The following is a 49971-nucleotide window of genomic DNA, read 5'->3' as shown; positions in this document are numbered from 1 at the left end:
GGGCGCCCTGACCTGGACTGAGGAGCGTAGGGAGCGAAGCGACTGGAGCGACGAGGGAAGGGCAGGGATTAGAGCCCCATGACCCGCGGCGCCGGAGGCGTCGCATCTGTTCGGTCATCGGCGGGTCAGCGCTCCCCGGAGACCTTGATCACGGAGTCCTCGTCCTGACCGTACGGCGCACCCTGCCAGGACGCCCAGTTCACCGAGTTGCCCTGCTCGTGCACGATGAAGTTCCACGGGCCGCTGTAGGTGTTGGCGTAGAACTTGTTGGCCTGCTTGAAGGTGATCGCGTCCTCGATCGTCCGGGCCTGGTACGGCGACCAGTCCGGGAAGGTGCCCCAGTTCGAGAAGATCCCGTTGTACCCGCAGCCGGCGTTCGACGCGCACTTGTCGCCGAGCTTGTCCGGGTTGAGGTTGAACGTGTTGTCGTGCACGCGGACGTTCTGGGTCTTCCAGCGGCAGTCGCTCAGGTAGGGCTGCTTGGCGATGTTCTGGGCGTTACAGGTCTTGATCGTGACGACCTTCGGGTTCACCAGCGTGCCGGATCCGGTGCTGGTGTTGGCCGGCGAACCCGCGAACCGGTCGGCGTTCTCCCAGAGGATGACACCGGACCAGTTGTCGGTGAAGACGTTGCCGGTGACCTCGAAGGTCTGCCCGAACTGCCCGGGGACCCGCTTGTCCGCACCGGATTCGGAGATGTACAGCGCGGGCGCCGGGAAGCCCTCGTTCTCCGGCCCCTTGCCGAGCCCGTTGCGGATGAAGGTGTTCCGCCGGATCAGCGCGTTGTAGCTGGTCTCGTAGATCAGGCCCTCGGCGTAGTTGCCGGAGATGTAGTTGTCCTCGACCGTGAACGCCGTGTTGTTCGTGTCGGCCCACAGCCCCGGGCCGTGGTTGTCGTGGATCCAGTTGCCGCGCACCGCGGCGCCGGTCACCGTCCAGAACTTGCCGCCGCCGGTACAGCCGCAGGCCGGCCGGAGGTTCTCCCAGTCGTCGGTGTTGTTCCCGGTGATCTCGTTGCGTTCGACGGTGATGCCGATGACCTCGGTCGGGTTGTACGCGTTGAAGCCGTACTGGCCGTTGTCGCGCAGGCAGTTGCCGCGGACGACGTTGCGGCTGCCGATCATCAGGCCGGCGCCCGCGTTGTTCTTGATCGTGTTGGCCTCGACGGTCCAGCCGGTGGCGGAGTTGTGGTTCACCACGCCTTCGTCGTTGTTGCCCTTGGGCGCACCGAAGTTCTGGATGGTGAGGTGACTGATCATGACGTTCGGCGCATAGCCGGTGAACGCGTACCGGTTCTGCTTCCCGCCGTCCAGGATCGCTCCGGGAGCACCGACGTACCGGTTGCCCGCCTTGGGGATCACCTGCAGGAACTCCCCACCGGCCAGCCGATGCGTGCCGGCGGCAAGGTAGAACGTCGTACCGGCGGGGTGCTGCGCGGTCAGGTCCTGCAGGTTCTGGGTGGTGCTGACCGGTACGGCGCCCGTCGGTGCGGTGGCCGGCCCGTTGAGGGCCTGGGCGTTGCCGCAGATGGTGACCGGCGGTTTGCCCGGGGCGGTCAGTGACTTGGCCGGCGTGGTGACCGCATCCGGGTCGTTGCCGCCGATGGGGTTGTTGCCGGTCAGCAGGACTGCCGCCGAGACGAGTCCGACCAGCGCGACAGCGCTGCCGGCGACGATGAGCCGCCGGGAGCTGTACCACCTGGGTGTGCGCTGTTCCATGGTTCTTCCTTCGGGGGCCTGGCGGGCTGGTGGGTCTAGGTGCTCGGGACCGGGTTCGCGATGGCGAAGCGGTAGACGTCGAGCAGTTGCTCGAGATTGGACTGCGGGTCGTGGATCGTCTCGTACGTCGTTCTGGCGTTGCGGCCGAGATCGACGTACCGGTCGGGACAGGCGTCCACGTCGAGCAGAAGTTTGGCCAGCTCGTCCGGACGGCCCGGATCGAACAACGCGCCGTCGACGCCGTCGGTTACGAGCTCACGGAAGGAACCGTGTCCGGACGCCAGCAACGGGACGCCGACGGCCATTGCCTCAACCACCACCAGACCGAAGGTCTCCTCCCATTCCGAGGGCAGCACGACCGCTCGTGACTCGCTGATCAGGTTGAAGATCTCGGGTTTGCTGAGCATCCCGCGCAGGTGCACCGACGGGCGGTCGGCTGCCCAGGCGGTCACCTCGTCGAGCATCGGACCGCCGCCTGCGACGGCCAGCTGCAGCGCGTCGTCACCCGCGATCGCGCGGTACGCGTCCCAGCCCTTCATCAGCAGCGGCGCGCCCTTGGCCGCATCCAGCCGACCGACGTACGTGACCTGGCGTTGCGGCGAGTTCGCCTGGGGTCCGTCGTACGGGACGTAGTTGTAGCGGACGAAACTGCGGTCGGCGTCGAAGTCCATCCCCGCCAGCAGCGTGCGCTGCGACTCGGAGATGAACAGGTACGCCGAGACCAGGTTCTGCCAGGTACGCCGATGGGAGCGCGTGTTGAGCACCGTCGTTGCAGTAGCGAGCTTCGAACCGCGGTAGCAGCTGTTGCGGACCGCGGGGAGCGGATTGCCCCCGGCGCAGTCGTGGCAGACCGAACCCTCGCGATAGAAGTCGCCGCTTGCACAGAGCAACTTGTAGTTGTGCAAGGTGATCACGACCGGAACACCGGCAGCGCGGCAGGCGTAGAGCACCGAGGGGCTGAGCACCGGGAACGTGTTGTGCACATGCACCACGTCCGGCTGGAACTCCTTCAGCTCCGCCGCCAGCTCCCGCTTGCTCGTCGGGTTCCAGATCACGCGTGCGGGCAGCGTGGCCTTCTTCCAGGCCGGCCACTCCTCGATCTCGTCACTCTGCCGCTCGAAGAGCCGGACGTCGTGGCCGAGTGCCGCGAGGGCCTCGCGCTCCTGGTCGACGACTCTGTTCTCGCCACTCGGCGCGGTCGACCGATACCTGTTGTGGACCAGCAGGATCTTCATCAGGCGCCGCCCTCCCGGGAAGTTCTCGGATACACGAGTGATGCGGCCAGGGTCAGCTCCAGGAAGTACGGCGACGCCTCGCTCAGCCCGGTCTCCGTGAACGACGCCACCACGCAGTACGCGACGATGAACAACGCGAGCGCGCGTCGCGGGCCCTGCGGGGTGAACCAGGCAGCGATGAAGACGAACAGCACCATGGCGATGTTGATGGCCGCACCGAGCAGGCCGACGTCGTAGTACGTCCCGAGCCAGTTGCTGTCGATCGGCAACCCGGTGAACGACTTGTTGGACAGGCCGAACCCGAAGAGCGTCTCGAACGTCGTCCGTGGTTGCGCGAGGATCGCTTCCCAGACCAAGCGGCGGCCGGTGAGGGCAGTGACCTGCTCGGTGTCCTGACCTCGGGCCAGCCAGGTCGTCACCGCGGAGCCCACGGTCAGCGCCCCGACGGAGAACGCACCGATGGCGATCGCGAACGTACGCCGTGCGCGTGATCGGGCTGTGAACAGGCTGAGCCCCGCGACGATCCCGCCGACCAGCAAGGCGATCAAGGCGGTCCGGGTGTGGGTGAGCAGGAGTACCGGGACGGTGACCAGGACACTGACCAGGGCGACTTCTCGGCGTAGCAGACCGGCCATCCACAGTACGGCGGACAGCCCGGTGGCGACCGCGGCGTAGTGCCCGACCTGCGTTGCGGGGATCGGCCACAGGATGCCGGTCAGCCGGTCGTCGACGAACGCGCCACCGGGTGAGGCGAGCACACCGGCGACGACTGTGCCGATGACTGCCCACAGCACCATCAGATGGGTCCGGACGAGGAGCAGGTCGCGTCGCGTCCACCACGGCGACAGCAGCCAGAGCACGAGCACGAAGATCAGCAGCCGCCCGGAGCGGTACAGAGCACCGACCAGGAACTCCGCCCGGAGGCTGGAGATGACTGCCTCGGTGACCAGCAGCGAGGCAAGGAAGATGAAGACACTGGGCCGGACCCGCAGCGGCCGGTTCACCGTCAGGACCAGGACCAGCGCGAGCAGCAGCGAGCCCTGGGCGATCAGCCTGCCGAGTGCGCTCGGGATCGGCACCAGCAGCCGCGAGTCCGGGAAGAACGTCAGGACGTTCATCACCATCAGCGCCCAGACCAGCTGGACCCGCCGGCGGCGGCGCCGTTCGGGCGGGACCGCGCGGAAGCCGGGCTTCGGCGCGAGCCGTGCCCCGAGCGTGGCCAGTGCGTTCATCGCGAGAACATCTCGACGTCGGCGGAGACCGCAGCGGCCTCCGCCTCGGCCACGCCGACACCTTCGTCGGTCTTGTCTGCGTTCAGCACGATCGCGGTGTCGATCTCGAGACCGGCCAGGCGCAGCATGTCTCCAGTGGCCTTGAGCTTGGTCGCCGACGTCCGTCCGGCCGTCACGACGACCGCAGCCCGAGAAGCCCAGCTACCAAGGTGATCGGCGCCGAGGGCCGGTGACAGCGTCGCCAGCACGAGCACGAGGTCAGCGATCTCCCAGGCAGCATCCAGCTGTACGTCGCCGGTGCCCGACGGACGGTTGGTGTCGCCGATCCGTAGGTAGCAGCCCTCGGGCAGCAGCGCGTCCTTCTCCGGAAGGTGCACCGTGATCCGGCGATCCGGACCGCTGAAGCTCGAATCGTGGGTACCGGCCGTGGTCACGCCGAGCTTCGCCGCGAGCGTCTGGCGCCCGGTCAGGTCGGCGACCAGGACGTTCTTGCCCTCGTCGGCCAGGGCCACCGCCAGCGATGCCACGGCCAGCGCACAGGTCTGTACGTCGTCCACGCTGACCACGGCGAGCGCAGGTGACGGCCGCTCGGCCCAGATGATCCGCCCGCCGAGGTGCTGGGACAGCAACCGGACCCCGCGATGCTTCGACTGCCCGGGGCGCAGGAGGCTGCCGAAGGGGAGTCGCCACGGCGGCCGGCCGGTGCTGAGCCGGACCCGGGCGCCGAGAGCGTTCGAGATGTCCTGGCGCTTCCACAACCGGTCCGAGATCAGCGCGCGGACGATGACGAAGCCGAGTCCGAGGAAGAGGCCGGCAATCAGTCCGGTCCCGATCTTGAGTGCCAGCATCCGCTTGAAAGAGCTGGGGACCGGGGCCGGAGCGTCGAGCAGCCGGCTGCTGTTCATCTTGGACGCGATCGTGGTCGAGTCGAGCAGTTGCTGCTGGACGAACTTCACCTTGTCCTGCGCGGCGTTCAGCCGGGTCATCTCCGGGCTGTTCGGGCGCTTGGGGTCGGCCGGGTCGTCGCCTGCCGCCACCACTGTCTGCCGGGCCAGTGCCGCCTCGTTCTGGGCGGTGGTGAGGTCGCGGCGCAGCGGAACGTCCTGCAATGCGATCTGCTCGCGCCGGAACTTCAGGAAGGTCTGGGCGATCGTCGTGGCCAGAGTTGTCGCCTCGGCGTCGGACTTCGCGGTGGCGGTGATCTCCAGCACCCGGCTGGTGATCGGCAGCACTGTGAAGCTGTCCAGAACTTCGTCCGGTGTTGCGGTGAGCTTCAGGGAGTCGATCACCCGGTTGGCCACTGTCCTGGTGGTGGCCAGGCTGACCTCGGTCGCCATCGCCTTCGGCGGGTCCTCGCCCTCGCGGGTCGTGATCAGGATCCGGGCTGTCGCGGTGTGCGGTGACGGCAGCACGTAGTTCGACGCCAGTCCACCGACGAGACCGATCAGCGCGAGCAGCAGCCACAGCCGGCGGTGCCGGACGATCGCGTCCCGCAGGAAGCGGAACGTGACCAGGCTGTCCGGCGGGTAGCCGGCCGAGCGCTCGTTGTCGAACAGGCCGTCCTGGTCATCCCACGAGCCGGCGGAACGGGCCGGCTCCGAGAACTGATGGTTCGTCATCGGGTCCGCCTTGCCGTGCCGGTGAGAAGCGTCGGGAGCCGCGAGCCGGAACGCCGCTGCGCCTGCGCGACCCGCCCGATGGTCCGGTCGAACGGATCGGGATCGGTGACCACGATGCCGTCGATGGTGCGGTCGTCCGCGGTGGTTGCGACGGCCAGCCGGGCCAGCTCCTCCGCCGTCACGGTCCCGGCCGACAGCGCGATGATCGTGCGCGTCGTCCGCTCGCCGTCGAGCTGGGGGTCCGTCCGGTCGACCAGGGTCAGATAGATGTCCAGGGCAACGGATCCGCGGGGTTCCTGATGGTGCTGGTCGATCACCAGCGAACTGGTGACGCCGAACGTCGATGCGAACGCCGCGAGCTGCGGGCCGAGTGAGCGCGCCTTGTCGTCATCGGCGAACGAGATGACGGTCAGCGAGCCAGCCGGACCACCCTTCACGTCCAGCTCGAGATGGTGCAGGGTCTTGCGCAGACTCCAGGCGTCGACCGCGGTCGGCTGGTAGTTCTCCAGCAGATCCTTCCAGTCGGACGGATCCTGTGCGGCGTACGACGACACCGAGGCCAGGACCGGAAGCCCGACCGCGTCGGCGATCTCGTCGCGCAGCCGCAGCCGGCGGTCACCGCGGGCCCGGGCCAGCACGATGATTGCCCCGGCGATGGCACCGGCCAGTGCGCCCAGGCCGCCGTACGTGGCGGCGTGGATGAGCATGCTGCCGCCGCGGGCCTCTGCGGCGCCCTCCAGGAGCCGTGCGCCGGTTCGCTTGCCGAGGTCGCCCGGCAGCTGCTTGTCGGTGGTGACGAAGACGAGGTAGACCTGCGCGACCGCGTTGGCGAGCCGGACGGACTCGCGGGCTGAGGTGCCCTTGGCCTCGATCCGGATCACGTCATCGGTCACCGCCATCGCCTTGACCCGCTCGCGCACCACCTCGGTGGAGAGCGCGGGCTGGAGGTTCTGTCCGGCGCTGTGCAGGACGGGACCGCTCTCCGCGATGTAGACCTGGGTGTCGATGCTCTGCGAGCCGGCCGTCGTGCCTGCGACCACCTGGGGCGGCGGAAGCACGACCAGCGCGGCGGCCGAGTACATCGGCGGCCGGATGAAGGCGTAGGCCACGCCGAGCAGCAGACCGATGACGGCGGCGATGACAACCAGCAGCCGGTGCCGCCGAATGGCCTGCCAGGACTTCTTCACATCTAGCTGCTGCGCACTCACGCTGTGACCTCGCTGCGTTCGTTCACGCTGCCCCCTCCAAGCGAACGACTTCTTGTTCGCAGTAATAGAGGCGCTAGGACGTGACCTGATACACCCGTCCGCGGAAACGGAACGTGCTGACCGCGGGCGTGTCCGGGCTGATCCGCCCGGCGCCGATCAGTGTGGTGATCGGGACCTTACGGCCGAAGCGCGGTGAGTACCAACCCAGTAGCGGATCGTCACCACCGCGGTGCGCGGTCCACGACAATCCGGCCGGTAGCTCGGCGAGCGCCGTACCGTCGGGCCACTGCAGGCGAGCGGTGGAGCCGTCGAGTTCTGCGGTCACGTCCGGGCCGAGGTGCCAGGCGATTCGTACGTCGGCAGCCGTGTCGAGGTGGTCCTCCACACGCAGCGTGCCGCCATCCAGTACGGCGTTGCGCCGGTGCGTGACCGGGGTGTCGCCGACGCGGTACCCGTCGTGCTCGGCATCCCACGTGCCGGTGGCGCCGTCGTACTGGCGGACCTGACCGGTGGCGCCTCGCAGCCAGAGGAAGGCGCCACCCCAGAGGGACTGCTCGGCGCCGTTCACCTCGACGGTGTTGTGGCCGATGGTGGAGCGGAAGTAGTTCCGCCACTCCTCTTCGCCGTGGTAGCAGTACGTGCCGGGGTCGGCGAGGATGTCGACGCCGCCGACTCGGACCTCCAACGAGAGCGCGTCGCAGTGTGCGTGGGCTGCGATCGAGAGGAAGCCGTGCGGTCCGGCGTCGCCGCGGGCCCAGATCTCCGGACCGTCGTCGGTACTGCGCAGGATCGTGAGACCGGCGTCGTTGAAGTGGCCCGGTCGTTCAGTAGGCCGGTCGCCTTGAGTGCCCTTGACCAGTGCACCGACGAGGGTGGAGGTCGCCGTGGCGGGGACCTGTGGCCACCAGTCGGCCGCACCGACCGCAGCGGCGCCCAGTGCGAGGTAGGCGGACCAGCTGTGGATGTTGGGCGGGTCGAGAACCAGGACCATGCCCTCGTCGTCGTCACCCTGGCGTGGTGGGCGCAGTGTGCTGTCCACGATTGCTGCGGACACATCTGTGGTGCGGGTGAGCAGGGCCCAGGTGGACGGGCTCAACGGGTGGCCGGCCAGATCTGCCTCCAGAGCGGCGTACAGGCCGAGTTCGGAGACGAAGCGGTGGTAGTCGGTGGCCAGCTCGCGGTTGACGCCGGAGGGGAAGGTGTTGGCATCCAGCTCGCGTTCGAGCAGGGCGGCTGCGTCGGTGCGCCATTTGGTGCTCTCGCGGAACCACGGGAACGCACTGGCGCCGACGAGCTGCCCGGCTGCCTCCGCGATCACGTGGTTGTTGGCTGAGGAGCCTCTGCTTTGGAAGGCGGCCAGGTAGCGCTGGTGCCAGTAGAGCTGGTTCAGCGCTAGCTCGTTGTGCTCGAACAGGTCGGTGATGTCCGGCCAGTCGTTGAGCAGCCGGCGGATCCAGGTCCAGCTGATCAGGCGGATGCCGATCTCGATGCCGCTGGCCCAGTGCACACCGGACAGGAACGGATTCGTGCGCCACCAGTCGTTGAGCTGCTCCGCGACGCGGTCGGCGTACTGGTCGTCGTGGGTCAGATACCAGGCGGCGGCCAGCTGGGTCAGGTGGTGGTGCCGGGACAGCTCCCACACCTGCTTGATGTTGCCGACCAGGTCCTCGTTGCGGTGGTTCAGCTTGAACGTGTACTGCGCCGGGTCGGACCTGCGGCCGGTGATCGGGTCGCGGAACCAGTCCGGGCTCGCGAGATCCGTGCGGTCGGTGCCGAGCACCTCGAGGTTTCCGGCCATGATCGCGTCGGCGGTCTCGATGACTGCCTTACGAGCATCCTCCGGTACGGCGTCGGCCGCGTGCGGCGGGAGCGTCGTACCGAACGTCAGGTCCTTGCGGAGGGTCTGCGGCGCGTCGGGGTCCTGCCCGGGCTTGACCTGCTGGTAAGCCCAGGCCGTACGTCGCGCGTGGTCGGTGGTGCGCCAGATCAGTTCGGTGGGGGACATCCGGCGGAGGCGCCGGACGTACCACCCGATTGGCTGACGACTCATACCTTTTCCGCGGCGCCGGAGGCGAGGCTGCGGTCTACGGCGATGGTTGCTCTGGTGGTGGCGATGAGGGAGTCGAAGGGGATCGGCATGGCGGTGCCGTTCTTGACTGCCTGCACGAAGGCTTCGAGTTCGGCGCGCTGGCCTTTGTCGGTGCCGCGGGCCTTCTTGGTGGCCGGTTTGCGGCCGGTCCAGACGGAGGCGCTGGCGAAGTTGTCGAGACGTCCGTTGCGGCCGCCGCCGGTGATGTCGATCGTCTCCTTCGGGAACCGCGAGTTGCCGCCGCTCACGTAGCTGATCGTGCCGACACTGCCGTTGGCGAACTTGATCGTGATGACGACATCGCCGTGGTCCGGGCCTGGTACGGCGTACACGTCCGTCGGGAGGCTGTCGAGCCACCAGCTCAGGGTGTCGATGAAGTGCCCGCCTTCGCCGGCGAACCGGCTGCCTTCCTTGCCCTGGTCGAGGTACCAGCTCGACGGGTCGAGCCTGCCTGCGTTCACGAGGTAGCGGAGGGAGTAGTTGCCGCCGGGGTCGCCGAACCGTGCCTTCAGATCGGTGAGCAGTGGGGCGAACCGGCGGTTGAACCCGACCATCAGCCTGTCGTTGCCGGTGGCTTCTGCTGTCGCCACGATCCGGTCCACCTCGTCGTACGTGAGCGCCAACGGCTTCTCGACGAACACGGCCTTGCCCGCCTCGAGTGCCTTGCAGGTGAGGTCAGCATGACTGCTGTGCCGCGTCACCACGAAGATCGCATCCAGGCTGTCGTCGTTCAGCACTTCCTGCGCGTCGGTGGAGATCGCCTCAAACCCGAACTTCCGCTGAGCGTTGGCCGCGGACAGCGACTTGTTGGTCGCTACCCGGGCAAGTGCCGCGTTGCCGTTGGCTTGCAAGTGCGGCAGCAGCATGCTCGACGCGTAGTTCCCCGCACCGATGAACCCAAGCCGAGCGGCGCCACTCGCCGGCCCTCCGGCCGGCTCGCGGCGCTTCGTGGGGGAGAGGGAGGCCGCAGCAGCCCCGGAACCAGTGGCTGAGGTGGCTTCCCCGGCGGTGGAGGTGCCCACCTCATCGGTTGCAGCCTCGGGGTACTCGAAGAGGAAGCCGACGCCGGGGAGGGAGCCGGAGCTCAGTTTGGCGTAGGCGTCTGTTGCTTCGGCGATGGGGAAGGTGCCGGCGATCAGGGAGGCGATGTCTATTTGCTCGCGGGCGATCAGGTCCACGAAGCACTCGAGGTTGCGGCGTTCGGTCCAGCGGACGTAGGCGGCGGGGTAGTCGATGCCTTGGAGTTCGTAGCGGTCGTCGTAGCGGCCGGGGCCGTAGGAGCGGGAGAAGCGGAGGTCGAGTTCTTTGTCGTAGTAGGCGTTCCAGGGGAGGTCTAGTCTGGTTTTGCCGATGTCTACTACGCGGGCGCGGTCGCGGGCCAGGCGGGCAGCGGTTTCGACGGGGCCGTTGGAGTGGCCGCCGGCGGCTAGGAGGATGTGGTCGGCACCTAGGCCGTTGGATGCTGCTAGCAACGAGCGTTCGAGGGAGGCGACGCCGGCTTCGTCGGGGGAGGAGCAGGCTAGGGCGCCTGCCTTCTCGGCCATGCGGCAGCGGTCTTCTACGGTGTCGATGCCGAAGACGCGGACACCGGCGGCGACCAGCAGACGTACGCAGAGCTGGCCGACCAGGCCGAGGCCGATCACCACGGCGGTCTCGCCGAGCTGGACTTCGGCCTGTCGTACGCCCTGCATGGCGATCGCGCCTACGGTGGAGAACGCGGCCTGCTCAGCAGGAACCCCGTCCGGCACCGGGACGCACAAGTTCACCGGCACCCAGTTGTACTCCGCGTGCAGGGCGAACTCGTTGCCCGCGGCAGCGACCAGCTGACCGACACTGAACTCCTCGGCACCCTCACCGACCTCGACCACCACACCACACAGCGAGTAGCCCAGCGGTGTGTAGGAGTCGAGCTTGTTCATGACCTTCTGGTAGGTGCTCCGCAAACCCTGCTGGGCAACGGTGTCGAGCACCTTCTTCACCTGGTCCGGCCGGGCCTTGGCCTTGCCGACGAGGGAGAGTTTGGCCTCGCCGACCTTCATCAGCTCGGTACCGGTCGAGATCAGCGAATACAGCGAGCGCACCAGCACCCCGCCGGGCTGGCACCCGGGCGGCGGTACGTCGAGCACCGCCAGCTCACCGGACTTGTAGTTCTGCGCTACCTGCTTCATATGAATCCTTTAAGAGGTGATCGAGACGCCCAGCGACCGCATGTTGCGGGTCCAGGTCTCCAGGGTCAGCAACTGCCAGATCTGCTTCGAGTAGTCCTCACGCCCGGCCCGCTCGTCGTCCACGAGGCGCTGTACGGCGGCCTGCTGCAGGAACCCACTCCCGACGAGCTCACCGCGCAGCAACGTGTCGTCGACCAGCTCACGCAGGTCGTTCCGGATCCAGGCCCGCAGCGGAGCGCTGAACGACGCCTTCGGCCGGTAGATGATCTCCTTGGGCAACCAGGCCTCGGCCGCCTTCTTCAGCGCCAGCTTGCTGACCCGCCGATGGATCTTCTGGCTCCCCGGGATCGAGAACGCCGCCCGCGCGACGATCGGATCCACGAACGGCGTCCGCACCTCCGTCGACGCGGCCATCGACGACCGGTCCGTGTACGCGAGGTTCAGCCCGGGCAGGAACATCCGCGAGTCCGCCAGACACATCCGGTTCACGTGATCGTCGAGCGTGGTGTCGTGGTAGAGGTCGCTGTGTTCGGCGAGCAGCTTCCCGACGTACGGCTCCAGGTCCGGGCTCAACAACCCAGCCAGCTGGTCCCCGTCGTACATGGTGTAACTGCGCCGGAACGCCTCTTCCTCCGGCAGGTTCGAGAACGTCTCGAACCGCTTGGCCCACCTCGCATACCGCAGTCCGCGTCCGCGCACGGTCACCGGGAGCCGCCGTACCGTCGGGCCGATCAGACCGTTCCGCAGTACGCCGGGAAGCCGCTGGTACTGCGCTCCCATCACACAGGCGAGGTGTTTGCGGTAGCCGCCGAACAGCTCGTCGGCACCCATCCCGGACAGCAGCACCTTCACCCCGGCATCCCGCGCGGTGTCACACATCAGCAGCGTGTTGATCGCCGCCGGGTCGCCGATCGGCTCGTCGAGGATGTCGACGATCCGCGGCAGCAGGTCGACCACGTCCGGAGCGATCTCGATCTCGTGCAGGTCGATCCCGAACTGCTGAGCCACCTTGCGCGCGTAGATCGCGTCGTCCGGCATCGCTTCGAGCTTCTGGTCCTGCGACCGGAAGGTGATCGTGTACGAGTCGACGGAAGGATCCATCTGCTTCGCGAGCACCGTCACCAGGCTGGAGTCCAGCCCACCGCTGAGAAACGTCGAGACCGGTACGTCGGCGACCATGTGCGCGGCGACCGACTCCTCGATCACCTGACGCAGATCGGCCGGCGGACCCGCCGCTGCCTCAGTCGCGACCTCGGTCACGCGCCAGTACGTGTCGTGCCGGCTACTGCCGTCCGGCCGGAACTCCGCCCACGACCCCGGCGGCAACTTCTCCACACCGTCGATCGAGCAGCGCTGCTCCGGCAGCCAGTAGTAGAGCATCGAAGAAATGAGCGCACCAGGCTCGGTCCGCAGCTCCGGACCGACCGCGGCGACCAGCGCCTTCAGCTCGGACGCGAAGACCACCCCGCTCTGACGGCGCAGAAAGAACAGCGGCTTGATGCCGAGCGGGTCGCGGGCCAGGAACAGGCTGCCGCTCTCCTCGTCGAGCATCGCGAACGCGAACATGCCGCGGAAACGCGTCAGTGCATCCGGACCCCAGCGACGCCAGGCCTCCAGGACCACCTCGGTGTCCGAGCTGGTCCGGAACGAGACGCCGGACTTCGCGAGCTCGGCCCGCAGCTCCTTGTAGTTGTAGAGCTCACCGTTGTAGCAAAGCGTCAGACCACGCTTGCTGAACGGCTGATCCGCACTGGACGACAGATCGATGATGGAGAGCCGTCGATGCGCCAGTACGGCGAAGACGTCGTCCTCCTGGAACCGGTACGTCGCGGTCGCGTCCGGACCGCGGTGCGCGATCCGGTCGCTCATGGCCTCGGCCAGCGCCGTACCGTCGTGCTGCTGGTAGCAGCCGGCGATGCCGCACACGTCAGGACCCCGTGGCCCGGACGACGCTGATCGGCGTCACGTGCCCGGTCAGCTGCCCGAACACTCCGAGGTACGCCTTCTGCTGGTGTTTCCAGGCGAGCACCTGCTCGACCCGCTCGCGGCCGAACCGGCCCATCCGGCGCCGCGCGACCTCGTCGTCGAGCAGGTCGACGATCGCCTGCCCGTACTTCGCGACGTCGTTCGGCTCGACGTACACGGCGGCATCGGCGGCCGACACCTTCGTCTCGATCAGGTCGAAGGCGACGACGGGCAGCTCGAACGCCATGTACTCCATCGTCTTGTTCATCGTGGAGACGTCGTTCAGCGGGTTCTTCGGGTCCGGCGACAGACCGAGGTCCGCGGTCGACATCACCGCGCGGACAGTCTCGTCCGGGACCCGGCCGGTGAACTCGATGTGCTTCTGCAGCCCGAGTTCGTCGCGCAGCGCGACCACCTCGTCGTACGAGTCACCGCCACCCATCAGGGTGAACTTGATGTCCGTCCGGCCGAGCTGGTTGACGATGTGGTCGGCCGCGCGGACCACGATGTCGACGCCGTCCTGCGGGCCCATCACGCCGATGTAGGTGACGAGGCACGTGTGGCCGTCGCGCAGCGAGTCGTCGGCCTGGACGCGCTGCAGCTTCTCGGGGTCGGGCCCGGTCCGTACGACGGTCACGTCGTGGTTGGCCTTGCCGCTGCGGGTGATCGCGATCCGCCGGTACGAGTCGTTCGTCGACGTGACGTGGTCGGCGGTCCGGTGCGTCATCTTCTCCAGGAAACGGAGTCCCTTGTACGGGAGGGACGTCGTACCGCCGAAGCGTGACTGGAACAGCTCCGGGCAGAGGTCGTGGTGGTCGAAGACGAACTTGGTGCGGTCCAAGCGGCGCAGCAGGATCGCGATCGGCCAGAAGATGTCCGGCGGGTTGCACGCCTGCATGACCTGGAACCGGCCGGCCTTGCGAGCCCGCAGCACCAGCAGCAGCGTCATCAGGAACGAGTACGCGTACTCGACGATGAAACCGGCCTTGCTGCCGCCGGGTGCGTAGGCCTTGTACTGGTGGACGGCCACACCGTCGATCACCTGGTACGCCGGGTCACCCGGACCCTTCGGGCAGACCACGGTGACGTCGTACCCGGCGCCCTTGAGCGCCTTGCACTCCTCCCAGACCCGGCGGTCGAACGGGACCCACAGGTTCTGGATGATGATCAGGACGCGCGGGCCGCTCACCAGGCCACTCCTTCGTATCCGGGCAGTGCCTCGACGTCGTCGCCGAGCCGGCCACTGAGGTCGATGGTTCGGGCCGGTGGGGCGGCCAGCAGCGCCTGGACGGCGGCCGTATCGGTCGCGCTGACCAGGGCGACGTCGGCGCCGGCGAGTGCGGCGGCCGGGTCGTCGGTGAGCACGCGCTGGAGGTGCGGGAGCTTGGACTCGACGTGCCGCAGGTTCGCGCCGACCAGGCGGCTCGGGTTCACGATCGCGTCGTAGATGCGCAGGTTGTAGCCCTTGCCGATCAGCCGCTCGGCGAGCTCGACGTTCGGGCTCTCGCGCAGGTCGTCGGTGGAGACCTTGAAGCTCAGACCGAGCAGCGCGACCTCACGGCCCGGACCGGCGATGACCCGGTCGACCACGTCGCTGACCGAGCGCTCGTTGGTGGCCAACGTGCCGGCCAGGAGCGGCAGCTCGGTGTCGTTCATCCGGGCCAGGTGCAGCACCGACCGCAGGTCCTTCGGCAGGCACGAGCCACCGAACGCGAACCCGGGCTTCAGGTAGTACGGCGAGATGTTCAGGCTGGTGTCCTGGACGAACAGCCGCATCACCTCACGGGAGTCGACCCCGTAGTTGCGGAAGATCCGGCCCATCTCGTTGGCGAACGAGACCTTGGTCGCGTGGAACGCGTTGCAGGCGTACTTGAGCGCCTCCGCGGTCCGCACGTCGACCACCTGGACCTCCTGGCCAAGGAACGCCAGCAGTTCACTCAATTGCTTCCCGACCATCGGGAACTGCGTTCCGACCACCACGAACGGCGGCTCGTAGAAGTCGGCCAGTCCCGACCCTTCCCGCAGGAACTCCGGGCACATCGCCGTACCGAACTTCAGCCCGGCCGGCGGCGGTACGTCGGCCAGCACCTGCGCGACGACCTCGTCCACCGTCCCCGGCGGCACGGTCGAGCGGATCACGATGCTGTGGAACCCGGACTCCGGCGGTACGACGACATGCGCGGCCTCCGCGATATCGCGCACCGCCCGCTTGATGTACGTCAGATCCGTGCTGCCCGCCGCAGTCGACGGCGTCCCCACACAGATCAGCGAAACGTCAGCCCGATCCAGCGCGAGCCGAGGATCCGTGGTGGCATGCAGCCGCCCCCCGGTCACCCCGTCCGCAACCAGATCGTCCAGGCCGGGCTCGACCACCGGACTGTGGCCCTCGGTGATCGGACCGACCTTGGCAGTGTCGACATCGACACCCCACACGTCATGCCCGGCCGCAGCCAGACAAGCCGCAGTCACCGACCCCACATACCCAAGACCGAATACGGCAACCTTCATAACGCCCCCCACAGGCTCAGAACACGGCAGCGCACAGAAGAGCAGCGACACCCGGCGCCTGATACACCCGCGCCGAAATTTTCAGCTTTTGCGGAGCAGGTAGTAGGCGTAGCGGTGGTCGAGGTTGTTGTGGGGGACCAGGTGGCAGGCTTCGGGGTGGAGGCCGAGGTCGTCCATCTGGGACCAGAAGACGTCGATCGGGTACGTCGTCATGCTGGCGGCGACTGCTTCGCGGTAGCGGTGCCGGCGGGGGGCTGTGCGCCAGTCGGTGGTCTGGTACTTGATCTGGACGAAGGCCAGGCCGCCGTCCTTCAGGACCTGGTGGGCGATGCGCATGAGGCGCAGGCCGTAGCCGGGGCTGGGGACCAGTTCGAGGACGTAGAGGCAGAGGAAGAGATCGACCTCACCGATCCGTGGCACCGCGCTCTCGGGATCGAGGAGGTCGGCCTCGACGCCGGTGAACCCGGCGGCGCCGATGGCGTCCAGCTGCCGACCGCACTCGGTCAGGCTTTCCTGGTTCACGTCGACGCCGATGAACTCCCGGCAGTGCGGTGCGAAGGCGACCGCGTTGGCTCCGCCGCCGCAGCCCCACTCGACGACGCGGTCCAGGTGTACCTCCGGTCCGGCGATCCGGGCCAGCCGGGAGAACAGCTCCCAGTGGTCCGCCCCGACCGAGGTCCAGTCGACCTGCTCGAACACCTCCGCGTCGCGGAAGTGCGAGTTTCCCCGCCAGCCGGGCTCGTGGACGTTCTCGGTCCAGTACGACCGCGCATCGTGTGCGAGCCGCTCCTCCGAGTGGCCGAGTCCGAGCCGGACCGTGGCGCTGTCGACGGCGTGGCGAACCAGGCCCTTGGCATCTCCGAACACGCTCATGGTGCCCCCTTTGCATCGGCCCCGCCCGGGCCGCGACGTACAGGAGAGCAGTGGCTGCAACTGGTTGATACAAACCCGATCCCGATCGGCTGTATCAGGACGGCTCGAAGCGGATCTGTATGAGGCGACAGGGGAGTGTCGGGGTGAGGGAGCGTACGGATGAGAGTGCTGGTCACCGGCGATCGGGGTTACATCGGGGCCGTCATGGTGCCGTTCCTCCGGGCTGCGGGACATGTGGTGGACGGTCTGGACACCGGGTTGTACGAGGGGTGTGACCTGCTGGGCGGCCCGGAGCCGATCGGCGACCGCAAACCGCGGGACATGCGGGACGTCACGGCGAAGGAGCTCGAGGGGTACGACGCGGTGGTCTGTCTGGCCGCGTTGTCGAACGACCCGCTGGGCAACCTCGACAAGGAGGCGACGTACTCGGTCAACCTGCGCGGCACGCTGAACGTGGCCCAGGCGGCCAAGGACGCCGGCGTCGGGCGGTTCTTGTTCGCGTCGAGTTGCAGCCTGTACGGCGCGGCCGGGTCCGAGGCGGTCGGCGAGGACGCCGAGATGTTCCCGGTGACGGCGTACGGCGAGACCAAGGCGCTGGCCGAGCAGGAGCTGTCGAAGCTGGCCGACGACAACTTCAGCCCGACGTACCTGCGCAACGCCACCGCGTACGGCGCCTCGACGCGGTTGCGGCTGGACATCGTGGTGAACAACCTGACCGCGGTCGCGCTGACCACCGGCCAGGTGCGATTGGAGAGCGACGGCACCCCGTGGCGGCCGCTCGTCCACATCGAGGACATCAGCCGCGCGTTCGGCGAGGTGCTGGAGTCGCCGCGCGAGCTGATCCACGACGAGGCGTTCAACGTCGGCCGGTCCGAGGATGTCGTTCAGGTCCGCGACATCGCCGAGATGGTCCGCGAGGTGGTGCCGGGGTCGACGCTGTCGATCGCCGACGGCGCCGGGCCGGACCTGCGCAACTACAAGGTCGACTTCAGCAAGCTGAACGACACCTTCCCGGGCCTGAAGCTCGAGTGGACGGTCCGCAAGGGCGTCGAGGAGATGTACGCCGCCTACCAGCAGCACGGTCTGACGTACGACGACTTCACGTCGGCGCAGTTCGTCCGGTTGCGCCGGATCCAGCAACTGCTGAGCAAGGGCCTGGTCGACGGCCAGCTGGTTCGCCAGACCGAGGACCAGTTCCCCGGCCCGCTGGCTGACGTTTTCAAGGAGTCCAACTGATGGCTGCTGTGGAGTGCCGCCTCTGCGGCGAGACCCTCAACCGGACGTTCGTCGACCTCGGCATGTCACCGCCGTGCGAGAGCTTCCTGCGCGCCGACCAGATCGACGCGGGGGAGACCTTCTACCCGCTGAACGTGCGGATCTGCGACAACTGCCTGCTCGTCCAGCTCCCGGCGTACGTGGCGGCCGATGACGTCTTCTCCGACTACCTGTACTTCTCGTCGTACTCGACCAGCTGGGTGGAGCACGCCCGCCGGTTCGTCGTCGACATGCAGGAGCGGCTGAACCTCGGCCCCGACAGCCTGATCGTCGAGGCCGCCAGCAATGACGGCTACCTGCTGCAGCACGCCGTTGCCCTCGGCATCCCGGTGCTCGGGATCGAGCCGGCCGGGAACATCGCCGCGATCGCGAACGAGAAGGGCATCCGGACCGAGAGCTACTTCCTCGGCGAGGAGACCGGTACCGACGCGGCGGCGCGGCACGGCAAGGCCGACCTCGTTGCCGGGAACAACGTGTTCGCGCACGTTCCGGACATCATCGACTTCGCCAAGGGCCTGCGTGCGCTGGTGAAGGACGACGGCCTGGTGTCGCTGGAGTTCCCGCACCTGCTGCGCCTGATCGAGCGCCGTCAGTACGACACGATCTACCACGAGCACTACTCCTACCTGTCGCTCAAGACCGCCTCGCTCGCCCTCGAGAAGGCCGGCCTGAAGGTCGTCGACGTCCAGGAGCTGGCCAGCCACGGCGGCTCGATCCGCGTCTTCAGCACACCCATCGAGAACGCGGGTGAGCCGACCGAGCTCGTCGGCAAGGTGCTGAAGGACGAAGCGGACGCCGGTCTGCACACGGTCGAAGGACACGCCGGCTTCGCGAACGAGGTCTTCACGATCAAGGCCGAGCTGGTCGAGTTCCTGATCCAGGCACAGCGGGACGGCAAGACCGTCGCCGGGTACGGCGCGCCCGGGAAGGGCAACACCCTTCTGAACCACTGCGGGATCCGTGAGGACCTGTTGCCGTACACGGTGGACCGCAGCCCGCACAAGCACGGGCTGTTCCTGCCGGGGACGCACATCCCGATCTTCGCGCCCGAGCACCTGGCCGAGACGCGCCCGGACTACATCCTGATCCTGCCGTGGAACCTGCGCGACGAGATCGTCCACCAGCTCGGTTACGCACGGGAGTGGGGCGCGAAGTTCGTCGTACCGATCCCGCGTCTCGAAGTCATCTAAAGGTTTGTGGGGGGAAGGAAAGTCAGATGAAGGTCGTGATCTTCTGCGGGGGCTTCGGGCTGCGGATGCGCAGCGGCGTGGACTCCGCACCGAAACCGATGATGACGATCGGTGACCGGCCGGTCCTGTGGCACGTGATGCGGTACTACGCGCACTTCGGCCACACCGAGTTCATCCTGGCCCTGGGCTTCGGTGGCTCGGCGGTCAAGGAGTACTTCCTGCGCTACGAGGAGACGGTCTCCAACGACTTCGTGATGACGAAGGGCGGGCAGCGGATCGAGCTGCTCGACTCCGACATCAGCGAGTGGAAGATCACCTTCGTCGACACCGGGATCGACACCAGTATCGGTGAGCGGCTGCGCCGGGTCCGGCCGTACCTGGAGGACGACGACGTCTTCCTGGCCAACTACGGTGACGTGCTGACCGATGCGCCGATGGACAAGATCGTCGACCACGTGATCGCGAGCGACGTGACGGCGAGCCTGCTCGCGGTCCCGCCGCAGGCGTCCTTCCACGTGGTCGAGTTCGGTACCGACTCGCGCGTCACCGGTCTGCGCTCGGCGGCCGATCTGAACGTCTGGATCAACGGCGGCTACTTCGTGATCAAGAAGGAGATCTTCGACGTCCTGAACGAGGGCGAGGACCTGGTCGGCGACGCGTTCCCGCGGCTGTCCGCCGTCGGCAAGCTCGAGGCGATCCCGCACCACGGGTTCTGGGCGCCGATGGACACCCTCAAGGAGCGCAGCCAGCTCGAGGAGCTGTACCGCTCGGGCAAGAAGCCGTGGGCGTTGTGGTCGCACGAGAACCGTCAGGCCAAGCGGGCCCACGACCCGGTCGTGGTGGCGATCTGATGCTCCCGTTCCAGCTCGGCCTGATCGACGGGCCGGTCCACATCGTTGCCCTCGGCGCCCACCCGGACGATATCGAGATCGGCTGCGGCGGCACGCTGCTGAAGCTGGCCGAGTCGGTGCCGGAGCTGACCGCCGAGTTCGTGATCGCGACCGGTACGCCGCTTCGTCTCGAGGAGGCCCGCCGGGGCGCGGAGCTGTTCCTGCCCGAGTGCGAGGTGACCGTGACGTCGGCCGAGCTGCCGGACGGCCGGCTGCCCGCGCACTGGAACGAGACCAAAGAGTTGCTCGAGGCAACGGCTCGCAGTGATCGGCGGCCCGACATCGTGCTGGCGCCCAGCCGGCACGACGCCCACCAGGACCACCGGCTGATCGCCGAGCTGGCGCCGACGGTCTGGCGCAACCACCTGGTCCTGCACTACGAGATCCCGAAGTGGGACGGCGACCTCGGCCGCCCCTGGCTGTACGTCGACCTGACCGAGGAGCAGATGCGCGAGAAGGTCACCCGCCTGCACAAGGCGTACCCGTCCCAGGTCCCGCACGACTGGTTCGACGAGGAGACGTTCACCGGACTCGCCCGGCTGCGCGGGATGGAATGCCGGGCCCGGTACGCCGAGGCCTTCACGACCGGCAAGGGGATGTTGACGTGGTGAGCGTGAACTGCCGCGGGTGCGCCGGCACTGACGTCGTACCGGTCGTGGATCTCGGTGATCAGCCGACCGCTGACCTGTTCCCGACCGCCGACACACCTGGTCCGGATCTGCGCCACCCGCTGTCGCTGTGGCTGTGCCGCGTGTGCACGCTGGTCCAGCTCGGCCCGGTCGAGGCGCAGATCGCCGAGGAGCCGCTGGCGGTCGAGTCGGCGACGAGCCTCGCGCACGCCGAGACCTCGGTGAAGGAGATCCTCCGCGACTACCCCGAGCTCAACGGCAGTGTGGTCTTCGAGTTCGGCAGCCCGCACGGCGGTTCCTGGCTCGACCACCTGTACGCCGCTGGGTCGCGCCTGGCCGGTGATGGTGAGAAGGCTGACCTCGTCATCGACGTCCACGGTCTCGTTCACGAGCCGGCGATGGGGGAGAGTTTCAGGCTGCGCGCCGAGCGGCTCGCGCCCGGCGGCCTGCTGGTGATGGAGTTCCACCACCTGCTGCCCTTGTTCATCGGCAACCAGTTCGACACGATCCGGCACGGGCACTGGGTCTACCAGTCGCTGCGCGCGGTGGGCTACATCGCCAACTTGCATGGCCTGGCGATCGAGTCGGTCAGGCACGTCGAGATGTTCGGCGGCAGCCTGATGGTGATGCTGCGGCACACCGCGGACGCGAAACCCGATGCCTCCGTCGACGTTGTCCTGGCCGACGAAGAGGCCGCCGGTATCGCGGACGAGATCCAGCTGGCCAGCCTGCAGGAGGCCGCGACGCACGCGGCGGCTGCGCTGCACGCCGAGCTGACCCGGCACAAGGCCGCCGGCCGCAAGGTCCTCGGGTACGGCGCTCCCTCCAAGGCACCGGTTCTGCTCGACCTGAGCAAGGTCGGCACGGATCTGCTCGAGTTCACCGTCGACAAGGCCCCTGGCAAGCACGGTCGCCGGATCCCCGGTGGCTGCCTGGTCCCGATCCACCCGGTCGAGGATCTGAAGGCTGCCCGGCCGGACGTCGTACTGGTGCTGACCTGGGATATCGCCGAAGAGGTGATCGCCCAGCTCGAGGCCGACGGCGGCTGGGGTGCGACGTACCTGGTTCCGCTTCCAGAGCCCCACGAGCTGAGGCGATGACATGCAGGTAGAACAGGTAGCCGGGATCGCCGGTGCACTCATCTTCCGGCCGACACCGCATGTCGACGAGCGCGGGTTCTTCTCGCGCACGTTCGATCGCGACGTACTGAAGCAGGCCGGTCTCGATCCGGATGCCTTCGTGCAGGACAGCATCTCCCGGTCCCGCCGCGGCGTCGTACGGGGGATGCACATCCGTGCGGGCGCCGGTGAGGCCAAGCTCGTCAGGTGCTCGTACGGCGCCGTGCTGGATGTCGTCGTCGACCTTCGCCCCGGCTCACCGACGTACCGGCAGCGCGAGACCTTCGACCTGACCGGTGAGAACCAGGTGACCGTGTACGTACCGGCCGGGTGCGCACATGGGTTCCAGGCACTGACCGAGCCCGCCGATGTGTCGTACCGGATCGACCGCGCGCACGACCCGTCCGAGGACGTGTCGATCCGCTGGGACGACCCGGCTCTCGATATCCACTGGCCGCTGCCGGTCACGCTCATGTCCGAGCGCGACCTCGCAGCGCCGTCTCTGGCTGAAGCGATCGTGAGGCTGAGATGACCAAGTCTTTTGAGAAGTCCATCGCCGCGAACACCCGGCTGCACAAGGCGATCCCTGGTGGTGCACACACCTACGCCAAGGGCGACGACCAGTACCCCGAGGACATGGCGCCCGTGATCGAGCGCGGCCTCGGCGCTCACGTCTGGGATGTCGACGGCAACGAGTACATCGAATACGGCGCCGGTCTGCGCGCGGTCAGTCTCGGCCACGCGCACCCGCGGGTGCTCGAGGCCGTGCGGGGTCAGCTGGAGCGCGGCAGCAACTTCGTCCGCCCGAGCATCCTCGAGGCCGAAGCGGCCGAGCGGTTCCTGGCCTCGGTGCCCACCGCGGACATGGTGAAGTTCGCCAAGAACGGTTCCGACGCGACCACGGCCGCGGTCAAGCTGGCCCGCGCGATCACCGGCCGGACCCGGGTGGCGATCTGCTCCGACCACGCCTTCTTCTCCACCGACGACTGGTTCATCACCAGGACCCCGATGGCGGCCGGTATCCCGGACGCGATCGGCGACCTGACGGTGGCCTTCCCGTACGGCGACCTGGCCGCGACCGAGGAGCTGCTCCGCCGGTACGACGGCGAGATCGCCTGCCTGATCCTGGAAGCCGCGACCCAGCAGGAGCCACCAGCCGGGTACCTGGAGGGTCTGCGCGACCTCGTCCACTCCTACGGCGCGCTGCTGGTCTTCGACGAGATGATCACCGGCTTCCGGTTCTCCGAGGCCGGCGCCCAGGGGATGTACGGCGTGACGCCCGACCTCTCGACGTTCGGCAAGGCGCTCGGCAACGGGTTCGCCGTATCGGCTTTGGCTGGTAAGCGCGAGTTCATGGAGCGCGGCGGTCTGCGCGACACCAACGAGCGCGTCTTCCTGCTGTCCACCACGCACGGCGCCGAGACGCATGCCCTCGCCGCGGCGATGGCGGTCATGGACGTGTACGCCGAAGAGGGCATCGCCGCGCGGTTGCACGAACGGGGAGAGAAGCTGGCGGCAGGTGTCCGCGAGGTCGCCTTGGCGACCGGTGTCGAGGACCACGTACTGGTCCGCGGCCGGGCGAGCAACCTGGTCTTCGCGACGCTCGACGAGAACTTCGCGCCGTCGCAGCCGTACCGGACGCTCTTCCTTCGCGAGCTGCTTCTCGGCGGCGTGATCGGCCCGTCGTTCGTGGTGAGCAGCGCCCTCACCGACGCCGACATCGACCGCACCGTCGAGGCGGTGGCTCAGGCCTGCATCGTCTATCGCAAGGCCCTCGACGCACGGGACGTTTCAGCGTTCCTGCCAGGGCGTCCTGTTCAGCCCGTCTTCCGTAAGTACGCATAGAGGAGCAGCGTGGGACCGAAGTTGTCAGTGGCACACCGTTGGGCGTTCATCAGTCTGGCGGTGTTCCTGGCCTTGGCTGTGTTCGTCACAGTCGAACCGACCGACAACTTCGATCGCACGCTGCGCGAAGTGTTCAGACCCGACGACGTCTGGGGGCCGTGGCAGCTGGCCTTCGGCAACGTTGTCGATGGTGCCGGCCCACCGGTCGCCCTCGCCGCGCTCGCGGTGACCGGTGCGGTCGCCGCCGTACGCCGGAAGTCCTGGTCGCCGGTGATCTACGTCGGCTGCCTCGCAGTGGTGACCGTGTTCCTGACCCAGGTCAGCAAGGCGATTCTCGGCCGGCCGGATCCGCACAACGACGTCGGCTTCTTCAGCGGGTCCTACCCGTCCGGCCACATGATCGTCCTGCTCAGCTGCCTGGGCGGGATTCTGTTCGTCTGGCGGCAACGTCCGCCGTTGTGGGCCTGGTGGCTGGTGCTGGTGGCCGAGCTGACCATGGGGTTCTCGCTGCTGATCCTTTCAATGCACTGGTTCACCGACGTGCTCGGCGGCGGACTGCTCGCCGTACCGATCGTCGTCCTCGCGGGATCGCCGCGCCTCCTTGGTCCGGTGCATCGGACCGTCGCCGACCCAGTTGGGAGCCCTTCATGACCCACCCCAGACTCAGCATCGGCCTACCGGTCTACAACGGCGAGGAGTACCTCGCGCAGTCGCTGGACGCGGTGCTCGGCCAGACGTACACCGACTTCGAGCTGATCCTGTCCAGTAACGCGTCCACGGATGGTACGGACGACATCTGCCGTGAGTACGCCGCGCGTGACGAGCGGATCACGTTCTATCGGCAGGACCACAACGTCGGCGCTGCGCCGCACCATGACTTCGTCTTCCAGAAGAGTCACGGTGAGCTGTTCAAGTGGGCCTCGGGTGACGACCTGTGGGGCCGGGACTTGGTTGCCAAGTGCATCGACCTCCTGGACGCGAACCCGGACGCCGTACTGACGCACACCTACACCGCTGCGATCGACGGCGAGGACAACGTCATCCAGGCACTGGAGTACCCGCTGCACACCGACGCGCCGGAGGCGCCGGAGCGACTGCGAAGCCAGTTGCGGGACGCCGACCTGCCGGGCGCGATCCAGGCAGACGACTTCTACGGCGTGATCCGGTCGGACGTCCTGCGCAAGGTGAAGCCGCACGGCAGCTTCTATCACGCGGACCAGGTGTTCATGGCCGAGCTGGTGCTGCACGGCCGCTTCCTCCAGGTGCCCGAGTGGCTGTACTTCCGCCGGCACCACGACGGTCGTGCCCTGCAGGCGAACCCGACCATCAGCAGCTGGTCCCGCAACCTGGACCCGAAGCGCGCCAACAAGCTCGTGCATCCGCCGATCCGGCTGGTCGCCGAATACATCCTCGGCTACTACGCCGCCGTACGCCGGTCTCCGCTGAGCGCCGCCGACAAGCGCGCCTGCAACCGGCACATCCGGGATTGGCTGACGAGCCGGGTGACCCGCCGGCTGCCAGGCGCCGTACGGCCGGAACCGATCCAGCACTACGGCGCGATCGACACGTTGTCGGTCGCGGCTGTGGTCGCCGGATCCGAAGGGCGCTGACGTGCGGATCGGTTTGTTCGGCCGCCTCGGTTCGGGGAACATCGGCAACGATGCGACCCTCGAAGCCGTCCTGGCCTACCTGAAAGCGGAGCGGCCGGACGCGGTTCTCGACAGCTTGTGCTCCGGCCCGGAGCGAGTCACCGAACGGTACGGCGTACCGGCGGTTCAGCTCGGCTGGTTGGCCGGCGCGCAGCCGGTACGCGGTCCGAAGCCGGTCCGGCTGGCCGTGACGCTCGGCCGGATCGTGGTCGCGTCGGTGATCGACACCTGGCGGATCATGTCCTGGGTCCGGCGCCATGACGCCGTCATCATTCCGGGGATGGGCGTGCTGGAGTCCACGCTGCCGCAGCGGCCGTGGGAGCTGCCGTGGTCGCAGTTCGTGATGTCGCTGGCCGGCAAGCTCTTCGGCGTCAAGGTCGCGTTCGTCAGCGTCGGTGCGAATGTGATCCGCGCACGTGTCACCGGCTGGTTGCTGGCGCGGTCCGCCCGGCTGGCCTACTACCGCTCGTTCCGCGACGAGCAGTCGCTGGGTGCCGCGCAGAAGATGCGGATGGCCGGGCTGTCCGATCAGGTCTACCCGGACCTCGTCTTCGCGCTGCCGACGCCTCCGATCGCTGCGGCCGGTGACTCTGTCGGTGTTGGCGTGATGGCGTTCCCCGGAGGTGATGAGGACCGCGCCCACGCGGAGCAGATCCAGGCGGAGTACACGGCGCAAATGACGCAGTTCGTCGAGCGGCTGCTGGCCGATGGACGGCGCGTCCGGCTGCTGATCGGTGACGAGGCTGACGAGGTTGTCGCACTGGAGGTGCAGTCCCGAGTCCAGTCAGCACACGTGGTGTACGAACCGTTCACGTCCACCGACGAGCTGATGAGCCAGCTCGGCACGGTCGACACTGTCATCGGCACCCGTTTCCACACGGTGCTGTTCGGGCTGAAGCTCGGCAAGCCGACCATCGCGATCGGGTATGGACGCAAGCACCTCGCGGTGATGGAGCAGTTCGGCGTCGAGGAGTGGTTCCAGGACATTCGCGAGCTCGACGCCGACCGCCTGTACACGCAGTTCGTGGCGCTGCAGGGGGAGAGGGCGCAGGTGGTCCGCACCATCAACGAGCGGCTGCAGGTGGTTCGGGAGCGGCTGGACGAGCAGTTCGCCGAGCTGACCGCCGTACTGTTCGGAGGCCGCTCGTGAGCGTGCGCAAGCAGGTCCTTGGACGGTTGAGCTGGGGGATCGCGGATCAGGCGGTGTCGAGTCTCGGCAACTTCCTGCTCGGGGTGTTCGTGGCGCGCCTGATGGGAGCTGCGAGTCTTGGTGCGCTCGGGTTGGCGTTCGTCGCGTATGCGATCGCGCTCAACTGTTCGCGGGCGCTCTCGACGGATGCGGTGATGGTTCGCTTCAGTGCGGCCGGTAAGGACAGTTGGCGGCAGGCGGTCGCGGCTGCGGGCGGGGTCGCGCTGTTCGTCGGCGTACTCAGCGGTGCGGTCTGTGTTGGTCTCGGGGTCGTGATGAAGCAGTACACGCCGGGGTCCGAGGCCGGTGCGGCATTCATTGCCCTGGGCATCGTTCTGCCCGGGCTGATGTTCCAGGACAGCTGGCGGTCGGCGTTCTTCGCCGCGGGGCAGGGTGCCAAGACCTTCGTCAACGACACCGTGTGGACCGTGCTGATGGTCGGTGTGCTGGCGGTTGGGTACGCCGCCGACATCCGCGGCATCACCTTCGCACTGCTCGTCTTCGGCGGTACGGCGTGGGTCGCGGGACTGTTCGGTATCTGGCAGTCGCGGATCCTGCCACGGCCGGGGCTCGCGATCGGCTGGCTGCGCAAGCACCGTGATCTGGGTGTCCGGTTCCTGATCGAGAACGTCGTACTGGGTGCCGGTGGTCAGATCCGCGCGCTCGTCGTCGCCGCGACCGGTGGACTGGCGGCCGCCGGTGCGATTCGGGGTGCGGAGATGGTGATCGGCCCGGTGGCTGCGCTGCTGATGGGGGTCGGCCAGGTCGCCGTACCGGAGGCCGCTCGGGCGCTGACCCGCGGGCGTCGCGCGTTGCTCCGGCTGGGTGCTGCGTTGAGCGGTGGGCTGGCGGTTGTCGCGCTCGGTTGGGGAGTGACCGTGATGGTGACGTTCCCGCTGGGGATCGGGCGGCTCGTGCTTGGTGACGTCTGGGTTGACGCTCGTGGGCTGGTGCTCGGCATCGTCGTGAGTTGTGCCGCGGGATGCACCCATGTGGGTCCGTCGGCTGCGCTGCGCGCTCTCGGCCGGGCCGACCTGACTATGCAGTGCCAGCTCGTCGTGACCACGCTGTTCGTCGGGATGGCTGCGGTCGGTGCGGTGTTCTGGGGTGCCCAAGGCGCTGTCTGGGGGACGGCCATCGCCTCGATCGTCGGTGGCGGAATTTGGTGGAGCCGCTTGCAGAAGGCCCAGCACGAGCACTTCGCGGCGGCCCATCTGGAAGGGGCGCCTGCGTGAGCGAAGTGGTCATTGCGACGTTGATGCGGCTGGAGGGCCCGTCGGGACTGCAGAGCCATGTGCGCACCTTCGATGAGTATCTGCGGTCTGAGTCCGAACCGGTGAGCGTGGTCAGCCCGTTCTCGGCCCGGTCGCCGTTCGTGCTGCCGATCTTCGCGGCCCGGATCCTGGTACGGCGGATCAGTCGGCCGGCGGGGATTCGGTGGCACGAGTACTGGCACGCGCGGTACCTCGAAGCGGCCCTGCGCCGGCACCTGGCCTCGCGGCCGGATGCGGTGATCTATGCCCAGTGCCCGATCAGCGCCGGGGTCGCACTCCGGGTGCGCACAACCCAGCCGGTCGTGATGGTCGCGCACCTGAACATCTCGCAGGCCGACGAATGGGCCGACAAGGGCGAGATCCCGCGGAACGGTTCGGTGTTCCAGGCGATCCAGGAGCACGAGGCCGACGTACTGAGCAGACTCGACGGGATCGTCTACGTCTCCACCTTCAACAAGTCCCAGCTGGAAGCCCGCATCCCGGCGCTGCTCGACGTACCGAACGCCGTCGTACCCAACCCGGTGCCGGAGAGCCCGCAACCGGCGGTCGCCCCATCAGTCGTGGCGGACCTGGTCACGATCGGCGGCCTCGAGCCCCGCAAGAACCACAGCCACCTACTCCACATCCTCGGCGCCGCCGCAGCCCGCGGCCACCGCTACACCCTCTCCATCGTCGGCGACGGCCCCGAACGCACCGCCTTGCAGAGGCTCGCAACCGACCTGGACATCGCTCCCCAGATTCACTTCCTCGGCTACCAGCCAGACCCCCGCCCCATCCTCCGCCAGCACCGCGTCTACTGCCACACAGCCACCATGGAAAGCTTCGGCATCGTCCTGGTCGAAGCCATGGCCGAAGGCCTCCCAGTCGTCGCGGCCGCGGTCGGCGGTATCCCAGACGTACTCCGGCCAAACGTCGACGGCCTCTTCTGGCCCCTCGACGACGCCAACGCAGCCGCCGAGACCCTGATCGCCCTGATGGAAGACCCCGCCACAATCTCCCGCCTGGCCACAGCCGCCCGCACCCACTTCCAGCAAACGTTCGCCGCCGACGTAGTAGGCCGCCAACTCCACACCTTCCTCCAACACACCGTCCCCCACCCCCACCCCCGAGTGCCGTAAACACACCTCCCCCCGAACCGGTTCGGGGCGCAATCCCGGCGCCACCGGCACCACCGAGCGCCCGCCCACCGGGTTCACCGTGCGGCCGTCCACTGGGTTCAGTGTGTGGCGCAGGCGGGGTTCGCGGGTGGGCGGAGCTGGGGGCCATCACAAGTGGGTTGGGTGGGGCGAGTTGAGGCTGGGGGCAGTGGCGGCTGGGTGATTGTGATGGCGTGGGGGTTCGGCGCCACCGGCAGCGACGCTCGGGCTGGATGCGTGGCTAGGCGCTTGCGCCCAGCAGGACGAGGTTGCGTTTGGCTAGTTCGCCGGCGCAGCGGGTGGCTAGGCGGTTGGCCCATTGCCGGGGGTGTACGGCGATCAGGTGGAACTCGGCGACGTCGAGACCTCGCTCGGCCAGCGTGGCGGCGAACTCGGCCTGGGAGTCGGGGGCGAGCTGCGCGGCGGGGATGGTCTCGGCGAGGACGGCGCAACTGGCTCGATCACGCCGGGCGGCGAGCCATACCGGTGCGTCCGGATCCGGTGCGTAGCTGCGGTACGCATCGAGGCCGAAGCCGATCAGGTCGTCGATCGTGGTCATGAAGGCCTTTCCTCGATTGGTCGGATGGCTGACTACCAGGTTAGGGTTACCTAACTTCGCAGCTCGTGCAAGTTCTGTGCAACGGTTCCGCGTCGATGGTCGCAGTACACCGCAGCACGTAGTAACCTGCCGTGACTCGCCGTCAACTTGCGGGTGAATTTTGTGAGCCAGGAAACCAGGGATTTCACCGTCACTTAGTGCGGTGATCACCGTTTGACAGGTATGACGCGCAGACACGAGGAAGCGGAGTGAGCGGAGCTGAGGCGCCGGACGCGGTCGACGGCCGCCGTCCGCTCTGGGTGGTTCCGCATGAGGTTCCCGCGATCGTTCCCCGGTCGTCGCGCTCGACCGAACCGCGCTGGCTCGGGGTGTACCGCTGGGCCGCTGTCGGCGGTGATCTGCTGGCCGCGATGCTCGGTGTGTTCGTGGCGCTGCTGGCCCGGTTCGGTTCGGGTGTCGGCAGTGGCTATCTGATCGTGAGCAGCTTGCTGCCGCTGGCCTGGGTGGCCGCGGTGGCGCTCTCCAAGGGGTACGACCCCCGGTACTTCGGTACCGGGCCGGACGAGTTCCGGTCGCTGCTGCGGTCGGGGGTCGGGCTGACCGCGGCCGTGGCGATGGCGTCGTACGTGACGAAGACCGAGATCGCCCGCGGCTTCGTCGTGCTGGCGATCCCGGTGATGTGTGCGGCCGCGCTCTGCCTGCGGTACGCGCTGCGGAAGGATCTGCACCGGCACCGGGTTCGAGGCCGTTGTATGCATCGGGTTCTCGTGGTCGGGCACAGCGTCCCGGCCGCAACCTTGTGTGAGCACCTCGAGAGCCGGCCGACGGACGGGTTCCGGGTGGTCGCCACCTGCCGGCCGCGCACCGAGGAGGTGACCGACGGGCCGCTGCACGCCGACGAGCTGGACGAGGCGGACATCCTGGCCGCTGCCGACCGGCACGCGGTCGAGGTCGTGGCCATCTCCACCGATCCGGAGCTGGTCGGTCACTCGCTGCGCCGGTTGTCCTGGGCGCTGGAGCAGCGCGGGATCGAGCTGATCGTCTCGCCGGGCATCATCGAGGTGGCCGGTCCGCGGATCTCGGTCCGCCCGGTCGCCGGCCTGTCGCTCCTGCACCTCGAGCGGCCTTCGGTCAGCGGCGGGCCGCATCTGATGAAGGCCGTCTTCGACCGGGTGATGGCACTCAGCATGATCATCCTGCTGTCGCCGTTGCTGATCGGTCTGGCGCTCGCGGTCCGGCTGTCCAGCCCGGGGCCGGTGCTGTTCCGCCAGCAGCGCGTCGGCCGCGCGGGTTCCGAGTTCACCATGCTCAAGTTCCGCAGTATGTACGCCGATGCCGAGCAGCGGCTCGGTGACCTCTATGCGTTGAGCGACGGCAACGGTGTGATCTTCAAGATGCGCGACGACCCGCGGATGACCCCGCTCGGCCGCTGGATCCGGCGCTTCTCGCTGGACGAGCTGCCGCAGCTGTTCAACGTCCTCCGCGGTGAGATGTCGCTCGTCGGCCCGCGCCCGCCGCTGTCCGAGGAGGTCGCGCTGTACGCCGCCGACGACTCCCGCCGGATGCTGGTCAAGCCCGGCATCACCGGCCTGTGGCAGGTCAGCGGCCGCAGCGACCTGTCCTGGGACGAGTCGGTCCGGCTCGACCTCCGGTACGTCGACAACTGGTCGATGACCCTTGATCTGCTGATTCTCTGGAAGACCGTGCGTGCGGTGATCTACGGCGCGGGAGCGTACTGATGGAACTTGACGCGACCGTTTATGTTGCAGGCCATCGCGGCCTGGTGGGTTCGGCGATCTGGCGGCGGTTGGAGGCGGCCGGGCACACCCGGCTGATCGGCGCCTCGTCGTCCGAGCTCGACCTGCGGGATCGCGATGCGACGTTCGCGTTCCTGGCCGAGCACCGGCCGGAGGTGGTGATCGACGCCGCGGCCCGGGTCGGCGGGATCCTGGCCAACCGGGATCACCCGACCGAGTTCCTCAGCGACAACCTGCGCATCCAGGTCAACCTGATGGATGCGGCCCTCGCCGTACGGACACCGCGGTTGCTGTTCCTCGGTTCGTCCTGCATCTACCCGAAGTACGCCGAGCAGCCGATCCGCGAGTCGAGTCTGCTGACCGGTGAGCTGGAGCCGACCAACGATGCGTATGCGATCGCGAAGATCGCCGGCATCATGCAGGTCCAGGCGGTACGGCGGCAGTACGGTCTGCCGTGGATCTCGGCGATGCCGACCAACCTCTACGGGCCGAACGACAACTTCGACCTGACTTCGTCGCATGTGTTGCCGGCGCTGATCCGCCGGTTCCACGACGCCAAGGTGAGCGGTGCGCCGGAGGTGGTGCTGTGGGGGAGCGGTACGCCGCGCCGGGAGTTCCTGCACGTGGACGACCTGGCCGACGCGTGCCTGCATCTGCTGGAGACGTACGACGAGCCGGAGCCGATCAACGTCGGTGTCGGCGAGGACGTGACGATCCAGGAGCTGGCCGCGCTGGTCGCCCGCGTCGTCGGGTATGAAGGTGCTATTAGCAACGATCTGTCCAAACCGGACGGGACGCCGCGCAAGCTGCTCGATGTGAGCCGGTTGCAGGCGTTGGGGTGGAAGCCGACCATCGACCTCTCCGACGGAGTGGCCGCCACCTACGCCTGGTACCTGGAGCACGCTGTATGAAGAAGGCTTTTGTCACCGGGATCACCGGGCAGGACGGCTCCTATTTGGCTGAGCTCTTGCTGGCCAAGGGTTATGAGGTCCACGGCCTGATCCGGCGCGCGTCGACGTTCAACACCAAACGGATCGACCACCTGTACGAGGATCCGCATCAGACGGGCAAGCGGCTGTTCCTGCACTACGGGGATCTGACCGACGGCTCGCGGCTGGTGACGTTGCTGGCGTCGATCCGGCCGGCCGAGGTGTATCACCTGGCGGCGCAGTCGCATGTGCGGGTGTCGTTCGACGAGCCGGAGTACACCGGTGACACGACCGGGATGGGTACGACGCGATTGCTCGAGGCGATCCGGATGATCGGGCTGGACTGCCGGTTCTATCAGGCGTCGTCGTCGGAGATGTTCGGTGCGACGCCACCCCCGCAGAACGAGTCGACCCCGTTCTACCCGCGCTCGCCGTACGGGGCGGCGAAGCTGTACGGGTATTGGATGACGCGGAACTACCGCGAGGCGTACGACATGTTCGCGGTGAACGGGATCCTGTTCAACCACGAGTCGCCGCGGCGCGGTGAGACGTTCGTGACGCGGAAGATCACCCGCGCGGTGGCCGCGATCAAGCTGGGTAAGCAGGAGCGGCTGTATCTGGGGAATCTGGATGCGTGCCGGGACTGGGGGTATGCGCCGGAGTACGTCGAGGGGATGTGGCGGATGCTGCAGCACGACACTCCGGCCGACTACGTGATCGCGACCGGTACGTCGTACTCGGTGCGCGACTTCGTGTCGCTGGCGTTCGACCATGTCGGGCTGGACTGGGAGGAGTACGTCGATCACGACTCCCGGTACGAGCGTCCGACCGAGGTCGACTCGCTGATCGGTGACGCGTCGAAGGCGAACACCGAGCTGGGCTGGAAGGCCCAGACCCACGTGCCCGAACTGGTCCGCATCATGGTCGACGCGGACCTGGCCCTGCTGACCCCGGAGGACAACCGATGACCGATCTCGAGGCCCCTGCCACCGCAGCGGACCGGGTCGACGTACTCGGCATCCAGGTCAGCGTGACGAACCTCGACCACACGGTCGCGACGTTCGAGCGCTGGATCGACAACGGTGAACGGCAGCTGGTCTGCGTCACCGACATGAACGCGCTGCTGCACGCCAAGGCGGACGAGCGGCTGACCGAGGTGTACAACACGGCCGGCCTCGTCGTACCGGACGGCATGCCGCTGGTCTGGGCGGGTAAGAAGGCGGGCTTCGAGCAGATGGACCGGGTGGCCGGGCCGGACCTGCTCGAGCGGGTGATGGCCGAGGCTGCCGAGCGTGGCTGGACGCAGTACTTCTACGGCGGCGCCGAGGGCGTGGCCGACGAGCTGCGGATGCGGTTCCAGGACCTGCACCCCGCGTTGAAGGTGCAGGGGGTCGAGTGCCCGCCGTACCGGGCGCTGACCGAGGCCGAGGACGCCGAGACGGTGGACCGGATGAACTCGGCGCGGCCGGACATCATCTGGGTCGGTCTCGGCGCTCCGAAGCAGGAGCGCTGGATGGCCGAGCACCGCGAGCGGCTGAACGCGGCGATCCTGATCGGGGTCGGTGCGGCGTTCGACTTCCACACCGGGCGGCTGGACCGTGCGCCGCTGTGGATGCAGCGTGCCGGACTGGAGTGGAGCTATCGGCTCTACAAGGAGCCCCGGCGGCTGTGGAAGCGCTATCTGATCGGGATTCCGCGTTTCGGGTTCGGCGTACTGCGCCGCCCGCCACGTGCTGTGTAACGTGCCAGAGTGAAGTTCCGGCGACCGAAGAAACTACGTCGACTCGCCGGACCGGCCGGTCGCGCGGGTTGGGGCTTGGCCGACCAGGCCCTGTCCAGCCTGAGCAATCTGGCCGTCGGCGTGCTGGTGGCACGCTCCAGCTCGGTCGCTGACTTCGGTGTGTACGCGCTGGCCTTCGGTGGCTACACGATCGCCCTCAACGTCTCCCGGGCAGTCTCCACCGAGCCACTGGCCGTCCGGCACTCCACCGACGGCCGCACTCCAGCCTGGGAGCGTGCAGTCCGAGCCAGTACGGCGACCGCCCTGCTGCTCGGCTTTCTCGGGCTCCTGGTCGGGCTCGCGATCGCGCTGTTCCCCGGTGTGCCGTCGCGCGGGGTGCTGGTCGCGTTCGCGATCACCATGCCGGGGCTGCTGCTGCAGGACGCGTGGCGCTGGGCGTTCTTCGTCGTGGGGGACGGCTACAAGGCCTTCCTGAACGACCTGATCTGGCTGCTCAGCATGCTCGCGATCTTCGGCGGGCTGTACCTGACCGATACCGCGTCCGCGTTCTCGATCACCTTCGCCTGGGGCCTGGGCGCGGTGATCGCCGCGGTCGCCGGTCGCTTCCAGACCGGGCTGGCGCCGCGCCGCCAGCTGATCAGGGAGTGGGTACGCCGGAACTGGGACCTGACCCCGAAGTACGTCGGCGAGATGCTGGCGATCTCCGGCACCATCCAGGTCTACATGCTCGGGATCACCGCAGCCGCCGGCCTGGCCGCCACCGCCGGTATCCGCGGTGCCCAGGTCCTGCTCGGGCCGGTCAACGTGCTCAATCAGGGCATCCGGATGATCTCGGTCCCGGAAGCAGGCCGAGCGCTGCGCCACTCCTACCGGAGGCTCTGGCTGGTCGGCCTGGCCATCTCGCTGGGCGTAGGCGCCGGAGCACTCGCCTGGGGAGCCGTGTTCCTCCTGCTCCCACCGGTCGTCGGCCGCGAGCTGCTGGGACCAGGCGTCTGGGCGCAGGCGCACGCCGTACTGATCCCAGTAATCCTGCTCCAGGCCTTCGGCGCCTCGAACGCAGGCGCCTTCGCGATCCTGCGAGCCCTGGCGGCCGCCAACCGGGGCTTGGGCGTCCGGCTGGTCTCATCCGTCGTACTGGTCGTCTGCGGCGTCGGAGGCGCCTTCCTGGACGGCGCCAGCGGCGCAGCCTGGGGCCTGGCCGGCGCCTCCTTCTGCACGCTGCTCCTGTGGTGGCACCAGGCCAACCGCGCCATAGCCGCCCACCGCCGCGCCAACGCCTGACCTAGCTGCGCTCAAACAGCTCCGCAAGCCCGGTCGGGACATCCCCGCAGCGCAGCTGCGCAGCCACAGTGAGCGAGAACGACGCCGCAGTCGTCCACAACCGCGCCCCGGGCCGATGCAGCCCAACCAACAGAGCAGTCGCAAGCGCCGCTCCCGCCACGGCCGTACCGATCACCTGCAGAGTCCGACGCGTCATGACAACAGCATCCCGAAAGCAGGCCGGCTCCAGCATCGGCCAACGGCACTCACTTCCTGGTACGACGTACGACCCAGGTATGAGGCCGATCGCTCCCAATGGACCGCAACGACTGAGCCCCCGGCCTGGTAGGGCCGGGGGCTCGAATCGGTGGTTCCTACTTGACGGTGATGGTGGAGTAGCCGCCGCGGACGGTGTTCTTTCCGTCGGTGACCTCGATGCGGTACATCTGCGAACCGAGTGGCGCGTTCGGGTCGGTCAGCGTGATGTTCGGCCGGCTCCAGAACGTCGAGTTCGCGGTGGTCGTGGCGACCACCACGTTCGTCGAGCCGCGCAGGAGGCGGTAGGTGAGCGTGATGTCGTCGTTGTCCAGGGAGGTCTGGACGGTGGCCTTGACCTGCTTGGTGACGGTGTTGGACAGCGTCGGCAGGACAGGGCCCAGCGGGACAGCGCCGTTCCCGAGGTTCGTGAAACGGGTCAGGCCCTGCTGACCGGCGCCGTTCACCTTGGTGAAGTCACCGCCGACCCACAGGTCCGTGCCACCGGTCGCCGAGACCAGCGGGCCGACCTGCGTCGGGGCCGCGGCGTTGGTGTTCGGGAACCAGGGCCCGATCTTGCCGTCGGCCGGGTTCTGCAGCAGCAGGTAGTGGTTGCCGGTGCCCTCCGGGAACGCCGGACCGGCCGTGGCCGCGCTGCAGTCGTGCGCGTGCGACCCCTTGAACAGCCAGCCGCTCACCATGGTGATCGCCTCGGTGGCGCCGAGGCAGGTGTTCCGCCAGACCAGGTTGCCGGTGGCAACATCGGCCGCCCAGGTGCCGTCGAAACAGCCGCCGCCGTCACCGGCGTTGGCGAAGTACACCTTGGTGCCGACCGTCTCGATGTCCTTGACCCGGCTCTTGCAGGTCGTGGTCGGGCTCGGTACGGCGGAGGCCGCGGAGAACGGCAGGATCGCACCGGTCGAGTTGTTCACACTCGCCACGGCCCACCGGCTGGTGGTGCCGATCTTGGTGAAGGTGCCACCCAGGTAGACCTTGGAGTTGTCGTCGGCCGCGTCGATCGCGTACACGTCGGCGTCCGCGTTCGGGTTCCACGGCAGCAGCGTGCCGTCGACCGTGCTGATCGCCGCCGCGCGGTTGCGGGCGACGCCGTTGACGAGCCCGAACGAACCGCCGAAGTACAGGCTGTTGCCGCCGATGGCGAGCGTCTTGACCCGGTACGAGACGCTGGGCTTGATGTTCGCGATCAGCGCGCCGGTGGTGGAGTCGAAGGCGGCCACCCGGTTCCGGGTGACTCCGTCGACCTTGGTGAAGTCACCGCCGATGTAGATCTTCGAGCCGTCCGGCGAGGCGACGATCGACCAGACCACGCCGTTCAGCACGTGGTTGAACGTGGTGTCGAGCGCACCGGTGGTCTGGTTGAACGCGGCCAGGTAGGTCCGGCTGGTCTGGCTGGCCCCCGGGGCGGCGCCCGGCGGACGCACGTTCAGGAAGCGGCCACCGACGAACGCCTTGTTCTTGGCGACCGCCAGTCCGAGCACACTCGCGTCGGTCTGCCAGGCACTCGCCGGGAGCGCGGTGAGCGGGCCACCGGTGGTCACTGCGGTTTGAGCCGGCTGCAGGGCGATCAGGAGCCCGGCAACGCCGAGACCTGCCGCGCCGAGCGCAGCGATAAATTTCCTCACTTTTATGAACCCCCCTCGGGTTCAAATGTACTCCGGGACCGGCGGGCGGCCGGTGGGCGAATGCGAAGGGGCTGCCCGTCCGGACAGCCCCCATGGTTCTACTGGACCTTGACGGTCGCTGTCGAGCTCTTGACGGTATTTCGGTCGTCGGTGACCACGATCCGGTAGCCGACCGTCTGGCCGGACTTCACCCCGGTGTCGGTCACCGTGTAGGACTTCCGCTTGTCCCAGTAGTACGAGTTGTACTTGTAGGACCCGATCCTGGTGTTACCGCGGAAGACGTTGTACGTCAGCGTGATGTTGTCGAGGTCGTAGACGTCGGTGAACTTGACGGTGACCTTGGCCCGGCCGGCAGTCAGCGCCGGAGCCTTCGGTACGGCGGGAAACGCGCCACCCGGCGCACTGCTGAACCGGGTGAGTCCCTGCTGGCCCTTGCCCGCGACGTGCAGGAAGTCGCCACCGGCCCACAGACCGGTGCTGTCACCGGCGAAGGCCAGCGGGCCGACCTTCGTGGTGCTGTTCTGGTCGGCGTCGGTGTTCGGGAACCAGGGGCCGATCTTGCCGTTGGCAACGCTCTGGACCAGCAGGTAGTGCGTGCCGGTGCCGTCGCCGAACGAGCCGTCCTGGCTGCAGTCGTGCGCGTGCGAGCCCTTGTAGAGCCAGCCGTCGATCGCCTTCAGCGCCTCGTTCGCGCCCAGGCAGTGGCTCTGCCAGAGCAGCTTGCCGGTGGTGGCGTCGGCCGCGATGATCCCGTCGTAGCAGCCGGGCCCGTCACCACCGTTGCCGATGAACACCTTGTTGCCGAGGGTGTCGATGGCCTTGACCCGGGTGGTGCACTCCCAGGTCGGCTTCGGGATGGAGTTCGCGGCCGGCATCGACAGCGCGGAACCGGTCGTACTGTTCACCATCGCCAGCGAGTAGTGCTCGCGGCTGTTGATCTTCTCGAACGGCCCGCCGATGAACACCCGGGTGCCGTTGTCGGAGGTGGCGATCGCGTAGACGTCGTCGTCGGCGTTCGGGTTCCACTTCAGCAGTGCACCCGTGCTGAGGGTGACGGCACCGACGCGGTTGCGGACCTGGCCGTCGATCTTGGTGAAGGCGCCACCGATGAAGACGCTGTTGCCGTAGATGGCCAGGGTCTTCACCCGGGCCGCGACGACCGGATCCCAGGTCTTGGCGAGCGCGCCGGTGGCGGCGTTGAACAGGGCGACCTTGCTGCGCTTGACGCCGTTCACCGTGGTGAAGTCGCCGCCGAGCACCACCCACTTGCCGTCCGGGCTGGTCGCGATGCTGTAGACCGCACCGTTCAGCTTCGGGGCGAAGGTGGTCGGGGCGCCGGTGGTCTTGTTGAAGGCCGCGACGTACGTGCGGACCGACTCCCGCTGGCCCTTGGCCGCGCCCGGCGGGCGGATCCTGGTGAAGAGGCCACCGGCGAACACGGTGTTGCCGGCGATGGCGAGCGCGTTCACGCTGCTGTTCGTCTGCCAGGCCGTCTGCCGCACCGCGGAGACCGCGGAGCCGAAGCCCTTCGACGCAGCCTCGACCGGCGGACCGGACGGAATCAGCGCCGCGGCAACGACAGCCGCAGCGGTGACAAGAGCCAGAACTAGCTTCTTCATCAACTTCCTTTGACTGGGCGGGGGACAGTCGACGGCACGTGCCGCACATCGCACCAGTTGCGGACACTAGCGCTGTGGGAGGCCGGCTGGAAACCGACCCCCCTCCGCGTTATGACTTTGTGCTACAACTCCCCGACAGAATGCTCATCGAGCAGCGTAGTGGCCCTGCACCTGCGCCGAGCTGAGGGCATAGGGGTAGACAGCCGCTTCGTCGAGACCGAGACCGGTCTGGGTGGCCCCGCCGCCCGCCCACGCGCTCGTGTTGTCGTAGCCGATCCGCCACCAGCCGTAGTACAGCGCCGCCGTACCGGTGCTGGTGCTGCCGACCAGCATGCCGTCGACGTACAGCTTCAGCAGGCCGTTGTCGAAGGTGCCGGCCACGTGGTGCCACTGGTTGTCGTTCTTGCCCGACGGGCTGGTCACGGTCCGCTGGGAGCCGTCGTTGACGCCGAACAGGATCGCGCCGTTCGAGCGCATGTAGAGCATCCGGTCGCCGCCACCGACGCTGTTACCGGTCTTGGAGCTACCGAAGCCGATGATGCGCCCGCCGCGTGTCGAGCTCTGCTTGACCCAGGCCTCGACAGTGAACTGCTGCGGCATGCTGTAGGCCTTCTCGCCGACCATCCGGCCACTGCTCGAGCTGGTGGACGCAGCGGTGTTCCCGGCGATCGCACCGCTCGCGCCGAGCGACATACCGGTGAAGGTGCCGTTGTTGCTCTGACTGGACGAGTCGACCGAGGTCGTCGTACCGGAGGGCTCGCCGAGGCGCCAGTACGCCTGCGGGCCGTCGGAACTGATGATCTGGTCGTACGCCGTCGACTTCACGCTAGCCACTGTCACCGGGTCGGAGTAGTTGCCGCGCAGCGTCGTCGTACCGTCGGTGACCTCGACCCGGTAGTTGGTGGACTCACCCGGGGTCACAGCGGTGTCGGTGTAGTGCAGCCAGGGGCGGTCCCAAGGCGTCGACTTGGCGGTCCAGGTCGCGATGGTGGTGTTGCTGAAGCCCTTGAGCAGGCGGTAGGTCAACGTGCTGTCGTCGTTGTCGACCACGGTCGGGAAGTGGATCTGCACGGTTCCCGGCTCGACGCTGTACGGCGTCAGCTTGGCCGGCTTCGCCGGTGCGGCCCCCGGACTCGCGTTCGTGAAGCGGGTGAGGCCCTGCTGGGCGAGGCCGTTCGAGGTGGTGAAGTCGCCGCCGACCCACAGGTCGCTGCCGCCGGTCGCGAACGCCAGCGGTCCGACCTCGGTGGGCGCGCCGGCGTTGGTGTTCGGGAACCACGGTCCGAGGGTGCCGTCGGTCAGCTTCTGGCTGAGCAGGAAGCGGTAGCCGAAGCCCTGCGGGAAGCCGCCGGCGCCCTGGTTCGCACAGTCGTGGGCGTGAGAGCCCTTGTAGAGCCAGCCGTTCACGACCTTGACTGTCTCGGTCGCGCCGAGGCACTGGTTCTTCCACTTCAGCTCGTTGGTCGCGATGTCGGCGGCCCAGGTGCCGTCGAAGCAGCCACTGCCGTCACCGCCGTTCCCGAAGTAGACGGTGTCACCGCTGGCGTCGATCGACTTCACGCGAGTCGTGCAGGAGCCGTTAGGAGGCGGTACGGCGGACGCCCCGGGGAAGGGGAGTGCCGCGCCGGTCGCCGGGTCGAGGCTGGCCACGGTGTTCTGGCTGGTGCCGTTGACCTGGCTGAACTGGCCCCCGGCGTACACCTTCGAGCCGTCGTCGGCCGCGGCCACGGCGTACACGTCACCGTTGACGGCCGGCGCGAACGGCAGCAGCGTGCCGGTGTCCGCGGTCACCGCGGCGAGGCGGGGCCGGTCCTGGCCGTTCACGAGGCCGAACGAACCACCGAAGTACACGGTGTTGCCGGAGACGGCGATCGTCTTGACCCGGTAGGAGACGCTCGGCTTCCAGCTCGCGACGAGCGCGCCGGTGGCGGTGTCGAAGGCGGCGATCCGGTTCCGGGTGACGCCGTCGACCGTGGTGAAGTCGCCGCCGACGAAGATCCGGGAACCGTCGGCGGACGCGGCCACGGCGTACACCTGGTCGTTGAGGACAGGGGTGAACGAGCCGACCAGTGCGCCGGTGCCCTGGTCGAACGCGGCCAGGTAGGCCTGCGCGACCTCGCTGGTCCCGGCGGCCGCGCCTGGTGGCCGAACGCTGGTGAACCGGCCTCCGGCGTACGCCTTGCCGGCTGCGACGGTCAGACCCTGCACGCTGGCGTTGGTCTGCCAGACCGGGCTGTCGGTGGCCGACAGCGAGGCCTCGATGCTCTGAGCGGCGGGTGCGTAGACCAGCGACCCTGCGACCAGTGCTGTGGCAGCTGCCGCGACGGACGCAACGAACCATCTCTTCATACGGCGATGTCCCCCTCGGACATGAACGGTCCCTCACGCGCCCCCGCGACCTTGGAGAAGAGAGTAGGGCACTCTGCGAGACCGACTCGCCACGCCTTGCCGTCGTAGCTATCCTGAGGCGCTGATCGACGGAATGAGGTAGGGATGGAACCGGGCACTGTGGTCTGGCGGGAAACCGCTCAGTCACTGCTACGGCAGAAGTGGCTGATCATGGCCTGCATCGTGCTCGGTCTGATCGGGGCATCGGTCTTCGCGCTGTCCCAGACCCAGCGCTGGACGGCGTCCAGCCAGCTCGTCATCGGCCCGGCAGTACCGCCCGCACTGGTCGGGAAGCTGCCGAGCAGCACCGACAAGACCGGTCCGCTCGGCATGGACCTGCCGGCTGAGACCCAGGCGCGGGTGATGGCCAGCCCGCGGTTGCTGCGGACGGTCGCCGCGTCGCTGGGGCTGCCGACGTCCGACGAGACCATCCAGGACCTCACCGCCGTGACCCGGGTGAAGGCGGTCACCGACAACGCGTATCTGGTGACCACCGACGGGCCGACCGCGGCTCAGGCGGTCCAACGCGCGAACGCGATCGCGACGACGTACTTGAAGCAGCGCAACGACGCTGCGAAGGCCCTGCTGACCACACTGGCCAGCCAGGCGCAGGACCGCGCGAAGACAGCGACTGCCCAGTCGCGGTCGCTGGTCAGCCAGATCGACGAGGCTGTTCAACGCGGCGACACCCAGACTGCGAGCCAGCTGCGCGACCAGCGGGTCGGGCTGGCCACCGAGGCCCGGCAGGCAGCTGACGATGCGGCGGCCATGCGGAAGGCCCTGACCGGTGTTGGCGCCGGGAGTGAGCTGGTGACCCCGGCCACGACCGACACCGCCTCCTCATCGCCGATGGTGGCGCGGGACATCCTGGTCGGCGGCATCCTCGGGCTGGTGCTCGGGTTCGGTCTGGCCTTGCTGCGGTCGCACTTGACGCCGTACATCCTGACCCGCGACCAGGCGGCGCGCGCCTCGAGCTCGCCGGTGATCGCGGCCTCCGAGGGGAACCGGCGGCGCTTCTGGCACCGGTCCGCACCGGAGCTCCCGCAGTACGAGATCACTGCGCTGGGCGCCGAGGCCAGTGGTGCCTTGGCACGTCGTGAGTTGAACCCGCGCGGCTTCGCCGGTGGTGGCGCTGGCGCGCTGCTCGTCGTCTCGGCGTCGACGAGCCCGAACGCGGCCGGTATCGCGCTGGCGATGGCTGAGGCGAACGCCCGCGACGGCCGGGAGACGCTGCTGGTCCTCGCCGACGTCGAAGGTACGCCGGTTCTCCCGCACGTGACTGGTCATGAGGGCCTGACCGACCTCGTCGTCGAACCGGCCGCGACCCGCGCGATCCGCGCCCGCAAGCTCTTCCGCCCCGGAACCGTCGCCGACCTCTACGTCCTGCCTCCCGGCCTGAACCACGAGGAGACGGCGTCCGCGGTCGGCCCGTCGCTGGTTCCGGGCATCATCGCCGACCTCCCGCCGGGCTACTCGGTTGTCATCCACGGCCCCGCCGCGGTCGGCCGGCACGGCATCTCGCCGCTCGCCGCCGCCGTCGAGGCCTCCGTCCTCGTGGTGCAGGTCGGCCACGACAAGGAGATGGACGTCGCCCGCCTCACTGCGGCCCTGCACTACGCCGGCGCCCCGGTCCTCGGTGTCGTGCTGATCGGTGCGTCCGACCACGACGAGACGCTCGGCATCCCGCTCAACTACACCCCGACCGAATCTCCCACCCCCCACATCCGCTGACTGCGCCATGCAACGAGGCGCAGAGCTGTTCCGGAGGGGAGCGGAGTACCGGGTCGGGCGTGGCTGGGGTCCGCGGCGGGACCGGCTGGCGCAGGCGGTCCCGGGGACGGTCGAGACGCCACTGGAGAAGCCGGCCTGGTTCTGGCTGATGCTGTGGTGTCTGTTCGTGCTCGGTGTGCAGCCGTGGTCGTCGCGGGTCGCTGCACCCCAGGGGACGACCGGCTCCACCAACAGCGTGATGAAGGGGTTGCTGCTCGGTGCGATCTTCCTGATCGCACTGGCCGCCACCAAGCCCGGCTTCCGGACGCGCGTCAACCCGACCGGCAGCCTCTATGTCCTGTACGTGATGTTCGCGACCGCGACGGCGTTCCTGCTGGCCGAGCCGCTCGGTCCGCTGACTCGGCTGGCTCGGTTCCTGATCGGCCTCGTGCTGGTCTTCCTGCTGTGGCGTCCGCTGGTGCAGGTGCCGGAGCGGCTGATCCGCGCTCATCTCTGGGCGCACATTCTGCTGGCGATCACTGTGGTCTTGAGCCTTGCGTATGCGCCAAGTCAGGCGTGGCGACCGTTGAGCGCCTTCGGTACCGGCTATCGCCTGCAGGGCGTCATCATCCCGATGCTGCCGCCGCGCGTCGGCGAGGTCGGCGCCATCATGCTCGGGCTGGCGCTGATCGGGTTCATCTGCAAGAAGCTGTCGCTGATACCGTCCGCAGGCCTGATCGGTCTCGGCGTCATCCTGATCGCGGCCAGCCGCACCCGCACCTCTGCTGCCGCGATCGCCTTCGGTCTGGTGCTCGCGCTGCTGCTCACGCGGAAGACGTGGCTCGGCCGGCTCGCGACCCTCGGCGTACCGGCTTTGCTCGGCTTGGCCTTCCTGACCATCGGGTCACTACACACCTGGCTGCTGCGCGGCCAGGGCACCCGCCAGATCAGCTCACTGAGTGGCCGTACGACGAGCTGGCAGGCCGTGCTTGACGAGAAGGTCTCGATCCAGACCGCGATCATCGGCCACGGTCTCGGCAACAAACGCGTGCTGCTGCGGCGTGGTGAAGGCGATATCGACGTGATGGCCATCGACAACAGCTGGCTCGGTCTCTACTGGGAGACCGGGCTGCTCGCGGTGGCGATCGTCGCGCTGGCGGTGCTCCTGGCCTGGATCGCGGTGCTGCGCGCACCGACGCCGTACATCCGGGCTTGTGGTGCCCTGCTAATGGGTTACGTCAGCGCAGCATCATTGAACGAGAGCGGCCTATCAGACCTCTCCTCAATGACCGTCCACCTCCTGGTAGCCGCCGCAATCTGCGACGCAGACCGAATCCGCCACCGCTCCAAACCCCCAATCACCTTCCGCCCAGGCCCCACCCGCCCCCCAGCAACCGCCCCCACCCACTGAGCTCCCCGGCCTGGTGAGTTTCCCGGTCCCGGCAGCGTCTTTCGGCTGGCGATCTCCCCGGCCTGGTGAGTTTCCCGTCCCGGCAACGTCTTTTCGGCCGGCGACCTCCCCGGCCCGGTGAGTTTCCCGCCCCCGGCAAGCTCCCTCACCCAGCAAGCTCCCTCACCCGGTGAACTGCCCTCGGCCGGCGGCCTCCTTTAGCTGGAGACGGAGTCTTGGTCGAAGCCGGCTTCTTGCCATTGGGGCCAAGTCAGGGACTTGCCGCGGTAGGCGAAGCGCGTGCTGCCGGGGAGCCGGTAGCTGTTGCGGCGGAAGGTGATGGCGCCGGAGGTGGTGGGGGAGGCCTTGTTCTCGACGACGCCGGTGCTGGAGCCGTCGTCCTTCAGGACGATGAGGTTGCCTTCCACGATCACGTCGCTGAGCACGTAGCGCCCGCGCGGGCCCTCGCCGCGGGTACGGGACTGGATCGAGATCCCGTTGCGGTTGTCCTTCACCAGATTGCCGCGGACCTGCACACCGGCGGAGGTGTTCACGTTGATCCCACCGCCGTCCCACAGGCTCCCGCCGGAACCCCGGCCGGTACCGAACCCGTTGCCCTCGACAACGTTCTTCTCGATCACGCCGGCGTAGCTGATCTCGTACCGGATCCCGTCGGCCGCGTTGTCCCGGATCCGGTTCGCGCTGATCCGGCGGTCGTACTCGGCGATGTCGCTCCACAGACCGACACCGCGGTTGCCGATGATGTCGTTCCCGGAGACCTCGCCGGACGACCGGGTGGATTTGATCCCACCGGACTCCCAGTCGGCGATCCAGAACCCGTCGGTGTTGTTGCGGGTGACCAGATTCGCGGTCACCCGCGCGTCGGCCGACTTGTACTGCCCGAGACCGAGCTGGCCGTTGTCGGCGATCGTGTTCCGGCTGACCTGCGCGCCGTCGGCCTCGATCAGCATCACGCCGACCGCATGGTTCCAGCGCACCTCGTTCCCGGTGATGCGCCAGCCGCGGCCGGCCTCCAGCGCCCCGCCCTGCGGGCGTGACGCGAAGTGCTCGATCGTCAGCCCGGTAACGGTGACCCGCTCAGCGCTGCTCACGAACGCGGCGGTCGTCCGCGACATCTCGACAGCACGGCCGCTCGGGTCATCGGCGACGTACACCGCATTGGCGGCGTAGTCGCCGTAGAACGTCCCCGGCTGCAGGTCCGATGGCCTCATCACCCGGGTGAGGTGTCGACCGTCGACGAACAGCTGCTCGCCGCGCTGACAGGGATTGGCCCGGTTGTCCTCGCACTGCCCCTTGAGCGGGTACGCCGCCGGCAGGACCCCGCGCACCACCCAACGATCGCCCTCGCGCGCCCAGCCGGTCAGCTGCTTCGAGCCCGTGAGTACGACGCCCGGCCCACCACCGAACCTGTCGCCCTCACGCGGTTCGATCGGCTTGCCGATCCGGTGCAGCCCCTTCGCGAAGCAGTACGTCGTCCCGGCCGGGTGCTCGCCGATCACCTGCTGCGGGTCCGCTCCAACCGGAATCTCCACACCGCTACACGCCTTCGCCGTACTAGGTCCCGTCGGTCCGAGCACGGCGGCCGCCGCAGCCGGTGGCTCGGTCGGCACGGTCACGGTCGTCGTCACCGGGCCGGCCGTCCCGGGCCCGTCGCCGCTCGTGCATCCACTGAGCAGCAACGCGAACCCGGCTGCCATAGCTGCCGATCGAAGGGGGACGCCGCGGTACCCGGCCCACCGCCGATCACGCTGACCCACGATGACCCGACGCCTCATCGACCGTTCCTTCCAACCCACCCAGCCCACCCAGCCCCAGGATCTGACACCGCAAGATCTGGTGGAGACTACCGCTAGCTCAGGTAGGTGTCCTTGGCGAGGTTGTAGGCCAGGTCCTGCGCGACCTCGAATGCGTCCTCCTCGTCCAGCCGGTGCTGCACGACCAGGTCGGCCAGATAGCCCGCGTCGATCCGTCTGGCGAGGTCGTGCCGGGCCGGAATCGACAGGTACGCACGGGTGTCGTCGACGAAGCCGGAGGTGTTGTAGAAACCGGCCGTCTCGGTCACCAGCTCCCGGAAGCGTCGCATCCCACCAGGACTGTCCAGGAACCACCAGGGCGCTCCCAGCCGGACCGCCGGATACACACCGGCGAGCGGCGCGAGCTCCCGCGAGTACGTCGTCTCGTCCACGGTGAACAGCACGATCCGGAAGCCCTCCGCATGCCCGAACCGCTCGAGCAGCGGCCGCAACGACCGGGTGAACTCGGTCGTCACCGGGATGTCGTGCCCCTGATCCGGCCCGTACGTCGCATGGATCGCCGGATCGTGGTCCCGCAGCACGCCGGGGTGTAGCTGCATGACCAGCCCGTCCTCGGCCGACATCACCGCCGACTGGAACAGCATGTGCCCGGCGAACACCGCCGCATCCTCGGCCGACACCTGACCCTTGAGTGCGTCGGCGTAGATCCGCTCGGCCTCCGCGTCGGACAGCGGTGTCGCCGCGGCGCTGAAATGCCCGTGGTCGGTCGCTCTGGCCCCTGCCTGCACGAAGACTTGCCGCCGCTTCCGGATCGCCTCCAGATAGCCGCCGTACGTCGAGGTGTCGGTCTCGGCGAGTTGGCCGAGCTGCTCGGCCAGGTGACTCCAGCCGGGCCGGTCGAGGTGGACGACGGCATCGGGCCGGAAGGTCGGGATCACCCGGCCGGGTAGCTCTGCCTCGACCTGTGCGTGCAGGGCGAGGTCGTCGGTCGCGGCGTCGGTCGTGGACAGCAGCTCGATCCGGAACCGGTCGAGCAGCGCCCGCGGACGGAAGTCGGGCTCGGCGATCCGCGCGGAGATCTGGTCGTACAGCTCGTCGGCGGTCTCAGCTGACGGGTGAACGGACAGCCCGAGCACCTCGGCGAACTCGTGCTCCAGCCAGTACCGACTCGGCGTGCCGCGGAAGAGGTGCCAATGTGCACAGAACTCGCGCCAGACCTCCCGCGGGTCGGCCGTGCGCGTGCCGTTGCGGCGGGGGAGACCCAGCCGATCCGGTGCGACGCCCTGCGAGACGAGCATCCGGGTGACGTAGTGGTCCGGGATCACCAGCAGCTCGGCCGGGTTGCCGAACGGTGCATCGGCCGCGAACAAGCTGATGTCGACGTGCCCGTGCAGGCACAGCAGTGGCAGATCCTTCGTCGATGCGTGGATCCGGCGGGCCAGGTCACGTGACTCACCGGCCGGCAGGGCGCGATCGGGATGGGGCTGCAGGGCCTTGGGCATGAGGGCCTCCTCGACTGCGATGATCGGCTGCGACGAATACCGCAAAGGATTGCAGCCCTTTGCTGACAAGGCAAATCGGTGTCCACAACGGACGATTTGACAGGGTGCTGCAACGGATTGCAGACTGAGGCGATTCCGGCTGGAGGAGGTGGCGATGACCGCGACGCTTCGTGATGTGGCCCGGCTCGCCGGGGTGTCTCCGTCCACCGTGTCCCGCGCGCTCTCGATGCCGGACATGGTGAATGTGGACACCCGTGCCCGGGTGGCTGTCGCCGTCGAACGGCTCCGCTACGAGCCGAACCGGGCCGCCCGCGGCCTCATCACCGGCCGCACGGGGAATGTCGGCCTCGTCGTCCCCGATGTCGCCAACCCGTTCTTCGCCAGTGTGGTCAAGGGCGTCCAGGCCCGGGCCCGCCAGGACGACGTCGCGGTCTTCGTCGCCGACACCGACGAGGAGCCCGCGGTCGAGGCACGCCTGTTCCGGGCCCTGGCCAAACAGGTCGACGGCCTGATCCTCTGCTCACCGCGCTCGAGCGCTGAAGACCTCTCCGCGATCGCCGAGGAGACGAACGTCGTCCTGATCAACCGGGGCGTCCGCGGCATCACCGGCATCATCTTCGACGACGAGGACGCGATGCGGCAGGCGATGGCACACCTGGTCGCGCTCGGGCACCGCCGGATCGCCTGGGTCAGCGGTCCGGAGGCGTCGTGGTCGAGCCAGCACCGCACTGCCGGTCTGCGCGCCGCCGCCACGGCCCGGGACGTCGAGCTGATCGAGGTCGGCAGCTTCGCGCCCACCTACGAGGGCGGTGTCGCCGCGGCGGATCAGGTCGTCGCCACCGAGGCGACCGCCGTGGTCACCTACAACGACCTGATCGCGATCGGTCTGCTGTCCCGCCTGCATGCCCGGGGGATCTCGGTGCCGGACGACCTCAGCGTGCTCGGGGTCGACGACGTCGAAATGTCCCGGATGGCGATCCCGGCGCTCAGCACGATCCGCCTGCCGCAGCAACGAGCCGGCCAGATCGCCGTCGAGACGCTGATCGGGCTGATCACGATGCCGGAGGCCCTACCACCGCTCCGCCGGAGCAACGCACTGACCGGCGAGCTGATCGTCCGCAACTCCACCGGCCCGGCACCGTCCCCCAAAGGCTGAAAGAGGTCACCTCGTGAACAGGTTGAGTCTCGCCCACCTCCCCGTCGCACCCGCCGTCGATCCGCGATCCCTCTCGGTCGGCGTCGTGCACCTCGGCCTCGGTGCCTTCCACCGCGCCCACCAAGCCGTGATCACCGAGCGCGCGGCAGCACTGACCGGTGACACCCGCTGGGGCATCACCGGCGTCAGCCAACGCTCAGCCACCGTCCGCGAGCAGTTGGCCCCACAGGACGGCCTGTACGCCGTTCTCGAGCGTGGTGCCGGCGATCCGACGGTCCAGGTGATCGGGAGCATTCGAGAGGTGCTCACCGCGCCGGAGGACCCGGAGGCGGTCGTCGCGCGAATCGCCGACCCCGCGGTCTCGGTCGTGACGCTGACGGTGACCGAGAAGGGTTACCGCGCCAAGAACGGCGCGCTCGATCTGGACGACCCGGAGATCCAGGCCGACCTCACCGGCAGGCCACCGCGGACAGTCGTCGGTCAGCTGGCCGCCGCGCTGGCTCGTCGCAACGAGCCGCTGACGATCGTCTCCTGCGACAACTTGGTAGCCAACGGCCCCTTCTTGCGCCGGCTCGTCGCGGAGTACTTCGAAGCGCTCGGCAAGGTGCCTGAGGTGTTCGAGGCATCCCGGTTCCCCGCGAGCATGGTGGATCGCATCGTTCCCGCGACCACCGATGCCGATCGCGACGACGCTGCGCGACTGCTCGGCGTACGCGACGAAGCGGTTGTGGTCGCGGAGCCGTTCCTGCAATGGATCATCGAGGACGACTTCGCTGGCGCGCGCCCGGCCTGGGAGCAGGGCGGCGCAGTACTCACCGGTGACGTGGCGCCCTGGGAGCAAGCGAAGCTCCGCATCCTCAACGCCACCCACTCGATGCTCGCCTACCTCGGCGCCCTCCGCGGCTACGAGACCATCGCCGAAGCAGTCCGCGACGATGAGCTGGCCGCCCTCGCACACACCCTGATCACCGAAGACGTCATCCCCACCCTCACCCCACCCGACGGTCTCGACCTCCCGTCGTACGGCGCCACCGTCCTGGAGCGCTTCGCCAACCCGGCCCTGAAGCACCGCACCACCCAGATCGCCATGGACGGTTCGGTCAAACTCCCCGTCCGCCTCCTAGGCACAGTAGAAGACCGCCTAGCCACCGGCGCCGAACCCACCACCCTGGCCCTCGCCGTAGCCGCCTGGATGGTCTACGCCAAAACCACCCCTACCCTCGACGACCCCCAAGCCCCCCTCCTGACCAAAGCCCTGGCCAACGCCACCACCCCCACAGCCATAGTCGACGCCCTCCTCCCCATCACCACGATCTTCACCCCCGCCCTAGCCACCTCCACCCCCTTCCGAGCCCTCCTAATCACCCACGTAACCGCCCTAACCACCCCCTAACCCGCATCCTCCGACCCTCACACCCCGGCCCTCACACCCGGCCCCGTGGGCGTCCGTCCGGATTGCTGCCTAGCCCGGTCTTCT

General features: G+C 68.2%; 39 protein-coding genes. 21 read left to right on the top strand and 18 right to left on the bottom strand.

Annotated features, from left to right (window positions below):
* Positions 1–125 precede the first annotated feature (125 nt).
* The 11 genes from ACFCV3_RS37890 to ACFCV3_RS37840 all read right to left on the bottom strand — a co-directional run bounded on the left by ACFCV3_RS37890 (position 126) and on the right by ACFCV3_RS37840 (position 16615).
* Positions 126–1718, bottom strand: coding sequence for a right-handed parallel beta-helix repeat-containing protein (locus ACFCV3_RS37890; RefSeq protein ID WP_376039000.1), 1593 nt, complete (start codon positions 1716–1718; stop codon positions 126–128).
* Positions 1719–1753: 35 nt separating this feature from the next.
* Complete coding sequence (locus ACFCV3_RS37885; RefSeq protein WP_376038997.1) at positions 1754–2953, bottom strand: glycosyltransferase; 1200 nt, start codon at positions 2951–2953, stop codon at positions 1754–1756.
* Positions 2953–4185 (bottom strand): hypothetical protein, encoded by a 1233-nt coding sequence (locus tag ACFCV3_RS37880; RefSeq protein WP_376038995.1) that lies wholly within the window; start codon positions 4183–4185, stop codon positions 2953–2955. Before ACFCV3_RS37880 ends, ACFCV3_RS37885 begins: the two co-directional genes overlap by 1 nt.
* Positions 4182–5804 (bottom strand): hypothetical protein, encoded by a 1623-nt coding sequence (locus tag ACFCV3_RS37875; RefSeq protein ID WP_376038993.1) that lies wholly within the window; start codon positions 5802–5804, stop codon positions 4182–4184. The genes ACFCV3_RS37880 and ACFCV3_RS37875 overlap by 4 nt, the downstream gene beginning before the upstream one ends.
* The gene (locus tag ACFCV3_RS37870; RefSeq protein ID WP_376038992.1) at positions 5801–7012 is read right to left on the bottom strand and encodes a Wzz/FepE/Etk N-terminal domain-containing protein; all 1212 of its coding nucleotides are present in this window, start codon (positions 7010–7012) and stop codon (positions 5801–5803) included. The genes ACFCV3_RS37875 and ACFCV3_RS37870 overlap by 4 nt, the downstream gene beginning before the upstream one ends.
* A 73-nt stretch (positions 7013–7085) precedes the next feature.
* Entirely contained in the window at positions 7086–9062 is a 1977-nt protein-coding gene (locus ACFCV3_RS37865) for an alginate lyase family protein (RefSeq protein ID WP_376038989.1), read from the bottom strand.
* Positions 9059–11269: a bi-domain-containing oxidoreductase gene (locus ACFCV3_RS37860; protein ID WP_376038987.1), complete on the bottom strand. Its 2211-nt coding sequence runs from the start codon at positions 11267–11269 to the stop codon at positions 9059–9061. The genes ACFCV3_RS37865 and ACFCV3_RS37860 overlap by 4 nt, the downstream gene beginning before the upstream one ends.
* A gap of 9 nt (positions 11270–11278) precedes the next feature.
* Positions 11279–13195, bottom strand: a complete 1917-nt coding sequence (gene asnB / locus ACFCV3_RS37855; protein WP_376038984.1) for an asparagine synthase (glutamine-hydrolyzing) — start codon at positions 13193–13195, stop codon at positions 11279–11281.
* Position 13196: 1 nt separating this feature from the next.
* On the bottom strand, positions 13197–14423 hold the full coding sequence (locus ACFCV3_RS37850) for a glycosyltransferase family 4 protein (protein ID WP_376038981.1): 1227 nt from the start codon (positions 14421–14423) through the stop codon (positions 13197–13199).
* Positions 14420–15742, bottom strand: a complete 1323-nt coding sequence (locus ACFCV3_RS37845) for a nucleotide sugar dehydrogenase (protein WP_376038979.1) — start codon at positions 15740–15742, stop codon at positions 14420–14422. The genes ACFCV3_RS37850 and ACFCV3_RS37845 overlap by 4 nt, the downstream gene beginning before the upstream one ends.
* Before the next feature lie 81 nt (positions 15743–15823).
* Complete coding sequence (locus tag ACFCV3_RS37840) at positions 15824–16615, bottom strand: class I SAM-dependent methyltransferase (protein WP_376038977.1); 792 nt, start codon at positions 16613–16615, stop codon at positions 15824–15826.
* 159 nt (positions 16616–16774) lie between these two features.
* Between ACFCV3_RS37840 and ACFCV3_RS37835 the strand changes: the two genes are divergently transcribed.
* Genes ACFCV3_RS37835 through ACFCV3_RS37780 form a run of 12 tightly spaced genes read left to right on the top strand, consistent with a single transcriptional unit; the run spans position 16775 to position 28792 of the window.
* A complete protein-coding gene (locus ACFCV3_RS37835) occupies positions 16775–17851 on the top strand; it encodes an NAD-dependent epimerase/dehydratase family protein (RefSeq protein WP_376038976.1) in 1077 nt (358 codons plus the stop codon).
* On the top strand, positions 17851–19080 hold the full coding sequence (locus tag ACFCV3_RS37830; protein WP_376038973.1) for a class I SAM-dependent methyltransferase: 1230 nt from the start codon (positions 17851–17853) through the stop codon (positions 19078–19080). The genes ACFCV3_RS37835 and ACFCV3_RS37830 overlap by 1 nt, the downstream gene beginning before the upstream one ends.
* A 26-nt stretch (positions 19081–19106) precedes the next feature.
* Positions 19107–19931 carry a glucose-1-phosphate cytidylyltransferase gene (locus tag ACFCV3_RS37825; protein ID WP_376038971.1) on the top strand — a complete coding sequence of 275 codons (825 nt, stop codon included), beginning with the start codon at positions 19107–19109 and terminating at the stop codon, positions 19929–19931.
* The gene (locus ACFCV3_RS37820; protein WP_376038968.1) at positions 19931–20581 is read left to right on the top strand and encodes a PIG-L deacetylase family protein; all 651 of its coding nucleotides are present in this window, start codon (positions 19931–19933) and stop codon (positions 20579–20581) included. Before ACFCV3_RS37825 ends, ACFCV3_RS37820 begins: the two co-directional genes overlap by 1 nt.
* Positions 20578–21699 (top strand): methyltransferase C-terminal domain-containing protein, encoded by a 1122-nt coding sequence (locus ACFCV3_RS37815; protein WP_376038966.1) that lies wholly within the window; start codon positions 20578–20580, stop codon positions 21697–21699. The genes ACFCV3_RS37820 and ACFCV3_RS37815 overlap by 4 nt, the downstream gene beginning before the upstream one ends.
* 1 nt (position 21700) lies before the next feature.
* Positions 21701–22249, top strand: coding sequence for a dTDP-4-dehydrorhamnose 3,5-epimerase (rfbC, locus tag ACFCV3_RS37810; RefSeq protein ID WP_376038964.1), 549 nt, complete (start codon positions 21701–21703; stop codon positions 22247–22249).
* Positions 22246–23562, top strand: a complete 1317-nt coding sequence (locus tag ACFCV3_RS37805; protein ID WP_376038962.1) for a glutamate-1-semialdehyde 2,1-aminomutase — start codon at positions 22246–22248, stop codon at positions 23560–23562. Before rfbC ends, ACFCV3_RS37805 begins: the two co-directional genes overlap by 4 nt.
* Before the next feature lie 9 nt (positions 23563–23571).
* Positions 23572–24213 carry a phosphatase PAP2 family protein gene (locus ACFCV3_RS37800; protein WP_376038960.1) on the top strand — a complete coding sequence of 214 codons (642 nt, stop codon included), beginning with the start codon at positions 23572–23574 and terminating at the stop codon, positions 24211–24213.
* A complete protein-coding gene (locus ACFCV3_RS37795) occupies positions 24210–25172 on the top strand; it encodes a glycosyltransferase family 2 protein (protein ID WP_376038957.1) in 963 nt (320 codons plus the stop codon). Before ACFCV3_RS37800 ends, ACFCV3_RS37795 begins: the two co-directional genes overlap by 4 nt.
* A gap of 1 nt (position 25173) precedes the next feature.
* Positions 25174–26361 carry a polysaccharide pyruvyl transferase family protein gene (locus ACFCV3_RS37790; RefSeq protein WP_376038955.1) on the top strand — a complete coding sequence of 396 codons (1188 nt, stop codon included), beginning with the start codon at positions 25174–25176 and terminating at the stop codon, positions 26359–26361.
* Positions 26358–27635: a hypothetical protein gene (locus ACFCV3_RS37785; RefSeq protein WP_376038953.1), complete on the top strand. Its 1278-nt coding sequence runs from the start codon at positions 26358–26360 to the stop codon at positions 27633–27635. Before ACFCV3_RS37790 ends, ACFCV3_RS37785 begins: the two co-directional genes overlap by 4 nt.
* The gene (locus ACFCV3_RS37780; protein WP_376038950.1) at positions 27632–28792 is read left to right on the top strand and encodes a glycosyltransferase family 4 protein; all 1161 of its coding nucleotides are present in this window, start codon (positions 27632–27634) and stop codon (positions 28790–28792) included. Before ACFCV3_RS37785 ends, ACFCV3_RS37780 begins: the two co-directional genes overlap by 4 nt.
* Positions 28793–29051: 259 nt before the next feature.
* On the opposite strand, the gene ACFCV3_RS37775 is transcribed toward ACFCV3_RS37780, so the two are convergent.
* On the bottom strand, positions 29052–29369 hold the full coding sequence (locus ACFCV3_RS37775) for an IucA/IucC family protein (protein WP_376038948.1): 318 nt from the start codon (positions 29367–29369) through the stop codon (positions 29052–29054).
* Positions 29370–29617: 248 nt separating this feature from the next.
* On the opposite strand from ACFCV3_RS37775, the gene ACFCV3_RS37770 reads away from it, so the two are divergent.
* From ACFCV3_RS37770 to ACFCV3_RS37750, 5 genes are read left to right on the top strand one after another with little or no spacing between them, the layout of a single operon-like run.
* Positions 29618–31108: a sugar transferase gene (locus tag ACFCV3_RS37770; RefSeq protein WP_376038947.1), complete on the top strand. Its 1491-nt coding sequence runs from the start codon at positions 29618–29620 to the stop codon at positions 31106–31108.
* Positions 31108–32037: a GDP-L-fucose synthase family protein gene (locus tag ACFCV3_RS37765; RefSeq protein ID WP_376038945.1), complete on the top strand. Its 930-nt coding sequence runs from the start codon at positions 31108–31110 to the stop codon at positions 32035–32037. The genes ACFCV3_RS37770 and ACFCV3_RS37765 overlap by 1 nt, the downstream gene beginning before the upstream one ends.
* Positions 32034–33023, top strand: a complete 990-nt coding sequence (gmd, locus tag ACFCV3_RS37760; RefSeq protein ID WP_376038943.1) for a GDP-mannose 4,6-dehydratase — start codon at positions 32034–32036, stop codon at positions 33021–33023. The genes ACFCV3_RS37765 and gmd overlap by 4 nt, the downstream gene beginning before the upstream one ends.
* Complete coding sequence (locus tag ACFCV3_RS37755; RefSeq protein ID WP_376038941.1) at positions 33020–33796, top strand: WecB/TagA/CpsF family glycosyltransferase; 777 nt, start codon at positions 33020–33022, stop codon at positions 33794–33796. The genes gmd and ACFCV3_RS37755 overlap by 4 nt, the downstream gene beginning before the upstream one ends.
* A 9-nt stretch (positions 33797–33805) precedes the next feature.
* Entirely contained in the window at positions 33806–35077 is a 1272-nt protein-coding gene (locus tag ACFCV3_RS37750) for a hypothetical protein (protein ID WP_376038939.1), read from the top strand.
* Position 35078: 1 nt separating this feature from the next.
* On the opposite strand, the gene ACFCV3_RS37745 is transcribed toward ACFCV3_RS37750, so the two are convergent.
* The 4 genes from ACFCV3_RS37745 to ACFCV3_RS37730 all read right to left on the bottom strand — a co-directional run bounded on the left by ACFCV3_RS37745 (position 35079) and on the right by ACFCV3_RS37730 (position 40922).
* Complete coding sequence (locus tag ACFCV3_RS37745) at positions 35079–35273, bottom strand: hypothetical protein (RefSeq protein ID WP_376038937.1); 195 nt, start codon at positions 35271–35273, stop codon at positions 35079–35081.
* Between the two features lie 157 nt (positions 35274–35430).
* Positions 35431–36954 carry a fibronectin type III domain-containing protein gene (locus tag ACFCV3_RS37740; RefSeq protein WP_376038935.1) on the bottom strand — a complete coding sequence of 508 codons (1524 nt, stop codon included), beginning with the start codon at positions 36952–36954 and terminating at the stop codon, positions 35431–35433.
* A 98-nt stretch (positions 36955–37052) separates the two neighbouring features.
* The gene (locus tag ACFCV3_RS37735; RefSeq protein ID WP_376038932.1) at positions 37053–38573 is read right to left on the bottom strand and encodes a fibronectin type III domain-containing protein; all 1521 of its coding nucleotides are present in this window, start codon (positions 38571–38573) and stop codon (positions 37053–37055) included.
* Between the two features lie 144 nt (positions 38574–38717).
* The gene (locus tag ACFCV3_RS37730) at positions 38718–40922 is read right to left on the bottom strand and encodes a LamG-like jellyroll fold domain-containing protein (RefSeq protein ID WP_376038929.1); all 2205 of its coding nucleotides are present in this window, start codon (positions 40920–40922) and stop codon (positions 38718–38720) included.
* A gap of 144 nt (positions 40923–41066) precedes the next feature.
* Between ACFCV3_RS37730 and ACFCV3_RS37725 the strand changes: the two genes are divergently transcribed.
* A complete protein-coding gene (locus tag ACFCV3_RS37725; protein WP_376038927.1) occupies positions 41067–42692 on the top strand; it encodes a Wzz/FepE/Etk N-terminal domain-containing protein in 1626 nt (541 codons plus the stop codon).
* A 7-nt stretch (positions 42693–42699) separates the two neighbouring features.
* Complete coding sequence (locus tag ACFCV3_RS37720; protein ID WP_376038924.1) at positions 42700–44082, top strand: O-antigen ligase family protein; 1383 nt, start codon at positions 42700–42702, stop codon at positions 44080–44082.
* A 197-nt stretch (positions 44083–44279) separates the two neighbouring features.
* Here ACFCV3_RS37720 and ACFCV3_RS37715 read toward each other — a convergent pair whose 3' ends face one another.
* Entirely contained in the window at positions 44280–45857 is a 1578-nt protein-coding gene (locus tag ACFCV3_RS37715) for a right-handed parallel beta-helix repeat-containing protein (protein ID WP_376038922.1), read from the bottom strand.
* 74 nt (positions 45858–45931) lie between these two features.
* On the bottom strand, positions 45932–47338 hold the full coding sequence (gene uxaC, locus ACFCV3_RS37710) for a glucuronate isomerase (RefSeq protein WP_376038920.1): 1407 nt from the start codon (positions 47336–47338) through the stop codon (positions 45932–45934).
* Between the two features lie 154 nt (positions 47339–47492).
* Between uxaC and ACFCV3_RS37705 the strand changes: the two genes are divergently transcribed.
* Both ACFCV3_RS37705 and ACFCV3_RS37700 read left to right on the top strand, forming a co-directional pair.
* Entirely contained in the window at positions 47493–48494 is a 1002-nt protein-coding gene (locus tag ACFCV3_RS37705; RefSeq protein ID WP_376038918.1) for a LacI family DNA-binding transcriptional regulator, read from the top strand.
* A 13-nt stretch (positions 48495–48507) separates the two neighbouring features.
* Positions 48508–49887, top strand: a complete 1380-nt coding sequence (locus tag ACFCV3_RS37700; protein WP_376038916.1) for a mannitol dehydrogenase family protein — start codon at positions 48508–48510, stop codon at positions 49885–49887.
* The last annotated feature ends 84 nt before the right edge of the window (positions 49888–49971 follow it).

It is taken from the genome of Kribbella sp. NPDC056345 (assembly GCF_042262745.1).
In the GTDB taxonomy this organism is placed as follows: Bacteria; Actinomycetota; Actinomycetes; order Propionibacteriales; family Kribbellaceae; genus Kribbella.
The sequence above is the reverse complement of the archived record's forward strand: the minus strand, read 5'-3'. Positions and strand labels throughout refer to the sequence as shown.

Excerpts from the sequence above, each read along its gene's own strand:
- ACFCV3_RS37845 (WP_376038979.1), bottom strand. The coding sequence starts at position 15,742 with ATGAAGGTTGCCGTATTCGGTCTTGGGTATGTGGGGTCGGTGACTGCG.
- ACFCV3_RS37860 (WP_376038987.1), bottom strand. The coding sequence starts at position 11,269 with ATGAAGCAGGTAGCGCAGAACTACAAGTCCGGTGAGCTGGCGGTGCTC.
- ACFCV3_RS37880 (WP_376038995.1), bottom strand. The coding sequence starts at position 4,185 with ATGAACGCACTGGCCACGCTCGGGGCACGGCTCGCGCCGAAGCCCGGC.
- ACFCV3_RS37775 (WP_376038948.1), bottom strand. The coding sequence starts at position 29,369 with ATGACCACGATCGACGACCTGATCGGCTTCGGCCTCGATGCGTACCGC.
- ACFCV3_RS37715 (WP_376038922.1), bottom strand. The coding sequence starts at position 45,857 with ATGAGGCGTCGGGTCATCGTGGGTCAGCGTGATCGGCGGTGGGCCGGG.
- rfbC (WP_376038964.1), top strand. The coding sequence starts at position 21,701 with ATGCAGGTAGAACAGGTAGCCGGGATCGCCGGTGCACTCATCTTCCGG.
- ACFCV3_RS37795 (WP_376038957.1), top strand. The coding sequence starts at position 24,210 with ATGACCCACCCCAGACTCAGCATCGGCCTACCGGTCTACAACGGCGAG.
- uxaC (WP_376038920.1), bottom strand. The coding sequence starts at position 47,338 with ATGCCCAAGGCCCTGCAGCCCCATCCCGATCGCGCCCTGCCGGCCGGT.
- ACFCV3_RS37745 (WP_376038937.1), bottom strand. The coding sequence starts at position 35,273 with ATGACGCGTCGGACTCTGCAGGTGATCGGTACGGCCGTGGCGGGAGCG.
- ACFCV3_RS37755 (WP_376038941.1), top strand. The coding sequence starts at position 33,020 with ATGACCGATCTCGAGGCCCCTGCCACCGCAGCGGACCGGGTCGACGTA.
- ACFCV3_RS37820 (WP_376038968.1), top strand. The coding sequence starts at position 19,931 with ATGCTCCCGTTCCAGCTCGGCCTGATCGACGGGCCGGTCCACATCGTT.
- ACFCV3_RS37890 (WP_376039000.1), bottom strand. The coding sequence starts at position 1,718 with ATGGAACAGCGCACACCCAGGTGGTACAGCTCCCGGCGGCTCATCGTC.
- ACFCV3_RS37885 (WP_376038997.1), bottom strand. The coding sequence starts at position 2,953 with ATGAAGATCCTGCTGGTCCACAACAGGTATCGGTCGACCGCGCCGAGT.
- ACFCV3_RS37840 (WP_376038977.1), bottom strand. The coding sequence starts at position 16,615 with ATGAGCGTGTTCGGAGATGCCAAGGGCCTGGTTCGCCACGCCGTCGAC.
- ACFCV3_RS37865 (WP_376038989.1), bottom strand. The coding sequence starts at position 9,062 with ATGAGTCGTCAGCCAATCGGGTGGTACGTCCGGCGCCTCCGCCGGATG.
- ACFCV3_RS37765 (WP_376038945.1), top strand. The coding sequence starts at position 31,108 with ATGGAACTTGACGCGACCGTTTATGTTGCAGGCCATCGCGGCCTGGTG.
- ACFCV3_RS37835 (WP_376038976.1), top strand. The coding sequence starts at position 16,775 with ATGAGAGTGCTGGTCACCGGCGATCGGGGTTACATCGGGGCCGTCATG.
- ACFCV3_RS37805 (WP_376038962.1), top strand. The coding sequence starts at position 22,246 with ATGACCAAGTCTTTTGAGAAGTCCATCGCCGCGAACACCCGGCTGCAC.
- ACFCV3_RS37830 (WP_376038973.1), top strand. The coding sequence starts at position 17,851 with ATGGCTGCTGTGGAGTGCCGCCTCTGCGGCGAGACCCTCAACCGGACG.
- gmd (WP_376038943.1), top strand. The coding sequence starts at position 32,034 with ATGAAGAAGGCTTTTGTCACCGGGATCACCGGGCAGGACGGCTCCTAT.
- ACFCV3_RS37720 (WP_376038924.1), top strand. The coding sequence starts at position 42,700 with ATGCAACGAGGCGCAGAGCTGTTCCGGAGGGGAGCGGAGTACCGGGTC.
- ACFCV3_RS37825 (WP_376038971.1), top strand. The coding sequence starts at position 19,107 with ATGAAGGTCGTGATCTTCTGCGGGGGCTTCGGGCTGCGGATGCGCAGC.
- ACFCV3_RS37705 (WP_376038918.1), top strand. The coding sequence starts at position 47,493 with ATGACCGCGACGCTTCGTGATGTGGCCCGGCTCGCCGGGGTGTCTCCG.
- ACFCV3_RS37735 (WP_376038932.1), bottom strand. The coding sequence starts at position 38,573 with ATGAAGAAGCTAGTTCTGGCTCTTGTCACCGCTGCGGCTGTCGTTGCC.
- ACFCV3_RS37875 (WP_376038993.1), bottom strand. The coding sequence starts at position 5,804 with ATGACGAACCATCAGTTCTCGGAGCCGGCCCGTTCCGCCGGCTCGTGG.
- ACFCV3_RS37725 (WP_376038927.1), top strand. The coding sequence starts at position 41,067 with ATGGAACCGGGCACTGTGGTCTGGCGGGAAACCGCTCAGTCACTGCTA.
- ACFCV3_RS37730 (WP_376038929.1), bottom strand. The coding sequence starts at position 40,922 with ATGAAGAGATGGTTCGTTGCGTCCGTCGCGGCAGCTGCCACAGCACTG.